Origin of the sequence: Mesorhizobium sp. M7A.F.Ca.US.005.03.1.1 (genome assembly GCF_003997975.1) — a bacterium.
Classification (GTDB): Bacteria; Pseudomonadota; Alphaproteobacteria; order Rhizobiales; family Rhizobiaceae; genus Mesorhizobium; species Mesorhizobium ciceri.
This window is the reverse complement of sequence record NZ_RZRO01000035.1, coordinates 1-55888: the sequence shown is the minus strand read 5'-3', so window position 1 is coordinate 55888 and position 55888 is coordinate 1. Positions and strand designations below refer to the sequence as shown.

Sequence of the window (55888 nt, the reverse complement as noted above, 5' to 3'; positions counted from 1 at the left end):
CGCGAACCTTGGAGTCATCGGCGAAGTCGACATAGGTAAACTTGCCGACGCCATCGACCTTGAGCACGGCGAGATCGGTGCGCGGGTCGGTGCCGATCAGCTTGGCGTCGAGTTCCTTGCCGTCATTCATCACCACGGTGAAGGCCGAGCCTTCCGAAACGACGTGGTTGTTGGTGACGAGATAGCCGTCATCCGAGATGAAGAAGCCGGACCCTTGTGCAACCGGCCGCGGCTGGTCGTTGTTGCGGTCGCGATGGCTGAAGCGCCTGTTGCCGCCACCCTGGCCGTCCTGATCACCAAAGCCGCGGAATTCCTTGAAGAAGCGGCGCAGTTGCGGATTGTTGGGCAGGTTGTTCATGCCATCCTGATCGTCGGACGGGTCGGAGCCGTCATCGGCGGCCGGGCTGATCTTGGCCTTGACCTTGACGCTGACAACAGCGGGAGAAACCCGCTCGACGACATCGGCGAAGCCCGGTACCTGCGGCGCCTCGACGCGCACGGCATCGGCCAGAACAGGGCTGGTTCCGCTGGTCAGCGCACCGACGCCGATCGCACCGGCCACGGCGACAGACGCGACGGCAGCCATGAGACGCTTGCGGGTGACGGAATATGAACGGGGGGCAATATTCATGGATCTCGTATCCTCTTTCCAAATGGACGCTGCTGATGGGCATCCTCAAGCAAGAGAATTAGAGTGGCGCACATTACAGCGCCATTTCCGACACATGAAACTTTGGTAATGTTTTGGGGTCGGGAGACGCACAAACCCGTTGGCCGCGATGCCCTATGCGCTATCTTGTACACAACTCAGCACAAGGCTTTATAAATGACAGCAAGCACGCCTGGCGGATCGTATTCGTGAAATGGGCCGAGGCCTTGGTGATATGGCGACGGGCCGGCCAGGCCGGGTAACAGGCACATATGAGACGTTCATCGGCCGCCTGCCGTACATCATTGCTTATGAGTTGCGCCCGATTGCTGGCCGTCAGTGCGTCGTTATCCTGCGCGTCATTCACACGTCGCGGGACTGGCCCTCGGAGGAATGGCCGAGCTAATTGCCTAGTATCTTGTCCAGCGCCGCCTGTTCCTCAGTGGTCAGCGCATTGGTTGCCGTCGAGCGACGCGACCGCGCGGTCAGCACGATGAAAACGCCTCCCACCAGCAACAGCAGGACAGGCGTGCCCCACAGCAATGCATTGCGCAGGTCGAAACGCGGCTTGAGCAGCACGAACTCGCCATAGCGCGAAACCACGTAGTCCATGACCTGCTGGTCAGTGTCGCCGGCGACGAGGCGCTGACGCACGAGGACGCGCAGGTCGCGGGCAAGGTCGGCATCGGATTCGTCGATCGACTGGTTCTGGCAGACCATGCAGCGCAAGCCTTCCGAAAGCGCCCGAGCCCGCGCCTCAAGTGCAGGATCAGGCAGCATCTCGTCAGGCTTCACCGCCAAGGCCGTGCCGGCAAAAAACAGCGCCAGCAGCAGGATAATGGAGGTCAGCGAAAGCCGTGCGTTCATGGCAGGGTCGCGGATGGCACCACGCTCGCCTGCTTGCGCCGTCGCGACGGCGCGCCGACGCGCAGGCGCCGGTCCATCAGCGACATCGCCGCGCCCGCCATCATCATCAGGCCACCGCCCCAGATCAACGTCACCAGCGGCTTCCACCACAAACGCACGACGACCGAACCGTCTTTGCCCTCGTCGCCGAGCGAGATGTAGAGCTGCGAGAAACCGATCGTCCTGATGCCGGATTCCGTCGTCGTCATCTGCCGCACCGGATAAAACCGCTTGGCGGAGCTGATTTCGCCAACAGGGCTGCCGCTGACGCCGATCAGCTCGAAGCGGCCGCGATCCTCGCTGTAATTCGGTCCCTGGGCCGGATAAAGCCCGACGAAACGCAGCGTATGGCCGGACAGTTCGACGGTCTCGCCGGCATGCATCGACAGGATCTTCTCGGTGCCGAAGCAAAGTGTGCCGACGATGCCGAGCGTGGTCAGGCCGAGGCCGAGGTGAGCGAAGGCTGTGCCGAAGACCGAGCGCGGCAAGCCGAGCAAGCGCCGGACCATGATCCCCGTTGCGACGGTCCGAAAGCCGGATTTGACGGCGAGATCGGTGAGCGCGCCAAGGATCAGCCAGACGGCAAGGCCTACGCCCAGGGCTGCGAACACCGAGGCTCCGTCGATGAACAGAGCGGTGACCAGCGTCGCCAGCAGCGCCGCTGCAAAGGCCACCATCAGGCGCTGCGCGACGGCGAAAACATCGCCGCGCTTCCAGGCCAGCAACGGCCCGAACGGAACCACGAGCAGCAGCGGCACCATCAGCGGCCCGAAGGTGAGATTGAAGAACGGCGCGCCGACCGAGATCTTGTCGGCTGAAAAGGCTTCGACAGCGAGCGGATAGAGTGTGCCGACAAGCACGGTCGCCGTCGCCGTGGTCAGGAACAGATTGTTGAGGACGAGTGCCCCTTCTCGGGAAATCGGGTGGAACAGGCCGCCGGTCGTCAACCGGGAAGCGCGCAGCGCAAACAGCGCCAGCGAGCCGCCGATAAACAGCGTCAGGATGCACAGGATAAACACGCCCCGGGTCGGATCGGTGGCAAAGGCGTGCACCGAGGTCAGCACGCCCGAACGCACGAGGAAGGTGCCGAGCAGCGACAGCGAAAAGGTCAGGATGGCGAGCAGCAGCGTCCAGATCTTCAGCGCCGAGCGCTTTTCCATGACAATGGCCGAATGGAGCAGCGCGGTGCCCGCCAGCCACGGCATGAAAGACGCGTTCTCGACTGGATCCCAGAACCAGAAACCGCCCCAGCCAAGTTCATAGTAGGCCCAGTACGATCCCATGGCGATGCCGCCGGTCAGGAACATCCAGGCGACCAGCGTCCACGGCCGCACCCAGCGCGCCCAGGACGCGTCGATGCGGCCTTCGATGAGAGCGGCGACCGAGAAGGAAAAACAGATCGAGAAGCCGACATAGCCGAGATAGAGGAACGGCGGGTGGATGGCGAGGCCGAGATCCTGCAGGATCGGGTTGAGATCGCGGCCTTCGATCGGCGCCGGATTGAGCCGGATGAACGGATTGGACGTGGCCAGAATGAACAGGAAGAAGGCGGCGCCGATGGCGCCTTGCACCGCAAGCACATTGGCGCGCAGCGTCGCCGGCAGGTTGGAGCCGAAAGCGGCGACGAGTGCGCCGAAGAAGGTCAGGATCAACACCCAAAGCAGCATCGAGCCTTCATGATTGCCCCAGGTTCCGGTGATCTTGTAGATCAACGGCTGCAAGGAATGCGAGTTTTCCCACACGCTTGCCACCGAGAAATCGGAGCTCGCATAGGCACTCGCCAGCGCTGCGAAAGACAGCGCCGTCAAGGCGAAGCCGGTCACCGCGACCGGACCGCCGACGGCCATCAGGCGCTGGTTGTTCAAGCGTGCGCCAAACAGCGGCACGAGCGTCTGCACCAGCGAAAGCGCAAACGCCAGGACGAGGGCGAAATGTCCGGTTTCAACCATGCCCGTGATCCACTGTCGCTCTCCTGCCGGAGCTATTCACTCTTGCTCTCCTGCCACACGCCCTTGGCCTTGAGGCCGTCCGCAACCTCCTTGGGCATATAGCGCTCATCATGCTTGGCCAGCACGCTATCGGCAACAAAAACCCCGTCCGGGCCGAAACTACCCTCGGTGATGACGCCCTGCTCTTCGCGGAAAAGGTCGGGCAGGATGCCGGTATAGGTGACCTTGACCGATTTGTGCGTGTCGGTGACCGAAAAGCCGACCGTGGCCCCCTGCCCGCGCTGGATCGTGCCTTTTTCGACCAATCCACCCAACCGGATGCGCTGGCCAGGCTGGACGCTTGCCGTGGTGAGATCGGCCGGCATGTAGAAATAGGAGGCCTTCTGGCCAAGCGCGTAGAAAGTCAGCCCGGTCGCGGCACCCAGGAAGACCAGGCCGCCCGCGATCACCGACAATCGTTTCTGCTTGCGCGTCATGTCTTGTTCTACTCCGTCGCCGCAAGCCCAAGCGAAGCGGCAAAGGCGGTGAATTTCTTCGCCTGGTCACTGTCGGCCCCAAAGGCGGCAATGGCGCGACCGAGCGCCTCACGCGCCTGATCGGCCTTGCCAAGCACGACATAGGAACGAACGAGCCGCATCCATCCTTCCGGGTCGTTCGGATTTTGCCGCAGTTTGTCGTCAAGGCCGGCAACCATGGTGTTGATCATGGCTTCCCGATCCTGCGGCGACATCGAGGATGCGGCGTCGATATCGCCGGCATCGGGGCCGTTGGCGGCGCCGCCGGAAGCCACTTCGGGGTTGCCGGACTTGGCCAGCGCCTGCTCGACGGCACCGCGCCATGGCGAGTCCGGCGGCAATCTGCCCAGCATCGCCTGCCATGCCGTGGTCGCTTCCTTGGCGCGACCCTCCTGCGCCAACGCCATGGCCAGGTAGAAACTGGCCTTCGCATTGGCCGGATCGAGCTTCAGGGCTGCCTCGAAAGCATCCTGGGCATCGGCCGAGACAATGCCGCCTGCCGCGCCGGCGATCGCCTCTCCGAGACCTGCCTGGCGAACGGCGCTGTCGCCATCAAGCCGAATGGCGTTGCGATAGGCATCCGCCGCGTCGGAAAAGCGCTGCATGCGCAGATAGACCGGTGCAAGCACGTCCCAGCCCCTGCCATCGGTGGGATTGGCGGCCAGATGGGCTTCGGCCCGCGCCACCAGTTCGTCGACCGAACTGTCGGCGGGATTCTTGGCCAACCGCTCGCTGAGCGGTTGTGACGGCAGGTCGGGAGAGCCAAGCTTGACATAGAGCCCCCAACTGACCAGCGGCACCGCCAGCACGGCTACGGTTGCCACCAGCCTTGCGGTGGCCGGCGCTCGGCCCGCGTTTGCGCCGCCGGCGGTAACCGCATTGTCAAGGCGAAGGATGCGGCGAGCGATCTCGGCGCGGGCTTCGGCCGCTTCGGCCGGCTGGATCAAGCCACGCGCAGCGTCGCGGTCAAGCTCGGACAGTTGGTCGCGATAGACTTCGAGATCATGTTCGCCGCTCGACGACGCGCCCTTCGCGCTGGCGGCCAGCGGCAACAGCACCGCCAGGCTTGCACCCAGCGTGAGAATGGCGGCTATGACCCAGAACAGCATGGTTCTTCCAATAACGGCAGAGCTCTGCCGTGCCAACAGATGCATGCTGCGACGCTTTGACGACGCCAGCCGCCAATCGTCGGCAGACGGTCGTCAGGTCAGCGGCGTCCAGCTGCCATCGGCGTTGCGGCAAGCGGTTCCGCGCGCCGTGACTCCGGCGCCGCCGGAAAACACCGTCTGCGTGTACTGGCGGCAGTCCTGCGAACCGACGCGGTAGGGCTGGGCCGGAACCACCTCGCCGTAGCGCGAAGCCTGGGCGCCTTTCCACGTCACCTTCTGGCCGCTGGTCGTGTATTCCAGCGCTTTGTACTCAGCCTCGAGCGCGCTGCGCTTCTCGGTCTCGCTGAGGCCGTTGCCGATCGCCCCGCTGATGAGGCCGCCGCCCATCGCCGAAATGATCGTCGTGGTCACCTTGCCGCTGGAAGGAGGTGTCGAGGCCGGTGTCGCTGCCACGGTTGGACCCTTGCCGCTCAAGGTGGTGCAGCCGGAAACAGCCAGCAATGCGGAAACAAGCGCGACGCGAATCTTCATGCCAACAACCGGTTTTCTTGAGTTGGAGCCTGCCATGGATGCGCCGGGGGCCGCGTCATCGAGAAGTCGGCGTGGCCATAGTATTGATATTTGTCGGAAATTTGGCCGCTGGCCGCTGCGGGACCAATGGACATGCCGCCAACAACATCTCCCGCCCCTCTATGTCGATCGGCTCTGGTGAACATCACTGAAGGCTCCGCAATCGCACCACCGCCTTCAATCCGCCCATACCGGACCGTTCGAGCGCCAGAACGCCTCCATACTCGTTGACGAGGTCTGCGACAATGGCCAGGCCCAGACCTGTTCCGGGCTTTGTCTCGTCCAGACGCCGTCCGCGCTTCAGCGCCTCGCGCGCCTTGTCCTCGGGAATGCCCGGACCGTCATCCTCTATGCCGATCTCGAACAGGCCGGCCGGGTCGTCCTTGCCGGTCAAGGGCACGATCGAGACCTGCACCGCGCTCTTTGCCCATTTCATCGCGTTTTCAAGGAGATTGCCCAGCAGTTCCTCAAGGTCCTCACGCTCGCCGGCGAAGACGATCTCGGCCGCCGGCAGCGACAGCGATAGATTTGTCTGCGGATTGAGCTTCCGCAGAACCCGCACCATGCGCTGCACCAGCGGCGTCACCGGCGTGCGGTAGACGACGCTGTCGCGTTGTGCCGCGACGCGGGCGCGCTGGAGATAGTGTTCGACCTGCTTCTGCATGGAAGCCGCCTGTTCGGCGATCAACTGCCCCTTGGCGCCGCCGAGCGCGCGGCCCTCGTTGAGCAGTACCGCCAGCGGCGTCTTCAGCGAATGGGCGAGATTGCCGACCTGTGTTCGCGACCGCTCGACGATGCGCCTGTTGTTTTCGATCAGCGCATTGGTTTCGTTGGCAAGCGGTTCGATCTCGGCCGGGAAGCGGCCGTCGAGCCTCTGGGCGGTGCCTTCGCGCACCATGGCGAGCGCGTTTCTGACCCGGCGCAGCGGCTGCAGGCCGAGCAGGATTGCGATCGCGTTGATGGCGATCATGCCGACGCCGAACAGGCTGAGATAGGTCAGCAGGCGGCGCTGAAAGGTGGCGATTTCCTGTTCGAGTTCGCTCTGGTTGCCCATGACGCGGAAACGCGCGGCGCGGTTCTTGGCGTCGAGGACGAATTCGCTCTCGAACACTTCGAGCTGCTCGCCGTCGATGCCTTCGGCTGCGTAGCTGCGCTGGAAGCTCGCGTTGAACGGCACCTCGGCAACGCTCGGTGACGGGATCGTCGTGGTCATCGACGACGAATGGAGATCGCCATGCACGCCTTCCGAAGCGGGCTCAACCGACCAGTACCAGCCCGAATTCGGCTCCGAGAACCGGAGGTCGCCGAGATCTGGCGCGCCGGTCAGCGCACCGCTGTCGGAGATGCCGATCGAACCGATCAGGTTGAACAGATGCGCCGAAAGCAGGCTGTCGAAGCCGCGCTCGCTGGCCTGGCGGTATAGGGTGGTGATCAAGGTGAAGATGACAACGAGCGTCACGATCGCCCAGACCGTGGAAAAGGCGATGACGCGGAACGTCAGCGAACGCGGCCACAAACGCAGCGAAAGCGGCGTCCTTGCGGTTGGTTTGAGCGGTTCCGAGTTACGCCTCCGGCTCACGCATGCGGTAGCCCATGCCGCGCACGGTTTCGATCATGTCGATGCCCATCTTCTTGCGCAGCCGCCCGACAAACACCTCGATGGTGTTGGAATCGCGGTCGAAATCCTGATCGTAGAGATGCTCGACCAGTTCGGTCCGCGAGACGACCTCGCCCATATGGTGCATCAGATAGGCAAGCAGGCGGAATTCGTGCGACGTCAGCTTCAGCGGCACTCCGCCGACATCGGCCTTGGAGGCCTTGGTGTCGAGGCGCAGCGGTCCGCAGGTCAGCTCGGACGAGGCATGGCCGGCAGCGCGCCGGATCAGAGCCCGCAGCCTCGCCAGCACCTCCTCGATGTGGAACGGCTTGGTGACGTAGTCGTCGGCGCCGGCATCGATGCCGGAAACCTTGTCGCTCCAGCGGTCGCGCGCCGTCAGGATCAGCACCGGCATCTTGCGGCCGCCGCGTCGCCAGCGCTCGACCACGCTGATGCCGTCCATCTGCGGCAGGCCGATATCGAGCACGACCGCGTCATAGGGCTCGGTGTCGCCGAGGAAATGGCCTTCCTCGCCGTCGAAGGCGCGGTCGACGACATAGCCGGCATCGACCAGCGCATCCGATATCTGCCGATTGAGATCCTTGTCATCTTCGACGACCAGTACACGCATGCGGAGTTCGATACCTGTTGAAGAGCTTTGTCGGATGGAAGAGCTTTGTAGGATTGAAAACTGGGGCAGATATAGGCCGATTCCGGCGGCCTGGGAAACGTGGCCTAAGGTTGATTGGATCAGTTCAGCGGAACGACGATCTCGGAACGGCGCGGACGTTGTCCGTCCTTGCCCGGAACGAGCACGACGATGACACAGACAGGCTGACCGCCGCGCGTCGATTGCGAGGCCTTGGCCAGCGTTCCGCCATTCTGCTCGGCCACCTGTTGGCCGATGGCGTAGCAATCGGATGCCGCCAGTACGATCGGACTGGCCAGGTCGGGCGGCGCGATGACCGGCATCGCCATCGCCTGCGACGCAAACAGCCCGGCAGCACAAAGCGCCAGTGTCGCGGTTCGGAAGTGGGAGCGAAGCGTTTTCATGACCGGCGTTGTAACGCATCGGTGCTGAACGTGAAATGAACGGTGAACGCCGCTGAAAACATCCTCGCCACACCCCTGCAACGCGAGACAGTCAACCTGGGATTTCGCCGCCTCGAACAGGCGAAATCCCGCGAAAGTCCAGTCTAGACTCCGTTTTGACCATATTGAAAGCGCATCAGGCATTTTCCTGCGTCATCGCGCGAAAACGCAGCAGCCCGTGATGCACGAGCAGATCCTCGTCATGGCGGGCTTCGGCAAATTCCAGCGACAGTCGTGTCTGGCCGCGAGGGCCGATCACCAATGCTGCGTCGGCAAGGCGCGCCTGGATGGCGGCCATGATGGCTAGCGTTTCGGCATCCCCATGGGCTTTCGACCAGACATGCAGCGTAATCAACTGATCGTCGGTGTTCTCGATGCCCGTATCCCAGTCGAAAGCGGAGGTATGGCCGCAGGTCACGTACGGAAAAGCGGCGTTGTCGGCTGGCCGTTCGAGCAGTCCGGCGCCGCCCAGCAAGGCCGACAGCGATGGATCGCTTTTCAGCCTGAGAAACAGTGCCTGCTGTAAATCGCCTGGCGCGGTCATCGTCTTTTCCTCCGGTTCCTGCGCTGCCGACTGTTGCTTTTCGGAAGCTGTCCGCGTTCTGCGTGTTCTGACAGATATAGCCATTCGACGCGCAGAGGCGATGGCGATTCGTCATCGGAATGATGGATGCCGATGATCTCGAAAGGGCGGCTTTGCCAAGACCACCGTCGCGGGCACCACGCCGTGAACATGGACTCTCGATTCCTGGTCACATATTCTCGCTCCATACAGCGTCGCATGACGCAATGTTTCCTTGCCGTTTTTGATCCACGAAGCAATTTCGGAAGCTGATGATGCTCGATGCAGAAAAGACCAGGGCTGCGTCGCGGTTGTTGGTAGGCCACTGGGACAAGGGCACCCGTCTCGACGCCATACCCGAGGCGTTGCGCCCACAAACACGGCTCGAAGGTTACGCTATCCAGTCGCATGTCATGGATCGCTCGGCGGCTCCGCTTTTCGGCTGGAAGATTGCCGCGACCAGTCTGGCGGGACAAAGGCACATCAACGTCGACGGCCCCATGGCCGGACGTCTCCTGGCCGAGAAAGCGGTGGAGATCGGCGGGACCGTTTCCCTGGCGACGAGCAAGATGCGCGTGGCCGAGATCGAGTTCGCTTTCCGTTTCGGCCGCGAGCTGCCGCCTCGTGCGGCACCCTATGAAATCGCCGAGGCGATGGAAGCCGTAGCGAGCTTGCACCCGGCGATCGAAATCCCGGACTCACGGTATGACGATTTCTGCGCCGTCGGGGCGCCGCAGCTCATTGCGGACAATGCCTGCGCCAACCTGTTTGTCATCGGCGAGGCGGCGGAAGACGACTGGCACGACGTGGATCTTGCAAAGCACCCCGTGATCGCGTCCGTTTCCGGAAGGTCGCAACATAGCGGATCGGGAGCAGCCGTATTGGGCGATCCTCGCATCGCGCTTACCTGGATCGTCAATGAACTGTCGGGCTTGGGCATAGCGCTCCAGCCGGGACAGGTGGTGATTACCGGCACCTGCGTGACACCGATAAGCGTCGAGGCAGGCGACGAAGTCATCGGCGATCTAGGCAGGTTTGGCCGCGTCTCGGTGAGGTTTGTCTAGGCTCCGCGCTGCCTGGCCACGAAACTGCGCACCGCCAGCACCAGCACGGTGATGATGATCAGGATCACCGACAATGCCGCGATCGCCGGGTCGATGTTGTCGCGCAAGCCCATCCACATGAGCCGCGGCAGCGTGATGGCGTTGACAGAGGTGATGAACAAAGTGACGCCGATTTCTTCCCAGGACAGCACGAAGGAGAGAAGTGCGGCGGTGACGATGCCGAATTTGATGTTGGGCATGATGATGCGGGTGGCGCGTTCCCAGACAGTTGCACCTAGGCCGCGCGCGGCGAGGTCTATGCGGCGGTCGAGCTGGCTGAGCGAGACCAGCATCAGCACGGTGGCGAAAGGGACCGTCATCACCGAATGGGCCATGGCAACGCCCAGCCAGGTGTCATAGCCGAAGAACGCGCTGAAGCCCGAGATCGAGGTGAGCAGGAAGTAGAGCGTGATCGCCGAGACCACGGGCGGCACCACCATCGGCAGCAACACGAAGCCGACAAGTGCCGCGGTGAAGCGCGGCTGGAACATCCAGACGCCAAGGCTGAAGCACAGCGCCAGCACAGTTGAAAAGGCGCTGCTGACGACACCGATGCGGATCGAGAGCAGGATCGATTGGAGCCAGCGCGGGTCCTCGATCAGCGCCCGGTAATGGCGCAGCGACAGTTCGCCCGACGGCATGGCCAGCATGCGGCTCGGCGTCAGCGACACCGGGATGACGGCGAGCAGCGGCATCAGCAGGAACAGCGCCACGAAGGCGGCGATGATCAGCGAGACGGGACCGGGGCGGTAGGTCGGCATCAGATCAACTGCTTCGGTCTGACATATCGGAACAAGAGCGCCATCAGCGCGCCGACGAACAGCACCAGCACGACGCTGATCGCTGCACCCAAGCCCCAGTCCGGGCTCTGGAATATCCTGAGATAGATCAGCTCGGCAATCATGACGCTGCGGCCGCCGCCAAGGATCGCTGGCGTGACGAAGAAGCCGAGCGAGAAGACGAAAACGATCATCGCCGCGCCTATGATGCCGGAGCGCGTCATCGGCACGAACACCGTCCAGAAGGTGCGCATGCGGCTGGAGCCGAGCCCGCGCGCCGCCAGGAGCACGCGGTCGTCGAGGCTGCGCATGGCCGATGCCAGCGGAAAAACGGCGAAAGGAATGAGGAAGTGCGTCATGCCGACGATGACGCCGAATTCGTTGCGCACCAACGCCAGCGGTTCGGAAATGAAGCCGATCGCCTGCAGCCACGTGTTGATCAGGCCGCGATTGGAGAGCAGCGCCACCCAGCCGAAGGCACGGGTCAGCACGGAAATCCAGAAGGGAACGAGAATGCAGAACTCGGCGATCAGGCGCTGTGCCGGGGTTCCACGCACCCAGACGACGGTGATGGCGTAGGCAGCGGCCACCGAGACCACGGTGACGACCGCCGCGATGCGCAGCGTGCGGATGAACACCGACTGCACCAGATCGTCGGTGAGCAGCGCCTCATATTGGCCGAGGCCGGGCGTCGGCAGCGTAAAACTCCATTTGACGACGCCAAGGAACGGCCAGGCATAGGCCAGGACAAGAAACAGGAGCAGCGGCGCCATCAACAGCGCCGCGCCCATCCTGTCGGAGAGATAGGATCTCATTGACCCGATTACCCCGGCCCTGATCAGGCCGAGATGATCTTGGTGTATTCGTCGAGCGCCGGCCCGTAGTTCTTGGCGTACCAGTCCATGTCGAGCGCGATCTGCTTCTTCATGTTCTCGGGATCGACCGGGTTGATGCGCTTCTTGTCGGCCGTGATCAGCGCGTCTGCCGCCGGGTTTGCAGGACCTTGGCCGAGCTTGTCGAACATGACCAGCTGCTTTTCAGGGTCCTGGGCACTGGCGATGAACCTCATCGCAGCGTCCTTGCCGCCGGGGTTGTTCTTGAGCACGGCCAGCGCACCGGGCGAGATCAGTCCCTGATCCCAGATGAACTTGATCTTGCCGCCCGAATCCTGCTCGATCAGCGAAGCGCGCGTCGACCAGACGATCGCCATCGAGGCCTCGCCATTGAGCAGCACGCTCTGGCTTTCGGCGCCGCCACCCCAATAGGCAACGACGTTTTCCTTGAACGCGGCGATCTTGTCATGGGCGCGCTTGAGGTCGAGCGGGTAGAGCGACGCCGGCGCGATGCCGTCGGCCAGAAGTGCTGCTTCCCAGCTCGATACGCCCCATTTGTAGAGCGAGCGCTTGCCGGGGAATTTCTTCACGTCGAAGAAATCGGCCATGCCGGTCGGCGCGTCCTTGCCGTACTTCTCGGAATCATAGGCAATGACATAGGAGAAGAAATAGGTCGAGGCGGCGTATTCCCAACCAAAGCCGGGCCGCATCTTCTTCTTGTCGACGATGTTGTAATCGATCGGCTCGAGAGCCCCTTGGGCGCCGAGCGTGATGGCCGAGAAGGGGTCCACGTCGACGAGATCCCAGGTCGGCGCGCCGCTCTTGAACTGCGCTGCGATGGCGCCTTCGGTCGGACCCGAACCGTCCATCTTGACGGCGATGCCGGTGTCCTTGGTGAAGGCCTGGCCATAGGCGGCATCATAGGCAGTGATGGCATCGCCACCCCAGTTGACCAGCACCAGTTCCTTGGCCTGCGCAAAGGCACCTGTCGAGCGCAGCAGCATCGGCGTGCCGGCCAGCACGAGTACCGCCAGCTGTGTGAACTGCCGGCGCGAGATCTCGCCGCGACCTGCCCTGGCGGACAGGCTCTCGACGGCTTGTTTTTTGGTGTCATGTGTCATGTCAGTTCCCCTTTTTTGTTGTTGATAGTGCCGGAAAGCGGTGGAGCGATATCTCGCCACACCGTCGTCATTGCCCTCCATGCGGAAGGAGGAAACCCTTTTCCGCCGGCCAGGTGAGCCAGACGGAATTGCCCTTGCTGAGCGCTGCGGCCGCCACCTCGTTCGGCACCGAGACGGTAACCTTGGCGCCTTGCCGTGTCGTCAGGTCGAGCCGCGTCGCAGCACCGAGATAGGTGGAGTTGGTGGCGGTAGCGGCGATGCCATTCTCGCCATCCGCCGCCTCGCCCGATATCGACATGTATTCGGGCCGGATCGCCAGGATGGCATCGCCGCGCACGAGTTCGGCCTTGCAGCCCATGCTGACCGCGCGGTCTTCGCACAGGCCGGTCGAGCCATTGCCGGCAGGCTTGACGCCCTTCAGCGGCAGCATGTTGATTTCGCCGAGGAACTCGGCGACGAAGCGGTTGTCCGGCCGGTCGTAGACTTCGTCGGGCGCTCCGACCTGCAGCAGTTTGCCGTGGTTGAAGATGGCAACGCGCGACGACAGCGCCAGCGCCTCGCTCTGGTCGTGGGTGACGAAGACGAAAGTGGTTCCGGTTTCCTGGTGCAGCCGCTTCATCTCGGCCTGCATCTGGCCGCGCAGGCTCTTGTCGAGCGCCGAGAACGGCTCATCGAGCAACAGCACGCCAGGTTCGAACACCAGCGCCCGGGCCAGCGCCACGCGCTGCTGCTGGCCGCCCGACAGTTGCGCCGGCAGTTTCTTCTCGTGGCCCTTGAGACCGACGCGCTCGATCATCTCGCCGACACGGCGCTTGATGTCGGCGGCCGGTTTCTTGCGCACCTTGAGTGGGAAGGCGATGTTGGCTTCGACGCTCATATGCGGGAACAGCGCGTAGCCCTGGAACACCATGCCGGCGGCCCGTTGCTCTGCCGGTCGGTCGGTGATGTCGACGCCGTCGCTGAACAGCTTGCCCTCGGTCGGCTGCACGAAGCCCGCAAGGATCATCAGGAAGGTGGTCTTGCCCGAACCCGACGGCCCGAGCAGGGTCAGGAACTCGCCACGGCCGATATTGAGCGACAGATTGTCCAGCGCACGGAACGAGCCGAAGCTCTTGCCGATCCCGATTGCCTTGATCTCTGCGGCACGGCCGGGTTGCTGCATACTGCCCTTTCCCTAACGCTTGTCGAAATCGTAGGCAGGGTGCCGGCTCACCGCAACCGAATAGTTTTCGCGTGATCGGCAAATTCCATTCATCTATGGCGAGATGGCGCCGCCTTGCCCTCAATACGGCAGAATGCGGTTCTCCTGGAGTTTCGACCGCAGCCATCCCGCGAACGCTTCCAGCACCGGATGCGAAGCCTTGGCGTGTTCGGAGACCAGGAAATAGGAGCGTGGCGACTTGATCGCGATGTCGAACGGCCTGACCAGCCGGCCCTCGCTCAGCGCCCGCCGGCTGGTCAGTTCGTCGCCCATGGCGATGCCCTGGCCGGCAATCGCCGCCGAAAAGACCAGGTTCATATCGGAAAAGAAGATGCCACCCTCGATGTCGGGGTTTTCCACCTTGGACAGCGCCAGCCAGCGCGCCCAATCCTCGGTGTCGTCGAGATGCAGCAGGTTGGCGCGTAGCACGTCCGACGGCCGGGAAAACCCGCCGACCTTGTTGAGCAGCGTCGGGCTGCAGAGCGGCGTGAACGAGATTTCGCAGAGCGGCTCGACCGCCCGGTTCGGCCAATTGCCGACACCAAACGCAATGAAGGCATCGGCATCTGCGTTGCTGACATCGTCGAGCCGGCGCGGCGTCAGGATGCGCAGCGCCACGTCAGGATACATCTGCCGGAACTCGCCGATATGGGTGCACAAGAACAGCGAGGCGAAGCCGGGCGTGCAACTGACGGCGAACGAGCCGCCGACGCCGGTGCCGGCGTCCCGCGTCACCGCATCGCCCAAAACGGTGAGCGCCTTGCGCACGTCGCTGGCGTAGCGCTGGCCGCGCGGCGTCAGCGCCACGCCCTTGCCGATGCGTTCGAGCAGGTCGAAGCCGAGATCGCGCTCCAGCAGACGAAGCTGATGGCTCACGGCGCTGCGGGTCAGGTGCAACTCGTCGGCGGCGCGCCAGACGCTGCCATGGCGGGCGAAGCTGTCGAGCGCACGCAGCGCTTGTGTGGATGGTATACGCAAGGAGCCTCAGGTGAACCGAATTTGCACGAACCGGGAAAACATATCACTTTTTAGCGAACCGCTTCACTGCTTTCTTCTCATGCCATGGAGAAACCGGTGGCCACCTCGGCGCAAGCAACCGCCCTTGCCTGTCTCGACGGCATCCAGCCGTTGTTGTCCGCGTGGACACGCATCATCTTCGATTACGGCGAGACCGCGTGGCGGGAATATCAATCCGCCGCCTGGTATGTCGAGCGACTGAAACTCGAAGGCTTTTCTGTCGAAGAAGGCTCCGGCGGCATGCCGACCGCCTTCTGCGCTCATTGGACCAACGGCCCCGGCCCGACCATCGGCATGTACGCCGAATACGACGCGGTGCCCGGCAATTGCCAGGATGCCGCTACGGTCGAGCGTCCGCGCCGGGGACTTGGCAATCAGGCCGGCGGCCACACCGACCCGCATTCCGGGCTGGGTATTTCGAGCCTCGGCGGGCTGCTGGCGACCAAGGCCGCGATGCAGCGCCACGGCATATCAGGCACGCTGCGCTTCACCGGCGAGCCGGCGGAAAAGGTGCGTGGGTCAAAGCCGATCCATGCCGCCAAGGGCTATTATGACGGCCTTGCCGGCATGATCTCCTTTCATCCGTTCTACATGCTGCCGCTCTGCAACACGGCGCGCTGGGACACGCATTGCGGCGCGGCCTACGCGATGATCTATCGCTTCATCTGCGACCAACCGGAGCGCTGGGCGCTGGCTGCGGGCGCTGCACCCATTCCGCAAGCACATTCGGCGGCGCGCGCGCCCGGCGCCAACGACGCATTGATGATGATGTACATGGCCTCCAAGGCTCTGCGCGATTCCATGCTGCCGCACCAGGGCGGCTGGTCGATCAGCGAGGCGATCCTGACGGCGGGGCAAGCGACCGCCGACAATTTGCCGGCGGGGCTGGCCGAGATTCAGTACATGATCCGCGTGCCGACGCTTGCCATGGCCGAGCAGGTCACCGCGGTGCTCGACCGCAATGCCGAGGCGGCGGCAGCGATGAGTGGTTGCCGCACCGAGCGGCATTGGGTGTCGAAGTCACGACCGGGACTTGCCAATCATGCCATGGCCGAGATCGCCTATGAAGCGCTGTCGACGGTCGGGCCGCCGCGCTGGGACGAAGACGCCAAGGCAGTCGCGCGCGAAATACAGGTCAATGCCGGGCGCATGGCGAGCGACGAGCCGTTCATCGAAGAGCTGGAGCGCCTGATCGAGCCGCAGGCGGCGGAAGCGATCCTGCGCCGCGACCTGCCGCCCTCGCAGGTCAATTCGACCTCCGACGATTACACCGACATGAGCTGGCACACGCCGACGGCGCGCTTCTATGTCGCCCGCCCGGCACTGCGTTCGGAGACCGGCTATCCCTATCCAGCCTGGGTGATGAATGCGCTGGGCGGTATTTCGGCCACGATCGACCCGATGGTGGCCTGCGCCTCCCGCACGATCGCGCTTGCCGCCCTTCGCCTGCTGGAAGACCAGACTGCCCGCGAAGCGGCGATGGACGAGTTCGTTACCCGCACCGGCGGCGGCATCGGCGGTTCGAACTGGATCGCACCGCTTTGCGACTACGAGCCGCCGATCGGGTTTCGCTGGCCAGAATATGTCACCACCCCGCGTGGACGCGACTGGTGGATACCGAGCAATCAGACACCCCCAAGTCACCTCACGAGGAGCATCCCATGACCGTTCATGACCGCATTGTCGCCGAGCCGTTTTCGCTGCAGCGCCGCAACCCCGCCGGCGGCACCAAGCCGCTGACCGCCTGGGGTTTTGCCAACGAGACCGACGTGCTGACCGACGTCCTGCTCGGCTCGCCCAATTTCCTGCGTCATCTGTCGACCAGCTCGCTGTCGCGCAAGCACCTGCGCGAGGCGCCCTGCAACGTGCAGATCGCGCAGGCACAGCACAAGGACCTGGTCGCCGCCTACGAGCATTTCGGCGTCAACATCCACTGGCACGAGCCGACGCCCGAGCTGCCGATGCAGGTCTATTCCCGCGATTCCAGCGTCATGACGCCCTACGGCGCCTTCATCACCGCCATGGCCAACTGGTGGCGGCGCGGCGAGAACTATGCCGCGATCCGCACCTACGAAAAACTCGGCATCCCGATCTACGACATGGTCACGGCTGGTACCTTCGAGGGCGGCGACTTCAACGTCATCGAGGACGGCGTCGTGCTGATAGGCTGCGGCGGCGCGCGCACGCAGGAGGAAGGTGCGCGCCAGGTGCAGGCCTGGTTCGACAAGGAAGGCTGGGAAACCCGCATCGCTTTCATCGACGAATATTACGTCCATATCGACCTGATGGTGGTGCCGATCGCCGAAAAACTGACCGCCGTCTGCCTTGCCTGCACCGAGCCCGGCATTGTCGACTGGCTGAAGGGCAAAGGCCACGAGATCATCGACGTGCCGTTCCAGGACACGATGGCGCTCGGCTGCAACTTCATGTCGCTGGGCAAGGACCGCGTGATCGCGCCGACCTCCAGCCAGTCGCTGATCGGCCAGCTCAAGGCCCGCGGTTTCGAGGTCGCGGCCGTCGACATGAGCGAGATTTCGAAGACCGGCGGCGGCATCCACTGCATGGCGCAGGCGCTGAAGCGCGAACCGGCCTGAGCCGGCTCGCCCCTCAGCAACAAACCCGATACTGTGTCTTCGCTGCCCTTGTGAGTGCTGGAAAAATGGAGGAATAGTCTTGCGGAATGCATCGCCCTGAAATTGCCGGTTTGCGGTACTCAGGTCGTGCAATTGCTAGCCGGATTCCGAATGGCCAGTCCCGAACCGCGCAAGAGAAGAGGTCCGATCGCCGCCCGGCTGCTGGCGCTCGACGCGTGGATCGATTCCTCGCTCTACGAGATCGGCTTCAAGGCGCGCCAGTTCTGGGAATCGGCGACGATCTTCTCGCGGCGCTTCCGCGTCAACGGCTGGCGCCGTGGCATCATCGAAGTGTTGAGCGAAGGTTTTACGCTCGGCGCCGGCGGCATCGTGGTGATGCTGGCGCTGGCCATTCCGGCTTTCCAGGATACGGCCGGCGACTGGCGCGCCCAGGGCGACTTCGCCGTCACCTTCCTCGACCGCTATGGCAACGAGATCGGCCAGCGCGGCATCATCCAGCGCGATTCCGTGCCGGTCGACGAGATGCCCGATCACGTCATCAAGGCGGTGCTTGCTACCGAGGATCGCCGCTTCTTCGATCACTACGGCATCGATGTGCTCGGCCTTTCCCGCGCCATCTTCGAGAATGTGCGGGCCAATTCCGTCGTTCAGGGCGGCTCGAGCATAACCCAGCAGCTGGCCAAGAACCTGTTCCTCACCAATGAGCGCACGCTGGAGCGCAAGATCAAGGAAGCCTTCCTGTCGCTGTGGCTCGAGGCCAATCTGTCGAAGAAGGAAATCCTGCAGCTCTATCTCGATCGAGCCTACATGGGGGGCGGTACGTTCGGCATCGAGGCGGCCGCCGATTTCTATTTCGGCAAGAGCGTCAAGGATCTGAACCTCGCCGAGGCGGCGATGCTGGCCGGGCTGTTCAAGGCGCCGACCAAATATGCGCCGCACATCAACCTGCCGGCAGCGCGCGCACGCGCCAATGTGGTGCTGTCCAACCTTGTCGATTCCGGCTTCATGACCGAGGGCCAGGTTCTGCAGGCAAGACTGCATCCGGCCGACGTCGTCGACCGCGGCGAGCAGAAAAGTCCGGACTATTACCTCGACTGGGCATTCGACGAGGTCAAGAAGATCGCCAAACCGGGCCAGCACTCGCTTGTTGCCCACACCACCTTCGACGCGAACATCCAGAAGGCAGCGGAAGAATCGGTGGAGTTCCACCTGCGCCAGTTCGGCAAGGAGTACAACGTCACCGAAGGTGCCGTCGTCGTCATCGAGACCAACGGCGCCGTGCGCGCCATCGTCGGCGGCCGCGACTATGGCGCCAGCCAGTTCAACCGCGCCACCAAGGCGCTGCGCCAGACCGGCTCGTCATTCAAACCCTATGTCTATGCAACGGCGATGGAACACGGCTTCACGCCCAACTCCATCATCTCCGGCGGCCCGATCAGCTGGGGGTCCTGGTCGCCGCACAATTACAGCGGCGGATCGGCGGGCAATGTAACTCTGATCATGGCTATGGCCAAATCGATCAACACCGTGCCGGTTCGGCTGGCCAAGGATCACCTTGGCATCGGGCCGATCAAGGCCATGGCCGAGGCGATGGGCGTGGAATCGCCGCTCGAAGCGCACAAGACGATGGTGCTGGGCACCTCGGGCATGACGGTGATGGACCAGGCGACGGGCTACAGCGTGTTCGCCGACAACGGTTTCGTCGGCTTCCGGCACGGCATCAGCCAACTCGTCACCCGCACCGGCGAGGTGGTTTATGATTTCGCCAAGGATGCGCCGCCGCCACACCGGGTGTTGTCGGAGCAGGCGCTGAAATCGATGAACACCATGCTGGCGGCAGTACCGGTGATGGGCACGGCGCGGCGGGCCCAACTTCCCAACATCGTCGTCGCCGGCAAGACGGGCACGACGCAATCCTACCGCGACGCCTGGTTTGTCGGCTTCACCGGCAACTACACGGCGGCAGTATGGATGGGCAATGACGATTTCACGCCGACCAAGAACATGACCGGCGGCTCGCTGCCTGCGATGGTATGGCAGCGCCTGATGGTCTATGCGCACCAGAACATCGACCTCAAGCCGATCCCGGGCATCGACAAGCCCTTCGTCGACGAGGAGATCGCTGCCAAGGCCGAGGAAGCACAGAAGAAGAGCGACGCGCAGGCGGTGGCCGATGCAGCCGCCGAACGGCCGCCGGTGCTGTCCAGCCGCACGACGCAGACGCTGCGGGACATGACCAGCCTGTTCCAGTCGGCGCCCGTCCTCAATACGCCTCAACCGCCGGAGACGCTGTCGGCGCTGTGATGGCGCGCCTGGAACACCCCTCATCCGACCGAGCTTCGCTCGGCCACCGTCTCCCGCAGGGGGAGAAGGAAGAGGCGGCTGCAATTCTACATCGGCCCGCTTGCCACAAGGCCCTGCGCCGCGATATCCCCGAGCGGCAACTCTTCGGTGTCCCCGGCCCTTCATGCTCAAAACTGCCTTCCTGACGTTGCTTTCGCTTGCCATAGCCATCATCGGCGGTGGCGGCAGCGTCTGGTATGCGCTGAAAGTCCAGGATGGCGTCGGCGCCATCCGGATCGGTCAATGGACAGCCTTTCCCGATATCGGCACGCCGTCCGCCGATCCTTATTCCAAGGCTCGCGTGGCGCGCGAGGGCGTGCTTGCACTCGGCCGTGCCGAGGGGCTGTCCTTCGTCGCCGAGCGAGACACGGGCGGCGCCGAGCTCAAGCGCGAATGCACCTACACCATCGAGGGCGGATTTCCGACGGCGCGGTTCTGGACGCTCTACGCCGCCGACCAGTCGCTCAGCGTGGTCGAGACCGGCAAATCCCGGCTGGCGGCGCTGCAATCCTACGGGGTGGTGCGCCAGCCCGACAATTCGGTGATCATTTCCGCCGGCCATCACCCGATGCCCGGCAATTGGCTGCTGACAGACGGCTTCGGCAGGATGTATTTCGTGCTGACCTTCTACGACACGCCAATCGCCAGCAGCACGGGCCTGTCGGACGTCTCGCTGCCGCGGATCGTCAAGGTCGGCTGCAATGCGTAGTTTTTACGCTGCGACGCGCGGACTTCTGCATGCCGTCCTGCTCGGCTTGCTCGGTGCCGGCATCGTGCACATCGCCGTGCTGCTGCTGGTGCCTGAGTTTTCCGAGCGCGATGCCTGGTCGCGGCTGTCAATGGCGTCGGACCTCTACAAGATGACGCGGCTCGATGCCGAGGCCGGTGGCGCGCCCGTGGTGAAATCCGTCGATCCGCTGTTTTATGCGACGGCCTGCCGGTTCGACCTGGGCGAAGGTTTGGTCCGCGTCAAGGCACCTGGACATGTCCCGTTCTGGTCGGTGTCGGTCTATGACCGCAGCGGCCACAACATCTATTCCTTCAACGACCACACAGCGACCGGCGGCGTTCTGGATGCCGTGGTGCTGACCCCGGCGCAGATGATCGACGTGCGCAAGGACCTTCCAGAGGATCTTCAGGGGGCGATCTTCGTCGAAGCGCCGATCGAGGAAGGCATCTTCGTCATCCGTGCCTTCGTCCCCGATGACAGCTGGAAGCCGATCGTGTCGCGCTTCTTCGAACAGAGTTCCTGTGAGTTGCAGGACTTCTAGAGCGTGTCGCGTCTGAACGGATTCAGACGACCCGCTTTAGGTCTTTGTTTTCATGCATGTCGTTCTCCAAAACCGAGGTCACTTTTGGGCGACATGCACTAGACATGATCCCGGACCAAAGGTCCGTGGCCGCCGAAACTCAGTGGTGCGGGACCGGCTTCGTCCCTGGCGACCCCGTCTTGTCGGGATCGACCGGCCGCACTTCGCCGGCATGCGACCGCTCATAGCGGATGCCGGGAAAGATGATCACCGCCGCCGGCATTTCGGCGGTTTGCTTTGCTCTGGTGTTTGGTGCCGTACGCGGCACGAAAGACAGTACCATGCCCATGGTTCGCGCATTCCTCTCGGTTTCCCCGGAGCACAACGCAACGCCTCCAAATGTCATTAAGGCCGGCAGAGGGTTAACGGAACGCTAACGGATCGTCGCTAACTTGATCTTTGTTCTTGGCGCTCGCAAAACCGGCACAGTCCCGGTCGAGCGCGCCAAGCTTGTGACGAGTACGGGCGTATCCTTCGTGTCATCTTCGGACTTCAGGCAAATCGCGGTAAGAAAAGACTCGGGAAAGGCCGAAAGGCTGTTCCGCGCCGCAGTGTCGGCGTTCTGCTCGCTCACCCGCCCTTCACGCCGCGAGATCGGCCAACTCGAAGACCTGACGCTGCCGCTGTTCAATGACGTGTCCGTCGAATCCCGCCGTTACGTGGCAGCCGCCCTTTCCGAATGCGAATACGCACCCGCCGCCCTGGTGCGCCGTCTTTGCGAGGAACCGGTCGACATTGCCGCGCCGCTGCTCATCCGCTCACGCGCCGTCAGCGACATCGATCTCATCGCCCTGATCGGGCGGCATGGCCTGCCGCATGCGCGTGCCATCGCGCGCCGCAAGGGCTTGAACTCGACCATTGCTGACCTGATCAGGGCCCTCGAGAGGCCAACCCTGGTGCGCGCGCCGGACCCGGATGCGAACGCCGCCGCGGCAGACAAGATCGCGCCAGCGAGCGCGGATACCGCCTCCGGCGAGCCAGCCCGGGAACAGACACTCGGCATCGCGGCCGAGAATGCACGGCGCAGGCTGCGCTCGATGATGCGCACCGGCGACGAGAAGACAGCGAGGACCGCCGACCCTTTCAAGGGCGCCGACACCTATATGAAATTGCGCGAGACAGCGCTGACGGGAAACGCCGCGTTCTTCCAGACCGCTCTCGCCGATGCACTCGACATCGATTTCGAGATCGCGCGATCGCTCACCGCCAACCAGAATTATGCCTCGCTGCTTGTCGCCTTGCGCTCGCTCGACCTCAGCGAAGACAGGGCCTTCCTGGTCACGGTTGCCGTCTATCCCAGCCAGTTCCCGCACCCGCAGGCTATCCGGACTTTCCTCGACCGCTACCGGCTGCTGCATCGCGAGGCGGCCCAGGACAAGATGCGGTCGTGGAGAGCGGAAATCCTTTCAAGGGTGGTTCGCGGCGCAGCACCTGCCAACAGCGATACACGCACCGCTTCGAACAGCGACGATGCGGCGGCTTCGTCCGGCCTCAGGGCGTCTTCACGGAAATAAGCTCCTCGACGGGCACGGCACCGGCCTCGATTTCGACCACCCAGATGTCGGGATCGAATTTTTTCTCCCGTTCCAGCCTGGCTTCGAGCACCGCGGGATCGTCACCAGCTCCGAGCAGAGTGAAAAACCGGTCGTCGGGCTTGGCCGAATCATAGCTTGTCTGCGGCGCCGGCCCGAACAGGGCAACCTCACCCAGCCTGCCCCGCGCCAGCACGAACACAGCGCCGGCCTCGGTCGCGCCACGCTTGACCACGGCGGCAAATCCACCGGCGCCGAAAATCCGGCGCAACAGGGCCGAAACCCACAGATCCGATGTGACGCGCATGAGAGAGCTCCCGAAACTGCCGGTTCTCTATCGATATTTCCGCCGCTCGGCGAGCCGTCGTTTCGGCCGTCAGTTGGTCAGGCCGATCTCGCGCATCTTGACGTAGACGATCTCATCGGGCTCGCCGGTCTGCGGCAGCCCGAACAGCGACTGGAATTCCTTGATCGCCGCCTTCGTGCGCGCGCCGACGACACCATCCAGCTGCATGTCGTCATTGCCGAACGCCTTGAGCCCGGCCTGGATCTTGACGATGCGGGCATCGGGCGCTTGCGTCGCGGCATCCGCCTGCCCGGAATTTGTCTGTCCCGAACCTGTCTGCAAAGACACCGGAACGGCGGCCGGCATATCCGGGCGCGGCTGCGGCCTGGGCACGACGGAAGCTGTCTTCGGCGTCGCGCCCAGTTGATCGAGCAGAAGCGCGTCGATCTCGCCGGACGCACTGAGCCCGACCTTCTGCTGATAGTCCTGGATGGCCTTGCGGGTGTTGGGTCCGGAAATGCCGTCGACCGTCCCGGAATAGAAATCGAGATCCTTCAATATGCCTTGCACCTGCTCGACCACCGGATCGCCCTTGATCGGTGCCGGCGCGCCGGATGGCCGCACGATGTTGAATGTCGTCTCCGGTTCGTCGGGCGTCGCGTGCGGAAAGCCCGCAATGCTGCGGGTCGCAAAAAATGCGCCGGCATGCGGGAAAGGTTGGTACCACAAGGCATTTGCGGAGACATAGAACAGCGTCACCAGGAACGCCGTCGAGCCGCCCACCAGGACAGGATTGCGCGAGATCATGCCGCCGACGGCGACAGCGCCGTCCTGAAAGGCATTGCTGCGGCGCTTGACCGCCTTAGCCGGTTTTCCGGAGCGAGCCATCTCTGTCCCCTTTCGCCATCGCCACAGGCATGGTCAGCACGCCGGCTTTCTCCGCCTGATGTCCCTTCGGTCCGTTCACCGGCAGGCTGATGGTCACCGTGGTGCCCTCGCCTGGCATGCTTTCGATGGACATCGTGCCCTCGTGCAGCGCCACCAGGCCCTTGACCAGTGAAAGGCCAAGACCAGTCCCCTCGAAACGGCGCGTATAGTCGTTCTGGATCTGCATGAAGGGCTTGCCGAGATTGGCGAAATCCTCCTCGGCGATGCCGATGCCGGTGTCCCTGACCCAGAAATGCAGGCGCGAACCGATCCGCTTGGCGCCGACGACGACGTTGCCGCCGTCGGGAGTGAACTTGATCGCGTTGGAGACCAGGTTGATGAGCATCTGCTGCACGGCGCGCTGATCGGCATTGATGTCGCCGGCGTCCGGCGCGATCTGCGCCTGCAGATCGATGTTCTTGGCCTGCGCCTGCAGTTGCATCATCGACTGGCACATGTCGACCGCTTCCGCGAACCGGAAAGGCTCGGGTTCGGTCGCATAGACGCCCGATTCAATCCTGGACACGTCGAGTATCGAGGTTACGACGGCGAGCAGATGCTGGCCCGAATCCCGTACCAAGCCGACATATTCTTTCTGGCGCGGATCCTTGAAGGCGCCGAACATCTCATGCAGCAGCATATCCGAGAAGCCGATAATGGCATTTAACGGCGTGCGCAGTTCGTGGCTGACCACCGCCAGGAAGCGTCCCTTCGCCACCTCGGCGGACGCGGCCGCCTCATTGGCTGCCGCCAGATCCTCGCGCAACCGGGCGATCTCGTCATTCTGCCTCAGGACGAACGTAAAGACATCACCCTGTTCCTCACCACGCACGAGATCAAGCGAGAACGGCCGGTAATTGTCGGCCGTCAGGCCATTGCCATTCTGAGGCAGCCGGATGCGCAATTCGAGCCGGCGCGACAGTGCGCCGTCGCGCATGTCGGCCATTGCGCTGAGATAGGAAACGCGATCCGACAGATGGACGCGATCGAAGAGGCCGTTTCCGGACAGCAGTTCGGGCGGCAGTTTCAAAAGCGTGCGCGCTTTTGGCGACGCGTCCAGGACCTCGCCATGACGGGCGACGCGCAAGACCACCGCATCGATGGTGTCTTCGAGCCGGTCGGCAGTGTCGAGCACATCAGCCGCATCGGCCGTGTTTTGAAATGCCGATGCGCGCGGGATCAGTGTGAGCGTCCAGGCCAACGGCACCAACCAGTGCCACGCCGCGATCTGCGCTCCTGCGAACGGGAATACGGTTCCAGCCAAAGGCTGAGCCAAGATGGCTACAGCGGCCGACACGGCTCCCCACAGTGCCGCGCGCCGCGAAGCGCCGATCCACCAGGCTTCAAAAGGCAGCGCCACGACAAGCATGGCGACAGGCGAACTCAGCCCGCCCGCGGCGGCAATGAGACTGCCGAGAGAAATGCCGGCCAGCACCAGGGCGACCCAACTCGCTATCGCCATCTTGCCGGTCGCCGCCACCAGCAAGGCGACGAACCAGCACAGGCCAAAGGCGGCGAAAATGGCGGCCATGGTGACGGCGACGCCCATGCCTGAAGTAACCAGCGTGACCGCGGCACCGGCGACAAAGAAAGGAGCGGCGAGCATGACGCCGATAAAGCGGCGCTGGCGCTCGCGGTCGCTCCGCCCAAGGATGGACGGATGGACCATACGTTCGCAACCGGCCGAAATCGCGCCAGGCAATTCAACGTATCTGGCCTTGATTGAACTCAACTCAACGCACTCGCACTTGTCGTGGACAGCTCTGCTATGCAGATGGTTCTGGTTGGCTTTGAAACTCGCATCCAGCGTTTAAGGAATGGATAAGGCAGGGCCGACCAGGGCCCGGCCTGCGGCAAATATCGGGATGCCGGCGGCCGAAAGCACGGACAAATGCAGCCATAGTAAACGGAGAGTTATCCGCCGACGGCACCCATCGGCCGGGCGCACTCGGCACCTGGACGTCCCTATTTCAAGAAAAACGCAGGGAAATCATGGGGATATATGGTTATTTGTTGTTAAGGAAAATTACTCGGATTTGAGACAAATCGATTGCAGAACGGTTCGTTTCGAATTTGCCTAAAATTTGAGGAAAATTCTCTCTTTGCCCGCAAGCCGTCCTTTGCGCCTGTGTGCCAAAATCCTGCCTACAAAAGAGGTCATGCCATATGGATGCATGATCCGGTCACGACGAGAGGGCAAGGGCATGGTCTTCCTCATAAGAATGGCTTTCTGGTTTTCGCTGGTGCTGCTGGCGCTGCCATTGAGTGTCGGCCCCGATGAAGCGGGGCATGAAAGCGTCGGACCGATCCAGGCCTTGTTTGCGGCACGCGAAGCGGTTGGCGATATCGCCGGCATTTGCGAACGCAAACCCGATGTCTGCGAGACCGGCAAGTCGGCGATGCACACCATTACCGCCCGCGCCAAAGAGACCGCCAAGATCGCGGCAGCGATGATGGACGACAAGTCCGCCGCCGGCCCCGACACGTCGACGATGACCGGCAGCGTGCCCGAAGGAATCGTCTTGCCCGAGACCGTCAACCTGCCGCCTCAGAATTAAGCCGTTTCGACGGCGCACCGCGGGCTGTCTGCCCTCTCGACGCCCGCGGTGTCCTTGTTTTTTCCGTGACGCGGAGCCGCCGCGTGACTATATCCCAGACATGACCACGACGATCCAGACGATCCGCGACGACTTCTCGTTCCTCGAGGAATGGGAAGACCGCTATCGCTATGTCATCGAACTCGGCGAGGCGTTGCCGCCGTTTCCGGACGAGCAGCGCAGCCCCGCCAACAAGGTGCCGGGATGCGTCAGCCAAGTCTGGCTGACCACTGAACGCGGAGCTGGAGCCGATCCTGTCATCACCTTCACCGGCGATTCGGACGCTCATATCGTGCGTGGGCTGGTCGCGATCATGCTGGCGCTGTTTTCCGGCAGGACCGCCAGCGAAATCCAGAAGACCGATGCGGAAGCGACATTGAAAGAACTCGGCCTCGACGAACATCTGTCGCCGCAGCGCGCCAACGGCCTTCGCTCGATGGTCAAGCGCATCAAGCGCGACGCCGAGGCAGCGCTCAAGCAGACCGCCTGACGCTTCCCGACCCGATCCGCGCGTCGCGGCTCGCAAAAATCAAACGGCGCCCGAAGGCGCCGTTGATGTCGATCCGATCTGGCTGGCAGCAATTACCGCGCTTTGCGCTTGCGGCCGAGACCCATCTTCTTGGCGAGTTGGGACCGGGCAGCTGCATAGTTGGGTGCAACCATCGGATAGGTCGGGTCGAGGTTCCACTTTTCGCGATACTGGTCCGGCGTCAGGTCATAGTGGGTCATCAGGTGGCGCTTCAGCGACTTGAACTTCTTGCCGTCTTCAAGGCAGACGATGTAGTCGTCATGAACCGACCGCTTCGGGTTGACCGCCGGCTTCTGCTTGTCGGCAGGCGGCTGTTCGGCGGTTCCGCCCACACGCCCGAGTGCGGCATGGACATCGGATATCAGGTTCGGCAGTTCGCCGACCGGCACGGGATTGTTGCTGACATAGGCGGCCACCACATCGGCGGTCAATTCGATCAGCGCATCGCTGTTTCTGGAAGGTGTTTCGACAATATCCATGGTCTTCGGTCCCCAACAAGAGTTACATCGATCTGCGCCCTTTTTTACAAGCAGGGCATCGCACGAATTTTGTGCAGGTAGAGTTTCTACGATTCGTGTCGCGGGCACATCAATGAGCGTGCAGACCAAGTAAGTCAATTCGCCCCTCGCGCTATATTGAACGATATTGATCAAATGTTCCGCGATCAGCTTCAATCTTTCGTGCATTGTGTAATTTATCGATATTTCGCGTTCCCGTCGGCGGCGGCTGACGCAACGTCAGATCGCCGTTACATTCGTGGCAACTCACGAAACGGGTTTTAATGTTTGATCTTGCTTGGCTATCGCTCGAGAAATATTGGTTGTTCGCATTTGTCCACAAAACCACAGGTTGCCGTGGTCATATACGAGCAATCAGGCGACATGCCAGTCATCCGACCGATCGGCTGATTGCTGCCGCGTCAATCAATGCGGGATGATGTATTTGCCATAGGCCCAGCCGGTGACGAAATTGCCGTTCTGGACCGGATCATGCCAGACTTCGCACCAGCGATAGCGAATCTTTTGTGCCTGCTTCCATGCCGGCTGGTTGGCGATGTCGAGCAGGTTTATTCCGCCGGTGCATCGCCCGGTCATCTGCAGAACGGTGCCGTTCGGATATCCCGCCTGCTTTTGGGATGTGCCCGAAGGGTATTTGCGTACATTGAGCGTGTCGCCGAACGGGACATTGGCCACTTGCCAAGCCGCGAATACGGTCGCATGAGACTGGCCGGCAAAGCCCAGAGTTAGCGAAGCAACGGCGAAAGCCGCAGCAGTCCGAGACCAAATAGTCATCATCTCTCCTCCCGGCTCATCTCCTGGAGCCGACACAACCCATACGCTCCGGCTCTTGAACCTGCCCTGATCGGCGTGTTCATTTGCCATTCAAGATATTTCTCCATTCGAGATGGCCCTTCAAGATACTGGCCCATTGAAGATACTGGCAAAGCGAGACGCAATGACCAAGACATCCATATTTCCGATCGTCAGCCCGCCAACGCCCGAGAAGCGGCCGGTTTCCGACACGCATCACGGCATCACGCGAACCGACGACTATGCCTGGCTACGGGCCGATAACTGGCAGGAGATGTTCCGCGACCCGTCATTGCTCGATGCGGGGATCCGCGCAGAACTCGAGGCGGAGAATGCCTACCAGTCGAAGCTGATGGCCGACACGGTCGAACTGCAAAAGCAGCTTTTCAAGGAGATGAAGGGCCGTATCAAGGAAGACGATTCTTCCGTGCCGATGAAGGATGGGCCCTATGCCTACGGCTCGTCCTTTAAACTTGGTGGCGAGCAGCCGCGCTATTTCCGCATGTCGCGCGACGGCGGCGCCGAGCATATCCTGCTCGATGGCGACGCGGAGGCCGCGGGCAAGGCCTATTTCCGTCTTGGCGGTGTCGACCATTCGGCCGACCACGCCAAGCTGCTATGGGCATTCGACGACAAGGGCTCCGAATTCTACACGCTTCGCGTGCGTGACCTTGCCGATGGCAAAGAGCTTGCCGACCAGATCCCCGACACCGGCGGTTCAGGCGTCTGGAACGCAGGCAATGACGGCTTCTTCTACACGCGTCTCGATCCCAACCATCGCCCGTCCAAGGTACTGTTCCATGCGCTGGGCGACAGCCCGGACAGCGACCGGTTGATCTATGAGGAAACCGATCCCGGCTTCTTCATGAATGTCGACGGCACCCGCAACAACGAATGGATCATGATCGGCATCAACGATCACGAGACTTCGGAATACCGCCTGATGCGCGCCGACGATCCGTTTGCCGAACCGAAACTGGTGTCGCCGCGCGAGGTTGGCCTTCAATACGAGCTGGAAGAAGGCGGCGATATCTTCTTCATCCTGACCAATGCCGACGGCGCCAAGGACTTCAAGATCATGACGGCGCCGGCGAGCGATCCCGTGCGCGCCAACTGGCAGGAACTGGTGCCGCACGAGCCCGGCCGGCTGATCCTGTCGGTGATCGGCTTCAGGGACCACATGGTCCGGCTCGAACGCAAGGAAGGCCTGCCGCGCATTGTGGTGCGCGACCGTATCAGCGGCGAGGAGCATCTTCTGTCCCTCGACGAGGAGGCCTTCTCGCTCGGCCTGTCGGGTTCCTATGAGTACGACACCGAGATCATGCGCTTTTCCTACTCGTCGATGACGACGCCCGCGCAGGTGTTCGACTATAACATGCGCACCCGCGAGCGGGTGCTGCTGAAGACCCAGGAAGTGCCGTCCGGCCATGATGCGGACCATTATGTCACGCGGCGGCTGATGGCGCCGGCCAGCGATGGCGAACTGGTGCCGATCTCGCTTTTGCATCATCGCGACACGCCGCTGGACGGATCCGCACCTTGCCTGCTTTACGGCTACGGCTCCTATGGCATCACCGTGCCGGCCGCCTTCAACACCAACTGGTTCTCGCTGGTCGACCGCGGCTTTGTCTTCGCCATTGCTCACGTTCGCGGCGGCAAGGACAAGGGCTATGGCTGGTACGATGACGGCAAGCGGGAGAACAAGATGAACACGTTCACCGATTTCATCGCCGTCGCGCGCCATCTGGTCACGGAGCGTTACACGGCGCATGACCGTATCGTCGCGCAAGGCGGTTCGGCCGGCGGCATGCTGATGGGTGCCGTCGCCAACATGGCGCCGGATTGTTTTGGCGGCATCGTCGCCGAGGTTCCCTTCGTCGATGTGCTCACCACCATGCTCGATGCGACCCTGCCACTGACGCCGCCGGAATGGCCCGAATGGGGCAACCCGATCGCGTCCGCCGACGACTATCGGACGATCGCTGCCTATTCGCCCTACGACAATGTCTCTGATCACGACTATCCGCCGATCCTGGCGCTGGCCGGTCTCACCGATCCGCGCGTCACCTATTGGGAACCGGCCAAATGGGTGGCCCGGCTGCGCGACCGCAAGAGCGGAGACAATCCGGTTCTGTTCAAGATCAACATGGATTCCGGTCATGCAGGCGCTTCCGGCCGGTTTTCGCGGCTGGAAGAGATCGCCTACACCTATTCCTTCGCGCTGAAAGTGATGGGCAAGGCGCAGCTTACGGGAGCAACCAACCAATGATCGACCTGACCACCCTGATCGCCTACATCGCGGTCGTGCTCGGCTTCGTCTTCATTCCAGGCCCCGCCACCCTGCTGACGATCGCCCGGGCAACGAGTTCCGGAACCAAGGTCGGGATCGCGACGGGCGCCGGGATCGCTGCCGGCGACGTCTTTCATACCGTCATGGCCATGATCGGCATCTCGGCGATCATCGCCGCGTCGGCGACGCTGTTCAGCGTCATCAAGTACATCGGCGCGGCCTACCTGGTTTATCTCGGCATTCGCGCGATCATCGAGAAAACACCGGCCAACCCGGCGGCCGGTGCGCTCGCGATCTCCGCCGGCAAGGCGTTTCGACAGGCTGTCCTGACCGAAGTGCTCAACCCCAAGACCGCTCTGTTCTTCCTCGCTTTTCTGCCTCAGTTCGTGCGGCCTGAAAACGGATCGGTGATGCTTCAGATGACCGCGTTGGGGGTCATCTTCGTCATACTGGGCCTTTTCAGCACGGTCGTCTTTGCCGTGAGCGCTGGCCGGCTCGGCACGTTCCTGCGCCGAAATCCGTCGGTGTTACGATTGCAGGGCAAAGTTGTCGGCGGCATCTACTGCGCTCTGGGCGTCCGTCTGGCGCTGCAGCAACGCTGACTCTGGACGATGATCGATGCACCCTTGCCAGAGGGCTGGGTGTCAGGACTTTTTGAAGCTCCCGTCGCTCATTTTCACTCGCAATTGCGACGACCGCGCGCTACCCAGTGCGCGGCTTTTCCGGCCTGACAGCCTCCAATCGCGTAAAGGTTCATTATGCTGCTCGTCGACGTCTATCTCGACAAATCACCCATCCAGGGAATCGGCGTCTTTGCCAAGAACCACATTCCTCGCGGTACTCTGATCTGGAAGTTAGACCCAAGGTTCGATCGGCTCATCGAGGTCGAGACTTATGAGCGGGCGGCCGGCCCGGTGAAGAGCTATCTCGACCGCTACTCCTATCCTGACCGCCGCGATCCGAACTACATCGTCTTCGAAGCCGACGACGCGCGCTACATGAACCATGCCGACGAGCCTAATTGCGACGTCTCCTCACCCGAGGAGAGTTTTGCGCTGCGCGACATCGCGCCTGGCGAAGAGTTGACCTGCAACTACAACCATTTCTTCGAAACGGGCTTCGATTTTCTCGGTGACCGCCACCTGTCATCCGCAGACTCGATCTAGACTAGTTCGCCCTCTTGCGGGCCGGATAGCCGTTTGGATGCGCGGGTATCGCCTTGAGATAGGCGGCGATGGCAGCACGGTCCTGCGGCGCCAACTCGGCCATGTTTCGCTGCACGTCGACCATGGCGCCGCCGACGGAATCAAAATCGGGCGTGAAGCCGGTTTCGAGGTAGTTGACGATGTCGGCTTCCGACCAATCGCCTATACCGCCCTCGCCCGATGTGATGTTCGGCACGACGCCGCTGCCTTCGGCAGCCACCGCACCGGCCAGCCACACGTTCTTTTTCGTACCACCTGCAAGGTCGCGCGGCGTATGGCATTCGCCGCAATGGCCCGGCCCCTCGACCAGATAGCGGCCGGCCATGACCGGATCGGGCGTGCCAGCGGGAAATGGAACGACCGGCTGGTCGCTAAGATAGAGCAATTTCCACAGGCCAATGCCGCGACGAATGTTGAAGGGAAAACCGAGCGAATTTGCAGGCGCCTTGCCGGCGACGGCCGGCAGCGTCTTGAGAAAGGCATAGAGATCGCCAATGTCGGCCGGATTCATGCGCGCGTAGGACGCATAGGGAAACGCCGGATAGAAGTGTCGGCCCGAAGGCGACACGCCCTTCAGCATGGCATTGGCGAGGTCCTCGACCGACCATGCGCCGATGCCGTCCTTGGCGTCTTGCGAAATGTTGGGCGGCACGAAGGTTCCGAACGGCGTCTTGAGCTCGAGACCGCCCACGAGTTGAAGCCGCGCATCGCCCTGTGAGCCCGGCTTTGCATGGCAGGATGTACAACCGCCGGCATAAAAAATGCGCTTGCCCCTGGCTGCGTCGCCAGGACCGAGCTTGGCCAGGGTCTCCCTGTCGAGCCTCACCGGCGCCGACCCGGCCCACCCGGCAACCGCGCCGACGCCGCCGAGGATGACGATGGCGCCGACGAGTTTCTTTAGCCAGGGCATCGCCCGCTATCAGCCTTTTTTCACCCGGTAGGTCTGGTGGCAGGTGCCGCAATCGGAGCCGATGGCGCCGAATTGCGCCTTCAACGCATCGACGTCGGCAGGAGCGGCAGCGGCCGCTGCCTTGACGTCGGCGACATATTTGGCGTTGGTGGCCTTGAAGCCGGCCATGTCTTCCCAGATCTTCGGCGACGCAGTGGTATCGCCGCCCGTGTCGCTGCCCGCCGGAAACAGCGCGTCTACGTCGACTTTCTCGGCATTCGCATGCAGCGCCTGCAGCGCCGTCAGCACCGCGGCGGCATCAAACGGCTCCTCGCCCTTGACCACTTTCGACAGGCCGCCGACGATCTTTCCACGTTCCTTCATCAGTGCCTGCCGGTCGAGGATCGGGTCGGCAAAGGCCGCCGAAGCCGCGAGTGCGAGCATAGAGATGGCGATAACAAGCTTTCTCATTCAATTGGCTCCATGATGAAGGCATTTCGGGACAGGACGTCAACGGATGCTACAGAGGGAAAATTCCCTTCCCCCTGATGATTTTTGCCGGACCTTTGCTCTTGCGGGACGCAGAAAAGAAAAGCCCCGGGTGATACCGGGGCTTCTGGAAATCGATCACTTCGCCTTTTCGTACAATTCCAGGACATGGTCCCAGTTGATCAGGCTGTCGACGAACGCCTCGAGATATTTCGGCCGGGCGTTGCGGTAGTCGATGTAGTAGGAGTGCTCCCAGACATCGACGCCGAGGATCGGCGACGCGCCATGGACGAGCGGGTTTTCGCCGTTCGGTGTCTTGGAGATCGCCAGCTTGCCATCCTTGACCGAGACCCAGGCCCAGCCGGAGCCGAACTGTGTCGTGCCAGCGGCAATGAAGTCGGCCTTGAACTTGTCGTAGCCGCCGAGATCGCTATCGACTGCCTTCTGCAAGGCGCCCGGCAGCTTGTTGCCGCCGCCGCCTTTCTTCATCCACTTCCAGAAATGGATGTGGTTGTAATGCTGGGCGGCATTGTTGAAGAGGCCGGCATTCTTGCCGAACGACTGCTTGACCACCTCTTCGACCGACAGATCGCCCAAGCCGGCCTCGGCGGCGAGTTTGTTGCCGTTATCGACATACGCCTTGTGGTGCTTGTCGTGGTGATATTCCAGCGTCTCTTTCGACATGTAAGGCTGCAAGGCCTCATAGTCGTAAGGCAGAGCGGGCAATTCAAAGGCCATGGATAGTACTCCCTCGTGGAAAAATCCGGTGTCGATACCGGAGTAAGATAGGTCTGGAATGGGTTGGGACAACTCCGGATGAAGCGTCGATCGCCTTTTTATCCGCTCAAACAGCAGAAGTCGAATGCGCCCAATCCCAATAGAGTTCGCGCGCTTTTTTGGCCACCGGCCCGGGTTGCAGATTGCGATCCTCGATGCGCGTGATCGGCACCACCTTGGAATGGTTCCCGGTCGAAAAAATTTCGTCTGCTTCGAGGAAATCGCGCACCGACAGCGTCTTTTCCGTGGTCCTGAAGCCATATTCGCCGAGCAGCGCTATCGTGCGCGAGCGGGTGATGCCGGATAGGAAGGTGCCGTTCGGCGCAGGCGTAAAGACGTGGCCATCCTTGACCAGGAAGATGTTCGAGGTTCCGGTCTCGGCGACGTTGCCCAGCATATCGAGCACCATTGCGTTGTCGAAGCCGCGCATCTTGGCTTCGAGAATGGCCCTACCGTTGTTGGGGTAAAGGCAGCCGGCCTTGGCGTTGGTCGGCATGGTTTCAATGGTCGGACGCCGGAACGGCGACACGGTCACCGAAAAGCCAGTCGCCGGAATCATCGGTGATTCATAGAGGCAAAGGCAAAAGCGCGTCGAGGCGGGATCGGCCGGCACGCCCATATAGCCGCCATGCTCGGCCCAGTACATCGGCCTGATATAGACCGCCGTCTTGCCGTCGAACTTCTTCAACCCATCCCATGTCAGCCCGACGATCTTGTCGGCGCTCATGTTCGGCTTCAGGCCGAGCGCAATCGCCGAGGAATTCACCCTGGCTGCGTGGAAGTCGAGATCCGGCGCCACGCCTTCGAACCAGCGGCCGCCGTCAAAAACGCTGGTGCCGAGCCACATGGCGTGGCTGCGCGGCCCCAGAATGGCGACGTTGCCTTCGTGCCAATCACCATCGACGAAAGTCCATGTCGTGGATTGCGCCGCAGCCGCCAGTGTCATCATCTCGTCCCGTCTCAATCGGTCTCGTGTGACAGCCATTGGAAGATGCTTTGGCGGGCGCCGTCAACCGGCATCATGGAGTTTTGTTGAGGCCAGTGCCGGGGCGCAATGCAATCAAAGCTTGCACCTTGTCGCGCCTGCCCTCAAAACTGCTGTCATGCAATACGCCGCCTATGTCTTCGACGCCTATGGCACGCTGTTCGACGTGCATGCCGCCGTGCGCCGTCATGCCGACCGGATCGGGCCGGACGGCCAATTGTTGTCCGAGATCTGGCGCGCCAAACAGCTCGAATATTCCTGGGTGCGCACGCTGATGGGCGCCTATGCCGATTTCTGGCAACTGACCGAACAGGCGCTCGATTTCGCCTTGCGCAAGGTTCCCTCGGCCGACCCCGGTCTCAAGGCGATATTGCTGGATGCCTATTGGCGGCTCGATTGCTATCCGGAAGTGCCGGCCGTGCTCAAGGCGCTCAAAGCTTCGGGAGCGAGGCTGGCGATCCTGTCCAACGGCTCGCCAGAAATGCTGCAGGCGGCGGTCAAATCCGCCGCGCTCGACCAGGTTCTGGACGATATCTATTCCGTCGATACGGTGCGGCGCTTCAAGACCGATCCGGCGGTCTACGACATGGTCGCCACCGGCTGGCGCCTCTACCCCGGCGCGGTTTCCTTCCAGTCGTCCAATCGCTGGGACATTGCAGGCGCCACCAAATTCGGCTTTCGCACGGTGTGGATCAACCGCTCCAACCAGCCCGAAGAATACCGGGACTTCCCACCGGCCCTGATCCTGCCGTCGCTCGAAGCCCTTGTGCCCGGCAGCTAAGAGACCTGTGTCTCTGGCGCCACAGTAGCAGCCTGGTCACAGCTTCGCCTTTCTTTGCCCACGTTCGGGCCAGAATCGGAACCGCCTATCGCCCCAGGTGTTGTCAGGCACCCGCGTAACTGTCGGCGAATTCACGCTTTGTTGCGATTTGAGACTTAAAGAAGGCAACCATGTCCATAACTGAAATCGAATCTTTTCGCCTGAGCCGTCGCGGCTTTCTCAATGCCGCAGCCCTGGGCGCCGCTTCGATCGCGGTTTCCGCATGCGCCACCACCGGGCCGGGTCCGGTCGAGCCGCCGCCACCAACCTATGTCGAGCCGCCTCTGGCGGACTATGTGACGATGTATGCAGCAGTCAGCGACGGCGGCTTCGATTTGCCGGCCATCCCAGTCGACAAGATCGATCCGCAATTCCTGCGTCAGATCGTTCCCGACCCGACGGGACAGAAGCCGGGAACCATAGTCGTCGATACGACCGGCCACTTCCTTTATCTGGTTCGTCCAGGCGGTCAGGCGATACGCTACGGTGTCGGCCTTGGCCGCGCCGGCTTCGAATGGTCCGGCGACGCCGTCGTTCAGTGGAAGCAGAAATGGCCAAAATGGACGCCGCCGGACGAAATGATAGCCCGCCAGCCGGAACTGAAACCCTACAGCGCCGACAATGGCGGCATGCCCGGCGGCCTGAAGAATCCGCTCGGTGCACGCGCGCTCTATCTGTTCCAGGGCAATGTCGACACGCTCTACCGTCTGCACGGCTCGCCGGAGTGGCGCTCGATCGGCAAGTCGGTGTCGTCAGGCTGCGTGCGTCTGATGAACCAGGACATTATCGACCTCTATGATCGCGTGCCCTCGAAGACGCCGGTCATCGTGACCAGCGACGCCAGCCAACCCATGGTGGCGACGGCCAACCGACAGGCGATCCCGATCGATGCCGGCGTGCCGGACGGTTCGGTGCTGCTTGGACCGGTCAAGGCGATCACGAATTCGATTTTCTGAGCTGACTAGGCAGCGGCGGCGCCCGCTGCCTCCAGTCACCGCCCGCGCGACAAGCTCCCCAGAATGCCGCGCACGATTGCCCGACCGACCGAAGAGCCGACCGAGCGCACCACCGACTTGATCGCCGCCTCTGCGACCGTCTGGCGGTTGGACGGGCGCGGTGCAGATGTGCGCCTGCCACCGGATTGCGGCGCGGGATCGTCATTGCCGAAGCCCGGAATGGTCCAGCGCGAGCCGCCGTTGCCGGCCTGCTGGGCCTGCTCTTCGGCATCCTGCGCGTCCTTGGCCTTTTTCTGCAGCATTTCGAAAGCCGATTCGCGATCGACGGCCTGATCGTACTGGCCGGCGACCGGGCTTTCCTGGATCAGCTTTTGCCGCTCAGCGGCCGTTATGGGCCCAAGCCGCGAGGATGGCGGGCGGATCAGGGTCCGCTGCACCATGGACGGAACACCCTTGGCTTCCAACGTCGAGACCAGCGCCTCGCCAGTGGCAAGCTGTGTAATGGCGGTCATGCAGTCGAAATCGGGATTTGGCCGGAACGTTTCGGCCGCCGTCCGGACTGCCTGCTGCTCGCGCGGTGTATAGGCGCGCAGCGCGTGCTGGACGCGATTGCCGAGCTGGGCCAGGACTTTTTCAGGGATATCCAAAGGGTTCTGGGTGACGAAATAGACGCCGACGCCTTTCGAGCGGATCAGTCGGACGACCTGTTCGACGCGATCGATGAGCACCTTGGGTGCTTCGTCGAACAGAAGATGGGCCTCGTCGAAGAAGAACACCAGCTTCGGCTTGTCGGGGTCGCCGACTTCCGGCAGCACCTCGAACAGCTCCGACATCAGCCATAGCAGGAAGGTCGCGTAGAGCCGCGGATTCATCATCAGCTTGTCGGCGGCAAGCACGCTGATGGCGCCGCGTCCGTCGCGGGTGGTGCGCATGATATCGGCGATACGCAGTGCCGGTTCGCCGAAGAAGTTTGCGGCCCCCTGCTGTTCGAGGACCAGCAGCGTGCGCTGAATAGCCCCGACCGATGGCTTCGTCACGTTGCCATAGCGTGAGCCGATCTCGTCGGCGCGCTCGGCGATGTTGGCGAGCAGCGCCTGCAGGTCCTTCATGTCGAGCAGCAGCAGACCTTCCTCATCCGCCAGGCGGAAGGCGATGTTCATGATGCCTTCCTGCGCCTCGGTCAGGTTCATCAGGCGCGACAGCAACAACGGCCCCATTTCCGAGACCGTGGCGCGGATCGGATGACCCTGCTCGCCGAACAAGTCCCAGAAGATAACGGGAAATTCCTGGAAGTCATACGGATCGAGCTTGACCTGTTCGGCCCGCTTGACGAGGAAATCCTGTGCCGTGCCCATCATCGCGATGCCCGACAGATCACCCTTGATGTCCGCGCAGAACACCGGCACGCCGGCGTTGGAAAATCCTTCGGCCAGGATCTGCAAGGTGACGGTCTTGCCGGTGCCGGTGGCGCCGGTCACCAGGCCGTGACGATTCCCATATCGCAGCAACAACTGCTCGGCACGCTGATAGCTGTCGTCGGGCTTTCGGCTGGCGCCGATGAAAATACTGGTCTCGTCAGCCATATGTCCGGTCTCCGCAAACTGATGTGTCTAAAGCCAGTGGCCTTGCCGCAGGTATAGTGAGGCCATTGCACAGCGACAATGCCATTCGTCCAAATCGGGGCCATTCGTCCAAATCGGGGCCATTCGTCCAAATCGGGGCCATTCGTCCAAATCCGGGCCATTCGCCCAAATCGGCCCCATTCGTTCAGATCGGGTTTTTGGAGCTTGCGGATTTTGCCGCTGTTTGGCAATCGTCGTCCACGCGGACTGACCTATATCTGATGGATCGAATCCGGTCTCTGAAAGCGCATTGCATTGCGATATCGGACCGGGGACCGTAGACTGAACCGCTCCCGGCTGGTGCGGCCGCATGAAACGAGGAGGACGGATGGGCGCCGGAGCCTTGATCCAGGACGTGGAACCCGAGAACGCCGAGCGTCAGCGATGGCTCGCCTTGGCGGAAAAGGCATTGGCAGGCGCTTCCTTCGAGGAAAAGCTGGTCTCGCACAGCGATGACAACATCCGTATCGAACCGCTCTACGACCGCAGCACCGCGGCGGAACCGATCGTGCGTACAAACCCGAAATCGCCATGGATCGTCAGCCAGCGCATCGACGATCCGGACATCGACCGTGCCAGAAGCCAAGCGCTGGAGGATGTTGCACAGGGTGCCACGGGATTGTCGCTGGTCTTCGAAGGGGCGCCCAACGCGTTCGGCTACGGCTTGCCGAGAACGGCGGAGGCGCTGGAGGCGGTGCTGGACGGCATACCGCTCAACCGCATCCAGGTTCGCATCGACGCCCATCCCTGGAGCCGCGCCGTGGCCGACTGGTTGGTCGCGTTCCTGAGCAAGCGGCGATCGGACCCGGCAAAGCTCAACCTCTCCTTCGGCATCGATCCAGCGGCGATCTTCGCGGGAACCGGTCGGTTGCGCATGTCGATCGAGGCGCTGCAGGCCTCTATGCCACAGTCGCTGGCGCACTTCTTCGCGATGGGCGTTCCGGGCGTGCTGCTGGAAGCTGACGGGCGCGTGTTCCACAATGCCGGCGCCACGGAAGCGCAGGAACTTGGCATCATGCTGGCTTCGGCTGTCTCCTATCTCAGAATGTTCGAGACGGCGCGGCAGCCGCTTGTCTATGCCGCACCCCATATCGGTTTTGCGCTCAGCGTCGACCAGGACCAGTTGCTGTCGACGGCCAAGATGCGAGCACTGCGCAGGCTATGGGCGCGGGTGCAGGAGGCTTGTTCGATCCCGACATCCACCGCCAATATCCATGCCGAGACGTCGTTTCGCATGATGACGGCGATGGATCCGGAGACCAACATCCTGCGCACCACCATTGCATGCTTTGCCGCGGCGTGCGGCGGCGCCGATTCGATCTCCATCCTGCCGCACACGATCGCGCATGGTCTGCCGGCGGGTTTTGCCCGTCGTGTTGCCCGCAACACGCAGCTGATCATGGCCAATGAAAGCCATATCGATCATGTCACCGATCCCGCCTATGGTTCCGGCGCCGTCGAGGCGTTGACCGCGGAGTTGTGCGAGTTGGCCTGGGCGGAATTGCAGACGATCGAAGCCGAGGGCGGTGTCCTGTCCAGCCTTCAGGACGGACGCATCCAGAAGCGCGTCCACGCAGCTGCGGAGCAGCGCAATGCAGCCTACCGCACAGGCCAACGGGCCATCATCGGCACCACGCTCTATCCATCGAAAGACGAACGTCCGGTCGAGACGCTGGCGGCGGAACGGCGGCCGGCCTTCACCGAAGGCGTTGCCGTCTGCGAGGCGCTGTTTCCAGTCCGCATCGACCAATCGATCGGAGCCGGCTCTTGATCCCGGACTTCGGCCAGATCGGCTGGGTCCCGCCACGCCGCGCTCCCGTCGAGGTCAAAGGCCAGCGGACCACGCCGGAAGGGCTCGTCGCCAAGCATCTGTACAATCAAAGCGACCTCAAGGGGTTGCCGCATCTCGACACCTATCCCGGCCTGCCGCCCTTCGTGCGCGGCCCCTACCCGACCATGTATGTCCAGCAGCCCTGGACGATCCGGCAATATGCCGGCTTCTCGACGGCCGAAGAATCCAACGCATTTTACCGACGCAACCTTGCCGCTGGTCAAAAGGGCCTGTCGGTCGCCTTCGATCTCGCCACGCATCGCGGCTATGACAGCGATCATCCGCGCGTTGCCGGCGATGTCGGCATGGCTGGCGTCGCCATCGATTCCATTCTCGACATGCGGCAGCTCTTCGACGGCATTCCGCTCGGCGAGATGACGGTATCGATGACGATGAACGGCGCGGTGCTGCCGATCATGGCGCTCTACATTGTCGCGGCGGAAGAACAGGGCGTTGCGCAGAAAGATCTCGCCGGCACCATTCAGAACGACATTCTGAAGGAGTTCATGGTCCGCAACACCTACATCTATCCACCAAAGCCCTCGATGCGGATCGTGTCGGACATCTTCTCGTACACATCGAAGAACATGCCGAAGTTCAATTCGATATCGATCTCCGGCTATCACATGCAGGAGGCCGGCGCGACGGCCGACCTTGAACTCGCCTATACGATCGCCGATGGCATCGAGTATGCTCGCGCCGGCGTCGCGGCCGGCCTCGACATCGACCGCTTCGCGCCGCGCCTGTCCTTCTTCTGGGCCATCGGCATGAATTTCTTCATGGAAGTCGCCAAGCTGCGGGCCGCGCGCCTGTTGTGGGCGACCCTGATGCAGAAGAATTTTTCGCCCAAGGACGAGCGCTCGTTGTCGCTGCGCACCCATTGCCAGACTTCTGGCTGGTCGCTGACGGCGCAGGATCCCTACAACAACATTGTCCGCACCATGATCGAGGCAATGGCTGCAACGCAGGGCCACACCCAATCGCTGCACACCAATTCCTTCGACGAGGCGATGGCGCTGCCGACCGACCATTCGGCGCGGATCGCCCGCAACACCCAGCTCATCCTGCAAAAGGAATCCGGCACCACGCGCATCATCGACCCGTGGGGCGGTTCGGCCTATCTTGAACGGCTGACGCATGATCTGGCGGCGCGCGCGCTTGCCCATATCGAGGAGGTCGAGGCGCTCGGCGGCATGGCGGCGGCGACCGAACAGGGCATTCCCAAGCTGCGCATCGAGGAAGCTGCCGCGCGCACGCAGGCGCGGATCGATTCCGGCGAGCAGATGCTGGTCGGCGTCAACGCCCATCGGCCCGAGACCGACATCGAGGTCGACGTGCTGAAGATCGACAATGCCGAGGTCAGGGCCCGGCAATTGTCGAAGCTGCAACGGCTGAAGGGCACGCGCGACGTCGCCGCCGTCGAAAGCGCACTCGATGCGCTGACCCGTGCCGCGCAAGGCAATGAAAACCTGCTGGAATTCGCCATCCGAGCCGCGCGCGCCAATGCAACGGTCGGCGAGATTTCATTCGCGTTGGAAAGGGCGTTTGGGCGCCACGTCGCTACGGTGCAGACCATTTCCGGCATCTATCGCAAGGCGCTTGGCGATCATCCCGTGGTCGACGGGCTGCAGGACAAGCTTGACGCCTTCGAGAAGAAGACCGGCGGCAAGCCGCGCATTCTCGTCGCCAAGATGGGCCAGGACGGCCACGACCGTGGCCAGAAGGTCATCGCTACGGCCTTCGCCGATCTCGGCTTCGACGTCACCGTCGGCGCGATGTTCCAGACACCGGATGAGATCGCCAGGCTGGCGGTCGCACAGGACGTCCACATCGTCGGCGCCTCGTCGCTGGCGGCGGGACATCTGACGCTGATCCCCGAACTGCGCGACGCGCTGAAGAAGCTCGGTCGCGGCGACATGCTGATCGTGGCCGGCGGCGTCATCCCACCGCAGGACTATGACGCGGTGCGGCAAGCCGGCGCTGCCGAGATCTTCCCGCCGGGCACAGTCATTCCAGAGGCAGCGGATCGCCTGCTGGACCGGCTGCTGGCCACGGACTAGGACTGCTGCATCTCTGAAAAGGTTGTGCTAGACTGACACTGCAACCAAGGTGCGGTAACCGTGAAGACGACCATCCACAAGCTCGACGACGGATCAGATGCCCTGATCTTGCCACGGGAATGCTGGACAGCTTGAATCTGCAATCGGGCGATCAGCTCCAGATCATCGAAACTGATCACGGCATCATTTTAAGACCGGTGGCCGACAGGTTCGAACGGCAGATGAAGGCCGCGCGCGAGGTCATGGACAAATATCGGGTCGGGCTTCAGAAACTCGCCAAATGACGCGCCAATCAGTGCGGCGGATTTGAGACGTCCTAGCTCTCGGAGAGCTTGACGATTTCCCATTCCTTGCCGTTGACGCTGGCCAAGTCGCCGATCTTCTTGCCGAACAGGGCGACAGCCATTGGCGAAACATGCGAAATGCTGCCCTTGGTGGGATCAGCCTCGTCCTCGCCGACGATCTTCCAATGCACCTTCTTGCCGTCATCGCTCTCGATCGTGACGCCCATGCCGAAGCGCACAACGTCACTGCCCGGCTCCGGCACCGAGAGTTCGGCGCTTTCGCGCCGGGCGGTCCAGTAACGCAGATCGCGCGACACGACCGCTATGCGCTCGCGGTCGGCTTTGCGTTCGGCCTTCGCCAGTATGTCGCGCAGATCGGCCAGATTTTCCTCGATCTGCGCCAGGCCGCGTTCCGTCACCAGATTGCGATGCTGGCTGACCGGCCGCTCACCGACACCGGCGATGGCATTTTCGCTGTCTTCCTCGCGGGTGAAAGCTCTGCTCATTTCCTGAACTTAGGCCCGCAGAGGCTGCTCGACAAGCCATTGTCGTTTCCGTCCAGAGGAGAGGCAAACCGTCTGGCACGATTCCTGCGACGCCAAGGTTGAACGCTGGGATTCTGTGCCGATGTTGAACAGACGAACGCTGCTGACTGGAACCGCCGGCTTTGCCGTCATGGGCCTTGCGCTCGGCAAGGCGGTAGCCGCAAGCTTGAGCGGCATCGAGAAAGCCTCGATGCGCGGCTCGATCAATGCCACCGAACTCGGCGTGCAGCCCGGCACATCAGACGATCAGAGCAAGGCCTTCGCCAAACTGCTGCGTGACGCAAACAGCCGCGACATGCCGGTGTTCCTGCCGCCCGGCACCTATGTCGTCTCCAATCTTTCGCTGCCCGGCCGCGTACGTCTTTCCGGCGTGCCGGGCGCGACGCGCATCGTTTACGGCGGTGACGGCCACCTGTTCATGGCCGAACAGGCCGACCATATCGAACTTAGCGGACTGGTCTTCGATGGTGCGAACCGCGCGATGGGCGATTACACGCAAGGGCTGCTCGATCTGCGCCGTGTCGCGCACCTCGCCATCGACAATTGCCAGATCACCGGCAGCGGCAAGAACGGGCTGGCGCTGGAACACGCGATCGGCCGGATCGAGCGCTGTGAGATATCGGGCGCCGCCGATGCCGGCATCTATTCGGTCGAAGCCGGCGGGCTGGCCATCACGGGCAACACCGTTTCCGACTGCGCCAATGGCGGCATCCTCGTACACCGCTGGCAGGTGGCCGAAGACGGCACCATGGTCACCGGCAACCGCGTCCAAGGGATCCAGGCACGCAGCGGCGGAACCGGGCAGAACGGCAACGGCATCAATGCCTTTCGCGCCGGCAATGTCGTCATCTCGGGCAACATCGTCTCGGACTGCGTCTTCTCGGCCATCCGCGCCAACAGCGCCAGCAACCTGCAGATATCGGGCAACACCTGCTCGCGCTCTGGCGAAACGGCGATCTATTCCGAGTTCTCGTTCGAAGGCGCCATCATCAGCAACAACATCGTCGACGGCGCCGCCAACGGCATCTCGATCGTCAATTTCAACGAAGGCGGCCGCATGGGCGTCTGTTCCGGCAACATCGTGCGCAATCTGTCGACCAGCGGCCCCTACCCCGCCGACTCGCCGGGATTTGGCGTCGGCATCGGCGTTGAGGCCGACACCACCGTTTCCAACAATGTCATCGAGAACGCGCCACTCTATGGCATGCAGATCGGCTGGGGCCCGTACCTGCGCAATGTCGTCGCCACCGGCAACATCATCCGCAAGGCAGGAACCGGGATCGTCGTATCCGTGGTCGAGGGCGCCGGTACGGCCGTCATTTCAGACAATGTCATCGACGGCGCGCTGAACGGTGCGGTTGTCGGCCAGCGCTGGGCGGAGCCCGCGACAGGCGATCTCGCCTCGTCAAACGGTAGCGGCTACGCGCATCTGACCGTCGAGCGCAATCACGTCACTTGAGAGTTGCCGTCGGCCTCAGCGCTCCGACTTTGGCACCGTTGCGATTTTCAATGGGCGCGTTTGCCAATTCGAGCAGCTTCGCCGCCAAGGCCTCGTCGGCACGCAACAGTTTGGCAAGGACGGCGGCAACCATGGCTTCGCCGGCGCGGCCGGCGCCATCATCGCATTTGAGTGCGATGCCGAGGCCAAGTTCCGGAATTGCGGCACAATGGACGCCTTCGGCGCCGCCCTTCGTGAAAATCCGCCCTGGTGCGGCCTCCATCAACGCGACGTCTTCGCGGCCGCTGCCGGAAACGAAGAAGGGCTCGGCCATGCAGGCGGAAAGCAGCCGCTTTGCAGCCTTGGCTCGCTCTGGGCCAAAACCTGATGTCGTGGCCATGCGGGCAAAGCCGAGCGCGAAGCTCCTGAGCGGCACCGCGTAGGTCGGGATCGAACAGCCGTCGATGGCACGCTGGTCCTCACCATGGACAGCGCCCGTCACCGACTGCATGGCGTCGCGCACCATGTCCTGCAGGCCGTGTCCCGGCTTGACATAGCCGCGATGCGCAATGCCGGCGTGGACGCAGGTGCAGAGGAAGCCGGAATGTTTGCCCGAACAATTGTTGTGCAAGGCGTTCGGCGAGCCGCCGGCGCGGGCGAGCGCAATCTCGGCGTCATGATTGGACGGCCAATGCGTGCCGCATTCGAGCGCCGATCCGTCCAGCCCAGCCTTGGCCAGCATGGATCGCGCAAGGTCGACATGTGCCGGCTCGCCCGAGTGGGAGGCGCAGGCGAGCGCCAGTTCGCGGTTGCCGAAACCATAGGCATCCGCCGCCCCGCTTTCGACCAACGGCAAGGCCTGGATCGCCTTGACCGCCGAGCGCGGAAACACCGGCTTGGCCGTATCGCCGATCTCCCACACGGGCTTGCCGTCGCCATCGAAGACCGCGACTGAGCCGCGATGCGCGCTCTCGACGATCGCGCCGCGCAAGACTTCGATCAGAACCGGATTTGTCATGTCACCTTCCGCAAATGCGGGCGGTTTATCTGATCCGGTCGAGAATGGAAACGTAGTTGGCGACCGCCGCACCGCCCATATTGAAGATGCCGCCCAGTTTTGCGCCCGGCACCTGGATGCCGCCGGCCTCACCGACAAGCTGCATGGCGGTCAAGACATGCATGGACACGCCAGTGGCGCCGATCGGATGGCCCTTGGCCTTCAGCCCGCCGGATGGATTGACCGGCAGGCGACCATCCTTGGCCGTTGTGCCGTCCAACGCCAGCTTCGCCCCCTCTCCCGGCTTGGCAAGGCCCATCGCCTCGTACTCGATCAGTTCGGCAATGGTGAAGCAGTCATGCGTTTCGACGAAGGACAGATCGTCGAGCGTCACGCCGGCCGATTTCAGCGCCCGGTTCCAGGCCTGCTCGCAGCCTTCGAAGGTCAGAATGTCGCGCTTCGACATCGGCAGGAAATCCTGCACATGTTCGTTGGCGCGGAAGGCAACGGCACGGCGCATCTTCAGCGCCGTGGCGGTGTCGGCAAGGATAAGGGCGGCGGCGCCGTCGGAGACCAGCGAGCAGTCGGTGCGCTTCAGAGGACCGGCAACGAAGGGGTTCTTCTCGCTCTCCTGGCGGCAGAACTCATAGCCGAAATCCTTGCGCATCTGCGCATAGGGATTGTCGACGCCGTTCTTGTGGTTCTTGGCGGCAATCATGGCCAGCGCATCCGACTGATCGCCATAACGCTGGAAATAGGCCTGCGCGATCTTGCCGAAGACGCCGGCGAAACCCGCCGGTGTCTCGCCGTCCTCGGGCAGATAGGACGCCTTGAGCAGGTTTTTGCCGATCTCCGGCCCCGGCGTCGTCGTCATCTGCTCCGCGCCGACCACCAGCACGATGCGAGCGGCATTCGCGTCAATGGCGCGGATGCCCTGGCGGACCGCCGCCGATCCGGTGGCGCAAGCGTTCTCGACACGCGTCGCCGGCTTGAAGCGCAGCCGGTCGTCGGCCTGAAGCACCAGACTGGCGGTGAAATCCTGCGCCGAAAAACCGGCGTTGAAGTGGCCGAGCACGATCTCGTCGACCTCGTCGGGACCGATGCCGGCATGGTCGAGCGCGTCCGTTGCCACCTTGACGATGAGGTTTTCGAGCGTTTCGCCCTCAAGCTTGCCGAAGCGCGAATGCGCCCATCCGACGATGCATGCGGTCATGGCGGTCTCCATCCTTGGCGCCGGCCTGGCATGTCGGCTCACGGCGCATTTCGCATCTATTGTTCAAAGATAAACAATCGTGCCGGTTTCGTGAAGGGCTGGAGGCCTACAATCGCTTGGTAGAGCCGAGATCGCGGCCGATTTTTTTGTTGATTGACGCGTCAATAAAAAATAATCCTGTTCTCTCAAAGGATCATGGCGAGATGCCGAAAATCGGAATGGAACCGCTGCGCCGCAAGGCGCTGATCGACGCGACGATCTCGGCGATCGGCGAGCGCGGTTCGCTCGACGTGACCATGTCCGAGATCGCCGGACGCGCCGGCGTGTCGTCCGCCCTTGCCCATCATTATTTTGGTGCCAAGGACGAGCTGCTCTTGGCGACGATGCGGCACATACTGGCGGAGCTTACAGCCGATACGTTGCGCGCCCTTGGCTCGGCCAATAGCGCGCGCGAAAGGGTCTCGGCGGTGGTCGCTGTCAATTTCTCCGACATCCAGTTCCAGCCGGAAACCATCGCCGCCTGGCTCGCCTTCTATGTCGAGGCGCAGAAATCATCGGCCTTGCGCCGGCTGCTCAAGGTCTACGCGCGGCGGCTGCACTCGAACCTGATGAGCGGGCTGACCGGGATCTTGCCCAGAGCCGAAGCCGACCGCGCCGCCGAAGCGACCGCGGCGATGATCGACGGGCTCTACATCAGGCGGGCGCTGAAAGACGGCGTGCCCGATGCCGCGACCGCGATCGCGCTGGTCGAGGACTATCTCGAAACCAAACTTGGCGAGCGGCGCAAACAGTGACAATGAAGCCAACCAATTTCCTGATCGTCATGGTCGACCAGCTCAACGGAACCCTGTTTCCGGACGGACCGGCGGAGTTTCTGCATACACCGCATCTGAAAGCGTTGGCCGCGCGTTCGGCGCGCTTTGCCAACAACTACACGGCCTCGCCGCTCTGCGCGCCGGGCCGTGCCTCGTTCATGAGCGGGCAATTGCCGTCGCGCACCGGCGTCTATGACAATGCCGCCGAATTCGCCTCATCGATCCCGACCTTTGCCCATCATTTGCGCGCCGCCGGCTACTACACCTGCCTGTCGGGCAAGATGCATTTCGTTGGGCCGGACCAGTTGCATGGTTTCGAGGAGCGGCTGACGACCGACATTTATCCAGCCGATTTCGGCTGGACGCCGGATTACCGCAAGCCCGGCGAGCGTATCGACTGGTGGTATCACAATCTGGGCTCGGTGACCGGTGCAGGCGTCGCCGAGATCACCAACCAGATGGAGTATGACGACGAGGTCGTGTTCCTGGCCACGCAGAAGCTCTATCAGCTTTCGCGCGAACAGGACGATGCGAACCATCGGCCTTGGTGCCTCACTGTCTCGCTGTCGCATCCGCACGATCCCTATGTCGCGCGCAAGCAATATTGGGATCTCTATGAGCATTGCCAGGCGCTGGACCCGGAAACCGGGTTCATCGCGTATGACCAGCAGGATACGCATTCCCGGCGGCTGTACCACGCCAGTGACTACCCCTCTTTCGAGATCACGCCAGAGCAGGTGCGTCGTTCGCGGCAGGGCTATTTCGCCAACATCTCCTATGTCGACGACAAGCTGGGCGAGATCCTCGACGTTCTCAAGCGCACACGCATGGCGGACGACACAATCATCCTGTTCTGCTCGGATCACGGCGACATGCTCGGCGAGCGCGGCCTGTGGTTCAAGATGAGCTTCTTCGAGGGTTCGGCGCGGGTACCGCTGATGATTGCCGGCAAGGGCGTTCGCGCCGGGCTGATCGAGACGCCGGTCTCCAATCTCGACGTGGCGCCGACGCTTTGCGATCTCGCCGGCATCGACATCGCTGCGATCGCGCCGTGGACCGACGGCCAGTCGCTGCTGCCGCTCACCGAGGGCATCGAGCGCACCGCACCGGTGTTGATGGAGTATGCGGCCGAAGGGTCCAACGCGCCGTTGGTGGCGATCCGCGACGGCAGATACAAATTCGTCCACTGCGAGCTCGATCCGCCGCAACTGTTCGATCTCGAAGCCGATCCGCTCGAACGGGACAATCTGGCCGACGACCCCGCCAATGCCGGCTTGGTGGCGGCATTCATGGACAAAGTCCAGGCGCGCTGGGACATGGCCGGCTTCGACGCCGCTGTCCGCGAAAGCCAGGCGCGCCGCTGGGTCGTCTATCCGGCGCTGCGCAACGGCGCCTATTACCCCTGGGATTTCCAGCCCCTGCAAAAGGCGTCCGAGCGCTACATGCGCAATCACATGAACCTCGACAATCTCGAAGAGAGCAAACGGTATCCGCGAGGCGAATGATGTCAGACCTTCTCGTCCCCTCCCTTGACCATCTCAAGCAGGCCTATGCCGTCACCTCCAGGGCGACGCAGATCACGCCGCTGCTGGAATCGACGGCACTAGCCCGCGAGACCGGCGCCGCCCGCGTCTTCATCAAGCCGGAATCGCTGCAATGGGCCGGCTCATTCAAGGTGCGCGGCGCCTATTGGCGCCTGAAGCAGCTTTCAGTTGACGAAGCGAAGAAGGGCGTCGTCGCCTACTCCTCCGGCAATTTCGCGCAAGGGCTGGCGGCTGCCGGCCAGGCGCTTGGCGTTCCCGTCACCATCGTCATGCCGATCGACGCACCGGCCGCCAAGCGTGATGCCACGGCGGGCTATGGCGCCCGCGTCGTGCTGACCGACCATGGCGAGCGCGCGCGGGAGGAAGTCGCCGCCGCCAAGGCGCGCGAGATCGCCGAGACAGAGGGCCTGGCGCTGCTGCATCCATTCGACGATCCGGAGATCGTCGCCGGCCAGGCGGGCGCCGGCCTCGAAGCGCTTGACCAACTCGAAGCCAAAGGTGCCAGCGCCGACCTCTTGTTCTGCTCGGTCGGTGGCGGCGGGTTGATCGGCGGCGTTTCGCTTGCCTTCCATTATCTGTCGCCAGCGACAGAGATCATCGGCGTCGAGCCGGAAGGTTTCAATGGCATGGGCTCGTCGCTGGCGCATGGCGCTATCGAGACGATGCCGATCGGGCCGAAATCGATCTGCGACGGGTTGATGTCACGACGGCCGGGCGATGCTCCGTTTGCCGCGGTCAAGACGGCGGGTGTTCACGGCATCACCGTCGACGACCAATCGGTGCGGCGCGCCATGCGGATCGCCTTCGAGCGCATGAAGCTGGTGCTCGAACCGTCGGGGGCGGCGTCGATCGCGGCATTGCTCGGCGGCAAGGTGGATGTGAAGGACAAGACCGTCCTTGTTGTGGCTACCGGCGGCAATGTCTCGCTCGCCGATTTCATGGCGCATATGAACCATGCTTGAAGCGGATTTCGTCATCATCGGCTCCGGCTCGGCCGGCTCGGCCATGGCCTATCGCCTGTCGGAAGACGGCAAGCATTCGGTCATCGTCATCGAATTCGGCGGCAGCGATATCGGGCCGCTGATCCAGATGCCGTCGGCGCTGTCGATCCCGCTCAACATGAGCCTGTACGACTGGGGCTTTGCCAGCGAGCCGGAGCCGCATCTCGGCGGCCGTGTGCTGGCGACACCGCGCGGCAAGGTTATCGGCGGCTCGTCCTCGATCAACGGCATGGTCTATGTGCGCGGCCACGCCCGCGACTTCGACCATTGGGCCGAAGAGGGTGCGGCCGGCTGGGGCTTCGCCGACGTGCTCCCCTATTTCAAGCGCATGGAGGATTCGGATGGCGGCGAGGATGGCTGGCGCGGGCACGGCGGGCCGCTGCATGTGCAGCGCGGCTCGCGTAAAAATCCGCTCTATGGCGCCTTCGTCGAGGCTGGCCGCCAGGCCGGGTTCGAACTGACGGAGGACTATAACGGTTCCAAGCAGGAAGGTTTTGGGCCGATGGAGCAGACCATCAGCGGCGGCCGCCGATGGTCGGCGGCATCAGCCTATCTGAAGCCGGCGCTGAAGCGCAAAAACGTCAGTCTGGTCAAGGGCTTTGCGCGGCGGGTGATCATCGAGAATCAGCGCGCCATCGGCGTCGAGATCGAAGCTCACAAACAGATTCAGGTCGTTAAGGCGCGACGTGAGGTAATCGTCGCCGCATCGTCGATCAATTCGCCCAAGATCCTGATGCTGTCCGGCATCGGTCCGGCCGAGCATCTGCGCGAAAACGGCATTCCGGTGGTGGCCGACAGGCCCGGCGTCGGCCGCAACCTGCAGGACCATATGGAGCTCTACATCCAGCAGGAATCATTGCTGCCGATCACGCTCAATTCGGTGCTGAATCCGTTCTCGAAAGCGCTCATCGGGGCGCAGTGGCTGTTCCTCAAGACCGGGCTTGGCGCCACCAACCATTTCGAAGCGGCGGCCTTCGTGCGCTCACGTGCCGGCGTCGACTACCCCGACATCCAGTACCATTTCATCCCCGCGGCAGTCCGCTATGACGGCAAGGCGGCGGCCAAGTCGCACGGCTTCCAGGCGCATGTCGGACCGATGCGCTCGAAGTCGCGGGGGTCGGTGACGCTGCGCTCGCCGGACCCGAAATCGAAACCGATGATCCACTTCAACTACATGTCGCATCCAGACGACTGGGCGGAGTTCCGCCACTGCATCCGGCTGACGCGCGAGATCTTCGGCCAGTCGGCGTTCGATCCCTATCGAGGCAAGGAGATATCGCCGGGCAGCCACGTGCAGTCGGACGACGATCTCGACATCTTCATCCGGGATCACGCCGAGAGCGCCTACCATCCTTGCGGCACCTGCAAGATGGGCCGCGCCGACGACGTGATGAGCGTCGTCGATCCGGAGTGCCGGGTCATCGGCGTCGAAGGATTGCGGGTCGCCGATTCCTCGATCTTCCCGCGCGTCACCAACGGCAATCTCAATGCGCCGTCGATCATGACCGGCGAGAAGGCATCCGATCACATCCTTGGCCGCACGCCGCTGGCGCCGTCCAACCAGGAACCATGGATCAATCCGCGCTGGCAGGCGTCGGACAGATAGAGCATGATCGTGTGACTGCACGATCCGCATGCCGCGAAAGACAATCTGGAGACTTCCATGCGCGCTCAGCCCACGGCATCGCACTATGTCAACGGACGCTACATCGAGGACGAAGGCGGCGCCCCGCTGCCGGTCATCTATCCGGCAACCGGCGAGACCATCGCCATGCTGCGTTCGGCAACGCCGAACGTGCTGGAACTCGCCGTCGAGGCCGCGCGGGCGGCGCAGCCCGCCTGGGCGCGGCTGAAGCCGGTCGAGCGCGGGCGCATCCTGCGCCGCGCCGCCGACATATTGCGCGCCCGCAACGCCGACCTCGCTCGCATCGAGACGCTGGACACCGGCAAGGCGATCCAGGAAACGTTGGTGGCGGATGCGCCCTCGGCTGCGGACTGCCTTGAATATTTCGGCGGTGCCGTTGCCGCCTACAACGGCGAGTCGGTCGATCTCGGCGGACCCTTCGCCTACACAAGGCGCGAAGCGCTCGGCGTCTGTGTCGGCATCGGCGCATGGAACTACCCGATCCAGATCGCCGGCTGGAAATCGGCACCGGCGCTCGCCATGGGCAATGCCATGGTGTTCAAGCCGTCGGAAAACACGCCGCTGTCGGCGCTGGCACTGGCCGAGATCTACAGCGAAGCGGGGCTACCCGACGGCTTGTTCAACGTTGTGCAGGGCTATGGCGATGTCGGCGCCGGGCTTGTCGGCCACGATGTCGTCGCCAAGGTCTCGGTGACCGGTTCGGTGCCGACCGGCCGCAAGGTGCTGTCGCTTGCCGGCTCGAAGATGAAGCACGCGACGATGGAACTCGGGGGCAAGTCGCCGCTGATCGTGTTCGACGATGCCGACATCGAGAACGCCATTGGCGGCGCCATGCTCGGCAATTTCTATTCGACCGGACAGATCTGCTCCAACGGCACGCGCGTCTTCGTGCAGAGCGGCATCCACGACCGCTTTGTCGACCGTCTGATAGAGCGGACCAAGAAAATCCGCATCGGCGACCCGCTCGATCCCGAAACCCAGATGGGACCGCTGGTCTCCAAGGCGCAGCACGACAAGGTGGCCGGCTATATCGAGATCGGCAAGCAGGATGGAGCGACGCTTGCTTGCGGCGGCAATGTGCCTTCGCTGCAGGGCTTTCAGGGCGGCTTCTTCGTCGAGCCGACGGTGTTCACCGGCGTGACCGATGGCATGCGCATCGCCCGTGAAGAAATTTTCGGACCAGTGATGAGCGTGTTGAAATTCGACGGCGAGGACGAGGTGATCGACCGCGCCAACGACACCGAATTCGGCCTCGCTGCCGGCGTCTTCACGCGCGACCTGCCGCGCGCCCACCGCGTCATCGCCGAACTGCAGGCCGGCACCTGCTGGATCAACGCGTATAATCTGACGCCGGTGGAAATCCCGTTCGGCGGCTTCAAACAGTCAGGCATCGGGCGTGAGAATTCACTGGCCGCACTGGCGCTCTATTCGCAGCTGAAGTCGATCTATGTCGAGACGGGTGACGTGGCGAGCCCGTACTGATCCAGCCCTCTACGCCTTCAGGTCGGCCGTGCTGTCCAGATATTGCGTCAGCGCACAGACCAGATGATAGAAGATGCTGGCTGGCACATCGGTCGCCAGCGAGCGGCCGCGTTCGTCGATGCGGTCGATCCACAGTCCGAGCGGCGCCGGGTCAATGTGCCAGCGGAACAACCGGCCGACGCGCGCTTCGATCTCGGGCTTGAGATCGGGCCCGCCCGAACCATCCAGCGCGATCGCCGCCTTCACCGCTTCGGCCTGCGGCCAGCTGCGCGATATCAGGTCGAGCGGCAGGCCCTGTCGCGAGACGGCGCCATAGGCAAGGCCGGTGGCGCGGTTGAGGCCATTGGCGATGGCCGAGGCGTAGAGTTTCCTGGCAAAGCCGCTCAACTCGGCCTGGCCGCTGCGCCCAGCGAAATCGACCAGCAAAGAGGCCCATTCGAAATGGTGGCCAGGCTCGGTCCACGAGCCTTTCTCGCGGGCGGATGGTTTCCATTCGGCATCGAAATACTCGCCAAGCGTCCAGCTTTCCGGATCGAAGAAATGACTGCGGAAGAGGTCGATGATACGCGCTGCGCGGCGCAGATGGGCGCGCTCGCCGGTCGCCTGGTGCCAGGCGAGGAAGGCCTCAAGCAGGTGCATATGCGGGTTGGAGCGGCGCTCGCCTTTGCCATCCGATGTCTCAAGGAAGCCGGTCATGCGGCTGTCTTCGAGATGCGCATCGAGAAAGGCGAAGGTTTCCTCGCCGAGGCGCAAAGCGTCGGGATTGCCAGACATATGCGCATGCGCCAGTGCCAGGAGCACGCAGGAATGATCGTAGGCATCCTCGGTGGCGTCGGCAACCGAACCGTCAACATTCAGCGTCCGAACCCAGCCGCCCTTGTCGGTGCGGCCCTTGCCGGCCATGAAGGCGATGCCGTGGCTGATCAGCCGGTCGGCCGGACCGTCCCAGCCGCGCGCCCGGGCAACGGCGAAGGCATAGACCTGCCTCGCCGTGGTGCGCATGCGCTTGGGCTTCATCAACGGCGAAGCGTCCAGGCCAAGCGCTTCGTGAAAGCCGCCATGGCGTTCGTCGACGCCCGATGTCGACCACAGCGGCAAGGTCTCCTGAAACAGCCAGTGATGCACGCGCCGCCGCCAGGCGCCGCTTTCGATGACGCGGTCATGCGCCGGCGTGAACCTGGTTTCCAGGCGACCCGATTTTTCGAGCTGCTCGACGATCTTCTTGACGTGTTGGCTGTGGCTGACCGGAGCGACGAAGGTGGCATCCGATGTCGAAACGATGGCGATGTCCTTCATGCCGATCGCCGACAGCAGGCGGCCGTCACTGCGAATGTAGGAATTCTCGCAATCGATGGCGACGACGTCGCCGATGATGACATTGCCCCGGTCGTCGGCGGGGCCGACATCGAGCAGCGACTGCCATGAGCCGAGATCGTTCCAGCGGAAGCCGGCCGGCACCATCGCGATGTCTTTTGCCCGCTCCATGATGGCGTAGTCGATCGAGTTCGACGGAATGGCGGCGTAGAGTTCTAGCGGCATGTAAAGGCCGGACAAATCCGATGTCGCTGCCTTGTAGGCTGCTTCGGTGGCCTGCCAGATATCCGGCTGGAACGCTATGAAGGCATCACGCATGGCGCTGGCGCGAAAAAGGAAGATACCGGTGTTCCAGTAGAAATTTCCGGCCTTGAGATAGCTTTGCGCAGTCGCAAGATCCGGCTTTTCGACGAAGCGCGACACGTCGAAGATGCCGCCGCTTTCGGCCGCAACCTCGATATAGCCGTAGCCGGTCTCGGGCTGTGTCGGCCTGATGCCGAACACCACCAGCCGGCCGCTACGCGCTGCCTCGGTGCCGGCTTCGACGCTCTGCCAGAACTGGCGCGGGGTCGATATCTCATGGTCCGACGGCACCACCAGCACCAGGCTGTCGCCGAACTCGGACAGTGTGCGCAGTGTCGCCAGTGCGACAGCGGCGGCTGTGTTGCGCCCGGTCGGCTCGAACAGCGGCCCGCCGCCGGCGAGGTCGAGGCCGGCAAGATCGGCGTGAACGCGACCGGCATGGCGCTCCGCGGCAATCAGGAAGATCGGCGTTTCGCCTTCCGGCCGGGCCGTCAGCCGGCGCAAGGTCTTGGCCAGCATCGAGCCGTCGCCGGACAGATCGTGGAACTGCTTGGGATTGTCCTCGCGCGACAGCGGCCACAACCGCGAGCCGACGCCGCCGCTCATGACAAAACTGACAATCCTCTCGGTCATTCAACTGCCATTCAAAAAGTCTGGTTGTAGGCGCCCACCTCGGGGCTGCGGCGCAGCACGGCGTCGACAGCCTCGAACATCTCCCGTCGACGCTGCGACGACACCGGGCTTTCGACGACCACGACCAGTTCCGGCTTGTTCGACGAGGCGCGCACCAGTCCCCAGGTGCCGTCTTCGGCGACAACGCGCGCACCGTTGACGGTGATGAGGTCGGCGATCTTCTGGCCCGCAAAAACCGTTCCATCCCGCTTCATGGCCTGAAAGTCGGCAACCACCCGCTCGACAACGCCATACTTCACATCGTCCGCGCAGTGCGACG

At 62.9% G+C, this 55888-nt stretch carries 53 protein-coding genes and 2 pseudogenes; 24 read left to right on the top strand and 31 right to left on the bottom strand.

Translation table 11 applies throughout. The annotated features are described in order from the left end of the window. The coding region (locus EN990_RS16585) for a trypsin-like peptidase domain-containing protein (RefSeq protein WP_206526344.1) at positions 1-631 on the bottom strand (631 nt) is incomplete at its 3' end. Between the two features lie 205 nt (positions 632-836). On the opposite strand from EN990_RS16585, the pseudogene EN990_RS16580 reads away from it, so the two are divergent. Next, a pseudogene (locus EN990_RS16580) lies at positions 837-1055 on the top strand (type II toxin-antitoxin system RelE/ParE family toxin); the annotation flags it as partial. Here EN990_RS16580 and EN990_RS16575 read toward each other — a convergent pair. From EN990_RS16575 to EN990_RS16535, 9 genes are all read right to left on the bottom strand, one after another. Then, on the bottom strand, positions 1052-1516 hold the full coding sequence (locus EN990_RS16575; protein WP_013532633.1) for a cytochrome c-type biogenesis protein: 465 nt from the start codon (positions 1514-1516) through the stop codon (positions 1052-1054). The pseudogene EN990_RS16580 and the gene EN990_RS16575 overlap by 4 nt on opposite strands. Then, positions 1513-3504: a heme lyase CcmF/NrfE family subunit gene (locus tag EN990_RS16570; protein ID WP_024505285.1), complete on the bottom strand. Its 1992-nt coding sequence runs from the start codon at positions 3502-3504 to the stop codon at positions 1513-1515. The genes EN990_RS16575 and EN990_RS16570 overlap by 4 nt, the downstream gene beginning before the upstream one ends. Positions 3505-3536: 32 nt before the next feature. Then, the gene (gene ccmE / locus EN990_RS16565; protein WP_013532635.1) at positions 3537-3980 is read right to left on the bottom strand and encodes a cytochrome c maturation protein CcmE; all 444 of its coding nucleotides are present in this window, start codon (positions 3978-3980) and stop codon (positions 3537-3539) included. An 8-nt stretch (positions 3981-3988) separates the two neighbouring features. After that, positions 3989-5128 carry a c-type cytochrome biogenesis protein CcmI gene (gene ccmI / locus EN990_RS16560; protein ID WP_127385414.1) on the bottom strand — a complete coding sequence of 380 codons (1140 nt, stop codon included), beginning with the start codon at positions 5126-5128 and terminating at the stop codon, positions 3989-3991. Between the two features lie 93 nt (positions 5129-5221). Further along, the gene (locus EN990_RS16555) at positions 5222-5659 is read right to left on the bottom strand and encodes a hypothetical protein (RefSeq protein WP_013532637.1); all 438 of its coding nucleotides are present in this window, start codon (positions 5657-5659) and stop codon (positions 5222-5224) included. Between the two features lie 184 nt (positions 5660-5843). Continuing rightward, positions 5844-7277, bottom strand: a complete 1434-nt coding sequence (locus tag EN990_RS16550) for an ATP-binding protein (RefSeq protein WP_024505287.1) — start codon at positions 7275-7277, stop codon at positions 5844-5846. Beyond that, positions 7261-7926: a response regulator transcription factor gene (locus tag EN990_RS16545; protein ID WP_013532639.1), complete on the bottom strand. Its 666-nt coding sequence runs from the start codon at positions 7924-7926 to the stop codon at positions 7261-7263. The genes EN990_RS16550 and EN990_RS16545 overlap by 17 nt, the downstream gene beginning before the upstream one ends. 119 nt (positions 7927-8045) lie before the next feature. Continuing rightward, entirely contained in the window at positions 8046-8348 is a 303-nt protein-coding gene (locus EN990_RS16540; RefSeq protein WP_013532640.1) for a hypothetical protein, read from the bottom strand. 175 nt (positions 8349-8523) lie between these two features. Then, the gene (locus tag EN990_RS16535; protein ID WP_064993409.1) at positions 8524-8931 is read right to left on the bottom strand and encodes a DUF3168 domain-containing protein; all 408 of its coding nucleotides are present in this window, start codon (positions 8929-8931) and stop codon (positions 8524-8526) included. A 293-nt stretch (positions 8932-9224) separates the two neighbouring features. Between EN990_RS16535 and EN990_RS16530 the strand changes: the two genes are divergently transcribed. Further along, the gene (locus tag EN990_RS16530) at positions 9225-10013 is read left to right on the top strand and encodes a fumarylacetoacetate hydrolase family protein (protein ID WP_064993410.1); all 789 of its coding nucleotides are present in this window, start codon (positions 9225-9227) and stop codon (positions 10011-10013) included. On the opposite strand, the gene EN990_RS16525 is transcribed toward EN990_RS16530, so the two are convergent. From EN990_RS16525 to EN990_RS16505, 5 genes are all read right to left on the bottom strand, one after another. Then, positions 10010-10813, bottom strand: a complete 804-nt coding sequence (locus tag EN990_RS16525) for an ABC transporter permease (protein WP_027162976.1) — start codon at positions 10811-10813, stop codon at positions 10010-10012. The two genes, EN990_RS16530 and EN990_RS16525, sit on opposite strands and share 4 nt — an antisense overlap. Beyond that, positions 10813-11646 (bottom strand): ABC transporter permease, encoded by an 834-nt coding sequence (locus EN990_RS16520; protein WP_013532644.1) that lies wholly within the window; start codon positions 11644-11646, stop codon positions 10813-10815. The genes EN990_RS16525 and EN990_RS16520 overlap by 1 nt, the downstream gene beginning before the upstream one ends. A 23-nt stretch (positions 11647-11669) precedes the next feature. Next, positions 11670-12785: an ABC transporter substrate-binding protein gene (locus EN990_RS16515; protein ID WP_127368572.1), complete on the bottom strand. Its 1116-nt coding sequence runs from the start codon at positions 12783-12785 to the stop codon at positions 11670-11672. 67 nt (positions 12786-12852) lie between these two features. Next, on the bottom strand, positions 12853-13947 hold the full coding sequence (locus EN990_RS16510; protein WP_127385415.1) for an ABC transporter ATP-binding protein: 1095 nt from the start codon (positions 13945-13947) through the stop codon (positions 12853-12855). A 120-nt stretch (positions 13948-14067) separates the two neighbouring features. Then, positions 14068-14964: a LysR substrate-binding domain-containing protein gene (locus tag EN990_RS16505; protein ID WP_013532647.1), complete on the bottom strand. Its 897-nt coding sequence runs from the start codon at positions 14962-14964 to the stop codon at positions 14068-14070. A gap of 84 nt (positions 14965-15048) precedes the next feature. Between EN990_RS16505 and EN990_RS16500 the strand changes: the two genes are divergently transcribed. The 5 genes from EN990_RS16500 to EN990_RS16480 all read left to right on the top strand — a co-directional run bounded on the left by EN990_RS16500 (position 15049) and on the right by EN990_RS16480 (position 21211). Then, positions 15049-16668 (top strand): amidohydrolase, encoded by a 1620-nt coding sequence (locus EN990_RS16500; protein WP_206524306.1) that lies wholly within the window; start codon positions 15049-15051, stop codon positions 16666-16668. Continuing rightward, positions 16665-17597: a dimethylarginine dimethylaminohydrolase family protein gene (locus tag EN990_RS16495; protein WP_013532649.1), complete on the top strand. Its 933-nt coding sequence runs from the start codon at positions 16665-16667 to the stop codon at positions 17595-17597. The genes EN990_RS16500 and EN990_RS16495 overlap by 4 nt, the downstream gene beginning before the upstream one ends. Positions 17598-17747: 150 nt before the next feature. After that, positions 17748-19901 carry a penicillin-binding protein 1A gene (locus EN990_RS16490; protein WP_013532650.1) on the top strand — a complete coding sequence of 718 codons (2154 nt, stop codon included), beginning with the start codon at positions 17748-17750 and terminating at the stop codon, positions 19899-19901. Between the two features lie 163 nt (positions 19902-20064). Continuing rightward, positions 20065-20649, top strand: coding sequence for a DUF1214 domain-containing protein (locus EN990_RS16485; RefSeq protein WP_063171733.1), 585 nt, complete (start codon positions 20065-20067; stop codon positions 20647-20649). Further along, positions 20642-21211, top strand: coding sequence for a DUF1254 domain-containing protein (locus tag EN990_RS16480; protein ID WP_127370118.1), 570 nt, complete (start codon positions 20642-20644; stop codon positions 21209-21211). Before EN990_RS16485 ends, EN990_RS16480 begins: the two co-directional genes overlap by 8 nt. A 139-nt stretch (positions 21212-21350) precedes the next feature. Here the strand turns inward: EN990_RS16480 and EN990_RS16475 are convergent, their stop codons facing one another. Further along, a complete protein-coding gene (locus tag EN990_RS16475) occupies positions 21351-21539 on the bottom strand; it encodes a hypothetical protein (protein WP_013532653.1) in 189 nt (62 codons plus the stop codon). 187 nt (positions 21540-21726) lie between these two features. Between EN990_RS16475 and EN990_RS16470 the strand changes: the two genes are divergently transcribed. Continuing rightward, a complete protein-coding gene (locus EN990_RS16470; RefSeq protein ID WP_164753794.1) occupies positions 21727-22764 on the top strand; it encodes a hypothetical protein in 1038 nt (345 codons plus the stop codon). On the opposite strand, the gene EN990_RS16465 is transcribed toward EN990_RS16470, so the two are convergent. From EN990_RS16465 to EN990_RS16455, 3 genes are all read right to left on the bottom strand, one after another. Continuing rightward, positions 22742-23089: a DUF1491 family protein gene (locus tag EN990_RS16465; protein ID WP_013532655.1), complete on the bottom strand. Its 348-nt coding sequence runs from the start codon at positions 23087-23089 to the stop codon at positions 22742-22744. The two genes, EN990_RS16470 and EN990_RS16465, sit on opposite strands and share 23 nt — an antisense overlap. 69 nt (positions 23090-23158) lie before the next feature. Next, positions 23159-23956, bottom strand: coding sequence for a peptidoglycan-binding protein (locus tag EN990_RS16460; protein ID WP_127385258.1), 798 nt, complete (start codon positions 23954-23956; stop codon positions 23159-23161). Beyond that, entirely contained in the window at positions 23931-25664 is a 1734-nt protein-coding gene (locus tag EN990_RS16455; RefSeq protein WP_127388328.1) for an ATP-binding protein, read from the bottom strand. Before EN990_RS16455 ends, EN990_RS16460 begins: the two co-directional genes overlap by 26 nt. Positions 25665-26199: 535 nt before the next feature. On the opposite strand from EN990_RS16455, the gene EN990_RS16450 reads away from it, so the two are divergent. Further along, positions 26200-26553 carry a DUF5330 domain-containing protein gene (locus EN990_RS16450; protein ID WP_013532658.1) on the top strand — a complete coding sequence of 118 codons (354 nt, stop codon included), beginning with the start codon at positions 26200-26202 and terminating at the stop codon, positions 26551-26553. A gap of 100 nt (positions 26554-26653) precedes the next feature. Then, positions 26654-27082 carry a SufE family protein gene (locus tag EN990_RS16445; protein ID WP_027162984.1) on the top strand — a complete coding sequence of 143 codons (429 nt, stop codon included), beginning with the start codon at positions 26654-26656 and terminating at the stop codon, positions 27080-27082. Positions 27083-27174: 92 nt separating this feature from the next. Here EN990_RS16445 and EN990_RS16440 read toward each other — a convergent pair whose 3' ends face one another. Next, positions 27175-27600, bottom strand: coding sequence for a MucR family transcriptional regulator (locus EN990_RS16440; RefSeq protein ID WP_013532660.1), 426 nt, complete (start codon positions 27598-27600; stop codon positions 27175-27177). Positions 27601-28044: 444 nt separating this feature from the next. Then, positions 28045-28416 (bottom strand): SH3 domain-containing protein, encoded by a 372-nt coding sequence (locus tag EN990_RS16435; RefSeq protein ID WP_164745941.1) that lies wholly within the window; start codon positions 28414-28416, stop codon positions 28045-28047. Between the two features lie 160 nt (positions 28417-28576). Here EN990_RS16435 and EN990_RS16430 point away from each other — a divergent pair, with 160 nt between their 5' ends. The 3 genes from EN990_RS16430 to EN990_RS16420 all read left to right on the top strand — a co-directional run bounded on the left by EN990_RS16430 (position 28577) and on the right by EN990_RS16420 (position 31887). Next, the gene (locus EN990_RS16430) at positions 28577-30700 is read left to right on the top strand and encodes a S9 family peptidase (protein WP_127385259.1); all 2124 of its coding nucleotides are present in this window, start codon (positions 28577-28579) and stop codon (positions 30698-30700) included. Further along, positions 30697-31323: a LysE family translocator gene (locus EN990_RS16425; RefSeq protein ID WP_024505543.1), complete on the top strand. Its 627-nt coding sequence runs from the start codon at positions 30697-30699 to the stop codon at positions 31321-31323. The genes EN990_RS16430 and EN990_RS16425 overlap by 4 nt, the downstream gene beginning before the upstream one ends. Before the next feature lie 156 nt (positions 31324-31479). Next, a complete protein-coding gene (locus tag EN990_RS16420) occupies positions 31480-31887 on the top strand; it encodes an SET domain-containing protein-lysine N-methyltransferase (RefSeq protein ID WP_013532664.1) in 408 nt (135 codons plus the stop codon). A gap of 1 nt (position 31888) precedes the next feature. Here the strand turns inward: EN990_RS16420 and EN990_RS16415 are convergent, their stop codons facing one another. The 4 genes from EN990_RS16415 to EN990_RS16400 form a co-directional block, all read right to left on the bottom strand. Continuing rightward, complete coding sequence (locus EN990_RS16415; protein WP_127368563.1) at positions 31889-32836, bottom strand: cytochrome c; 948 nt, start codon at positions 32834-32836, stop codon at positions 31889-31891. A 9-nt stretch (positions 32837-32845) separates the two neighbouring features. Then, on the bottom strand, positions 32846-33286 hold the full coding sequence (locus tag EN990_RS16410; protein ID WP_013532666.1) for a cytochrome c: 441 nt from the start codon (positions 33284-33286) through the stop codon (positions 32846-32848). A 156-nt stretch (positions 33287-33442) separates the two neighbouring features. Continuing rightward, on the bottom strand, positions 33443-34042 hold the full coding sequence (locus EN990_RS16405; RefSeq protein ID WP_013532667.1) for a superoxide dismutase: 600 nt from the start codon (positions 34040-34042) through the stop codon (positions 33443-33445). Between the two features lie 106 nt (positions 34043-34148). Beyond that, the gene (locus EN990_RS16400) at positions 34149-35027 is read right to left on the bottom strand and encodes a branched-chain amino acid aminotransferase (protein ID WP_024505546.1); all 879 of its coding nucleotides are present in this window, start codon (positions 35025-35027) and stop codon (positions 34149-34151) included. Positions 35028-35184: 157 nt separating this feature from the next. On the opposite strand from EN990_RS16400, the gene EN990_RS16395 reads away from it, so the two are divergent. Together EN990_RS16395 and EN990_RS16390 are read left to right on the top strand one after the other, a co-directional pair. Then, positions 35185-35847 (top strand): haloacid dehalogenase type II, encoded by a 663-nt coding sequence (locus tag EN990_RS16395; protein ID WP_024505547.1) that lies wholly within the window; start codon positions 35185-35187, stop codon positions 35845-35847. Between the two features lie 170 nt (positions 35848-36017). Continuing rightward, positions 36018-36842, top strand: coding sequence for a L,D-transpeptidase (locus EN990_RS16390; protein ID WP_013532670.1), 825 nt, complete (start codon positions 36018-36020; stop codon positions 36840-36842). 35 nt (positions 36843-36877) lie between these two features. Here the strand turns inward: EN990_RS16390 and EN990_RS16385 are convergent, their stop codons facing one another. Continuing rightward, complete coding sequence (locus EN990_RS16385; RefSeq protein ID WP_127368562.1) at positions 36878-38425, bottom strand: helicase HerA-like C-terminal domain-containing protein; 1548 nt, start codon at positions 38423-38425, stop codon at positions 36878-36880. A gap of 367 nt (positions 38426-38792) precedes the next feature. On the opposite strand from EN990_RS16385, the gene EN990_RS16380 reads away from it, so the two are divergent. The 3 genes from EN990_RS16380 (at position 38793) to EN990_RS16370 (ending at position 42639) form a co-directional block, all read left to right on the top strand. Continuing rightward, positions 38793-40235, top strand: coding sequence for a methylmalonyl-CoA mutase subunit beta (locus tag EN990_RS16380; protein ID WP_024505548.1), 1443 nt, complete (start codon positions 38793-38795; stop codon positions 40233-40235). Continuing rightward, positions 40232-42355, top strand: coding sequence for a methylmalonyl-CoA mutase (scpA, locus tag EN990_RS16375; protein ID WP_013532673.1), 2124 nt, complete (start codon positions 40232-40234; stop codon positions 42353-42355). Before EN990_RS16380 ends, scpA begins: the two co-directional genes overlap by 4 nt. A gap of 131 nt (positions 42356-42486) precedes the next feature. After that, positions 42487-42639 (top strand): hypothetical protein, encoded by a 153-nt coding sequence (locus EN990_RS16370; RefSeq protein ID WP_244514279.1) that lies wholly within the window; start codon positions 42487-42489, stop codon positions 42637-42639. 32 nt (positions 42640-42671) lie between these two features. Here the strand turns inward: EN990_RS16370 and greA are convergent, their stop codons facing one another. Beyond that, positions 42672-43145 (bottom strand): transcription elongation factor GreA, encoded by a 474-nt coding sequence (gene greA, locus EN990_RS16365; RefSeq protein WP_013532674.1) that lies wholly within the window; start codon positions 43143-43145, stop codon positions 42672-42674. A 121-nt stretch (positions 43146-43266) separates the two neighbouring features. On the opposite strand from greA, the gene EN990_RS16360 reads away from it, so the two are divergent. Next, on the top strand, positions 43267-44643 hold the full coding sequence (locus EN990_RS16360; RefSeq protein ID WP_127366669.1) for a TIGR03808 family TAT-translocated repetitive protein: 1377 nt from the start codon (positions 43267-43269) through the stop codon (positions 44641-44643). Here the strand turns inward: EN990_RS16360 and EN990_RS16355 are convergent. Beyond that, positions 44636-45640: an asparaginase gene (locus tag EN990_RS16355; protein ID WP_127366668.1), complete on the bottom strand. Its 1005-nt coding sequence runs from the start codon at positions 45638-45640 to the stop codon at positions 44636-44638. The two genes, EN990_RS16360 and EN990_RS16355, sit on opposite strands and share 8 nt — an antisense overlap. Before the next feature lie 25 nt (positions 45641-45665). Beyond that, a complete protein-coding gene (locus tag EN990_RS16350) occupies positions 45666-46832 on the bottom strand; it encodes an acetyl-CoA acetyltransferase (RefSeq protein ID WP_027162994.1) in 1167 nt (388 codons plus the stop codon). 203 nt (positions 46833-47035) lie between these two features. Between EN990_RS16350 and betI the strand changes: the two genes are divergently transcribed. From betI to betB, 5 genes are read left to right on the top strand one after another with little or no spacing between them, the layout of a single operon-like run. Continuing rightward, on the top strand, positions 47036-47626 hold the full coding sequence (gene betI, locus EN990_RS16345; RefSeq protein WP_013532678.1) for a transcriptional regulator BetI: 591 nt from the start codon (positions 47036-47038) through the stop codon (positions 47624-47626). Continuing rightward, positions 47623-49152 (top strand): choline-sulfatase, encoded by a 1530-nt coding sequence (betC, locus tag EN990_RS16340; RefSeq protein WP_164766117.1) that lies wholly within the window; start codon positions 47623-47625, stop codon positions 49150-49152. The genes betI and betC overlap by 4 nt, the downstream gene beginning before the upstream one ends. Continuing rightward, positions 49152-50153, top strand: coding sequence for a threonine/serine dehydratase (locus tag EN990_RS16335; protein ID WP_024505554.1), 1002 nt, complete (start codon positions 49152-49154; stop codon positions 50151-50153). The genes betC and EN990_RS16335 overlap by 1 nt, the downstream gene beginning before the upstream one ends. Then, a complete protein-coding gene (gene betA / locus EN990_RS16330) occupies positions 50146-51798 on the top strand; it encodes a choline dehydrogenase (protein WP_063171723.1) in 1653 nt (550 codons plus the stop codon). Before EN990_RS16335 ends, betA begins: the two co-directional genes overlap by 8 nt. A gap of 57 nt (positions 51799-51855) precedes the next feature. Next, a complete protein-coding gene (betB, locus tag EN990_RS16325) occupies positions 51856-53319 on the top strand; it encodes a betaine-aldehyde dehydrogenase (protein ID WP_013532682.1) in 1464 nt (487 codons plus the stop codon). A 9-nt stretch (positions 53320-53328) separates the two neighbouring features. Here betB and EN990_RS16320 read toward each other — a convergent pair whose 3' ends face one another. Then, positions 53329-55569, bottom strand: coding sequence for a mannose-1-phosphate guanylyltransferase/mannose-6-phosphate isomerase (locus tag EN990_RS16320; protein WP_127369347.1), 2241 nt, complete (start codon positions 55567-55569; stop codon positions 53329-53331). An 11-nt stretch (positions 55570-55580) separates the two neighbouring features. Further along, a pseudogene (locus EN990_RS16315) lies at positions 55581-55888 on the bottom strand (phosphomannomutase/phosphoglucomutase); the annotation flags it as partial.

Coding starts and splice junctions, on each gene's coding strand:
- EN990_RS16575 (WP_013532633.1), bottom strand. CDS start 1,516: ATGAACGCACGGCTTTCGCTGACCTCCATTATCCTGCTGCTGGCGCTG.
- EN990_RS16570 (WP_024505285.1), bottom strand. CDS start 3,504: ATGGTTGAAACCGGACATTTCGCCCTCGTCCTGGCGTTTGCGCTTTCG.
- ccmE (WP_013532635.1), bottom strand. CDS start 3,980: ATGACGCGCAAGCAGAAACGATTGTCGGTGATCGCGGGCGGCCTGGTC.
- ccmI (WP_127385414.1), bottom strand. CDS start 5,128: ATGCTGTTCTGGGTCATAGCCGCCATTCTCACGCTGGGTGCAAGCCTG.
- EN990_RS16555 (WP_013532637.1), bottom strand. CDS start 5,659: ATGAAGATTCGCGTCGCGCTTGTTTCCGCATTGCTGGCTGTTTCCGGC.
- EN990_RS16545 (WP_013532639.1), bottom strand. CDS start 7,926: ATGCGTGTACTGGTCGTCGAAGATGACAAGGATCTCAATCGGCAGATA.
- EN990_RS16540 (WP_013532640.1), bottom strand. CDS start 8,348: ATGAAAACGCTTCGCTCCCACTTCCGAACCGCGACACTGGCGCTTTGT.
- EN990_RS16535 (WP_064993409.1), bottom strand. CDS start 8,931: ATGACCGCGCCAGGCGATTTACAGCAGGCACTGTTTCTCAGGCTGAAA.
- EN990_RS16530 (WP_064993410.1), top strand. CDS start 9,225: ATGCTCGATGCAGAAAAGACCAGGGCTGCGTCGCGGTTGTTGGTAGGC.
- EN990_RS16525 (WP_027162976.1), bottom strand. CDS start 10,813: ATGCCGACCTACCGCCCCGGTCCCGTCTCGCTGATCATCGCCGCCTTC.
- EN990_RS16520 (WP_013532644.1), bottom strand. CDS start 11,646: ATGAGATCCTATCTCTCCGACAGGATGGGCGCGGCGCTGTTGATGGCG.
- EN990_RS16515 (WP_127368572.1), bottom strand. CDS start 12,785: ATGACACATGACACCAAAAAACAAGCCGTCGAGAGCCTGTCCGCCAGG.
- EN990_RS16510 (WP_127385415.1), bottom strand. CDS start 13,947: ATGCAGCAACCCGGCCGTGCCGCAGAGATCAAGGCAATCGGGATCGGC.
- EN990_RS16500 (WP_206524306.1), top strand. CDS start 15,049: ATGGAGAAACCGGTGGCCACCTCGGCGCAAGCAACCGCCCTTGCCTGT.
- EN990_RS16495 (WP_013532649.1), top strand. CDS start 16,665: ATGACCGTTCATGACCGCATTGTCGCCGAGCCGTTTTCGCTGCAGCGC.
- EN990_RS16490 (WP_013532650.1), top strand. CDS start 17,748: ATGGCCAGTCCCGAACCGCGCAAGAGAAGAGGTCCGATCGCCGCCCGG.
- EN990_RS16485 (WP_063171733.1), top strand. CDS start 20,065: ATGCTCAAAACTGCCTTCCTGACGTTGCTTTCGCTTGCCATAGCCATC.
- EN990_RS16480 (WP_127370118.1), top strand. CDS start 20,642: ATGCGTAGTTTTTACGCTGCGACGCGCGGACTTCTGCATGCCGTCCTG.
- EN990_RS16475 (WP_013532653.1), bottom strand. CDS start 21,539: ATGGGCATGGTACTGTCTTTCGTGCCGCGTACGGCACCAAACACCAGA.
- EN990_RS16465 (WP_013532655.1), bottom strand. CDS start 23,089: ATGCGCGTCACATCGGATCTGTGGGTTTCGGCCCTGTTGCGCCGGATT.
- EN990_RS16460 (WP_127385258.1), bottom strand. CDS start 23,956: ATGGCTCGCTCCGGAAAACCGGCTAAGGCGGTCAAGCGCCGCAGCAAT.
- EN990_RS16455 (WP_127388328.1), bottom strand. CDS start 25,664: ATGGTCCATCCGTCCATCCTTGGGCGGAGCGACCGCGAGCGCCAGCGC.
- EN990_RS16450 (WP_013532658.1), top strand. CDS start 26,200: ATGGTCTTCCTCATAAGAATGGCTTTCTGGTTTTCGCTGGTGCTGCTG.
- EN990_RS16445 (WP_027162984.1), top strand. CDS start 26,654: ATGACCACGACGATCCAGACGATCCGCGACGACTTCTCGTTCCTCGAG.
- EN990_RS16440 (WP_013532660.1), bottom strand. CDS start 27,600: ATGGATATTGTCGAAACACCTTCCAGAAACAGCGATGCGCTGATCGAA.
- EN990_RS16435 (WP_164745941.1), bottom strand. CDS start 28,416: ATGATGACTATTTGGTCTCGGACTGCTGCGGCTTTCGCCGTTGCTTCG.
- EN990_RS16430 (WP_127385259.1), top strand. CDS start 28,577: ATGACCAAGACATCCATATTTCCGATCGTCAGCCCGCCAACGCCCGAG.
- EN990_RS16425 (WP_024505543.1), top strand. CDS start 30,697: ATGATCGACCTGACCACCCTGATCGCCTACATCGCGGTCGTGCTCGGC.
- EN990_RS16420 (WP_013532664.1), top strand. CDS start 31,480: ATGCTGCTCGTCGACGTCTATCTCGACAAATCACCCATCCAGGGAATC.
- EN990_RS16415 (WP_127368563.1), bottom strand. CDS start 32,836: ATGCCCTGGCTAAAGAAACTCGTCGGCGCCATCGTCATCCTCGGCGGC.
- EN990_RS16410 (WP_013532666.1), bottom strand. CDS start 33,286: ATGAGAAAGCTTGTTATCGCCATCTCTATGCTCGCACTCGCGGCTTCG.
- EN990_RS16405 (WP_013532667.1), bottom strand. CDS start 34,042: ATGGCCTTTGAATTGCCCGCTCTGCCTTACGACTATGAGGCCTTGCAG.
- EN990_RS16400 (WP_024505546.1), bottom strand. CDS start 35,027: ATGACACTGGCGGCTGCGGCGCAATCCACGACATGGACTTTCGTCGAT.
- EN990_RS16395 (WP_024505547.1), top strand. CDS start 35,185: ATGCAATACGCCGCCTATGTCTTCGACGCCTATGGCACGCTGTTCGAC.
- EN990_RS16390 (WP_013532670.1), top strand. CDS start 36,018: ATGTCCATAACTGAAATCGAATCTTTTCGCCTGAGCCGTCGCGGCTTT.
- EN990_RS16385 (WP_127368562.1), bottom strand. CDS start 38,425: ATGGCTGACGAGACCAGTATTTTCATCGGCGCCAGCCGAAAGCCCGAC.
- EN990_RS16380 (WP_024505548.1), top strand. CDS start 38,793: ATGGGCGCCGGAGCCTTGATCCAGGACGTGGAACCCGAGAACGCCGAG.
- greA (WP_013532674.1), bottom strand. CDS start 43,145: ATGAGCAGAGCTTTCACCCGCGAGGAAGACAGCGAAAATGCCATCGCC.
- EN990_RS16360 (WP_127366669.1), top strand. CDS start 43,267: ATGTTGAACAGACGAACGCTGCTGACTGGAACCGCCGGCTTTGCCGTC.
- EN990_RS16355 (WP_127366668.1), bottom strand. CDS start 45,640: ATGACAAATCCGGTTCTGATCGAAGTCTTGCGCGGCGCGATCGTCGAG.
- EN990_RS16350 (WP_027162994.1), bottom strand. CDS start 46,832: ATGACCGCATGCATCGTCGGATGGGCGCATTCGCGCTTCGGCAAGCTT.
- betI (WP_013532678.1), top strand. CDS start 47,036: ATGCCGAAAATCGGAATGGAACCGCTGCGCCGCAAGGCGCTGATCGAC.
- EN990_RS16335 (WP_024505554.1), top strand. CDS start 49,152: ATGTCAGACCTTCTCGTCCCCTCCCTTGACCATCTCAAGCAGGCCTAT.
- betA (WP_063171723.1), top strand. CDS start 50,146: ATGCTTGAAGCGGATTTCGTCATCATCGGCTCCGGCTCGGCCGGCTCG.
- betB (WP_013532682.1), top strand. CDS start 51,856: ATGCGCGCTCAGCCCACGGCATCGCACTATGTCAACGGACGCTACATC.
- EN990_RS16320 (WP_127369347.1), bottom strand. CDS start 55,569: ATGACCGAGAGGATTGTCAGTTTTGTCATGAGCGGCGGCGTCGGCTCG.